This window comes from Bacillus sp. FSL L8-0167, from assembly GCF_038630295.1.
Lineage (GTDB): Bacteria > Bacillota > Bacilli > Bacillales > Bacillaceae > Bacillus > Bacillus safensis.
In genome coordinates, this window is record NZ_CP152027.1 from 1,153,432 (window position 1) to 1,211,102 (window position 57,671).

At 41.1% G+C, this 57,671-nt stretch carries 61 protein-coding genes and 1 pseudogene (2 of these 62 only partly in view); 47 read left to right on the plus strand and 15 right to left on the minus strand.

Going from position 1 to position 57,671, the window contains the following annotated elements; all coding sequences use genetic code 11:
* The 7 genes and pseudogenes from MHB66_RS05825 to MHB66_RS05855 form a co-directional block, all read left to right on the plus strand.
* On the plus strand, positions 1-494 hold the 3' portion of the coding sequence (locus tag MHB66_RS05825; RefSeq protein ID WP_046310609.1) for a sialate O-acetylesterase. Its footprint begins 337 nt before the window's first position; only the last 494 of its 831 coding nucleotides appear in the window; the start codon falls outside the window, past its left edge; the stop codon is at positions 492-494.
* Between the two features lie 126 nt (positions 495-620).
* The gene (gene catA, locus MHB66_RS05830; protein WP_046310611.1) at positions 621-1,280 is read left to right on the plus strand and encodes a type A chloramphenicol O-acetyltransferase; all 660 of its coding nucleotides are present in this window, start codon (positions 621-623) and stop codon (positions 1,278-1,280) included.
* A gap of 191 nt (positions 1,281-1,471) precedes the next feature.
* On the plus strand, positions 1,472-2,584 hold the full coding sequence (locus tag MHB66_RS05835) for a Rap family tetratricopeptide repeat protein (protein WP_046310613.1): 1,113 nt from the start codon (positions 1,472-1,474) through the stop codon (positions 2,582-2,584).
* A 295-nt stretch (positions 2,585-2,879) separates the two neighbouring features.
* A pseudogene (locus MHB66_RS05840) lies at positions 2,880-3,503 on the plus strand (RNase A-like domain-containing protein); the annotation flags it as partial.
* A 16-nt stretch (positions 3,504-3,519) separates the two neighbouring features.
* Positions 3,520-3,819: a contact-dependent growth inhibition system immunity protein gene (locus MHB66_RS05845; protein ID WP_034284276.1), complete on the plus strand. Its 300-nt coding sequence runs from the start codon at positions 3,520-3,522 to the stop codon at positions 3,817-3,819.
* A 342-nt stretch (positions 3,820-4,161) separates the two neighbouring features.
* Positions 4,162-4,992, plus strand: coding sequence for an SMI1/KNR4 family protein (locus tag MHB66_RS05850; RefSeq protein WP_046310615.1), 831 nt, complete (start codon positions 4,162-4,164; stop codon positions 4,990-4,992).
* Between the two features lie 425 nt (positions 4,993-5,417).
* Positions 5,418-6,314: a macrolide 2'-phosphotransferase gene (locus tag MHB66_RS05855; protein ID WP_046310617.1), complete on the plus strand. Its 897-nt coding sequence runs from the start codon at positions 5,418-5,420 to the stop codon at positions 6,312-6,314.
* A gap of 44 nt (positions 6,315-6,358) precedes the next feature.
* Here the strand turns inward: MHB66_RS05855 and MHB66_RS05860 are convergent, their stop codons facing one another.
* Both MHB66_RS05860 and MHB66_RS05865 read right to left on the minus strand, forming a co-directional pair.
* The gene (locus MHB66_RS05860; RefSeq protein ID WP_046310619.1) at positions 6,359-7,234 is read right to left on the minus strand and encodes a LysR family transcriptional regulator; all 876 of its coding nucleotides are present in this window, start codon (positions 7,232-7,234) and stop codon (positions 6,359-6,361) included.
* A 23-nt stretch (positions 7,235-7,257) separates the two neighbouring features.
* The gene (locus tag MHB66_RS05865) at positions 7,258-7,956 is read right to left on the minus strand and encodes an amino acid racemase (RefSeq protein ID WP_046310621.1); all 699 of its coding nucleotides are present in this window, start codon (positions 7,954-7,956) and stop codon (positions 7,258-7,260) included.
* 178 nt (positions 7,957-8,134) lie between these two features.
* Between MHB66_RS05865 and MHB66_RS05870 the strand changes: the two genes are divergently transcribed.
* Positions 8,135-8,659 carry a DinB family protein gene (locus tag MHB66_RS05870; RefSeq protein WP_046310626.1) on the plus strand — a complete coding sequence of 175 codons (525 nt, stop codon included), beginning with the start codon at positions 8,135-8,137 and terminating at the stop codon, positions 8,657-8,659.
* On the opposite strand, the gene MHB66_RS05875 is transcribed toward MHB66_RS05870, so the two are convergent.
* A complete protein-coding gene (locus tag MHB66_RS05875) occupies positions 8,636-9,226 on the minus strand; it encodes a GNAT family protein (protein ID WP_046310627.1) in 591 nt (196 codons plus the stop codon). The two genes, MHB66_RS05870 and MHB66_RS05875, sit on opposite strands and share 24 nt — an antisense overlap.
* Before the next feature lie 16 nt (positions 9,227-9,242).
* Entirely contained in the window at positions 9,243-10,148 is a 906-nt protein-coding gene (locus tag MHB66_RS05880) for a LysR family transcriptional regulator (protein WP_342490575.1), read from the minus strand.
* 112 nt (positions 10,149-10,260) lie between these two features.
* Here MHB66_RS05880 and MHB66_RS05885 point away from each other — a divergent pair, with 112 nt between their 5' ends.
* The 6 genes from MHB66_RS05885 to MHB66_RS05910 all read left to right on the plus strand — a co-directional run bounded on the left by MHB66_RS05885 (position 10,261) and on the right by MHB66_RS05910 (position 14,281).
* Positions 10,261-11,415, plus strand: a complete 1,155-nt coding sequence (locus MHB66_RS05885; protein ID WP_046310631.1) for an MFS transporter — start codon at positions 10,261-10,263, stop codon at positions 11,413-11,415.
* A 41-nt stretch (positions 11,416-11,456) separates the two neighbouring features.
* Entirely contained in the window at positions 11,457-11,876 is a 420-nt protein-coding gene (locus tag MHB66_RS05890; RefSeq protein ID WP_046310632.1) for a GNAT family N-acetyltransferase, read from the plus strand.
* Between the two features lie 129 nt (positions 11,877-12,005).
* Entirely contained in the window at positions 12,006-13,139 is a 1,134-nt protein-coding gene (locus tag MHB66_RS05895) for a Rap family tetratricopeptide repeat protein (protein ID WP_046310635.1), read from the plus strand.
* The gene (locus MHB66_RS05900) at positions 13,129-13,266 is read left to right on the plus strand and encodes an aspartate phosphatase (RefSeq protein ID WP_120207245.1); all 138 of its coding nucleotides are present in this window, start codon (positions 13,129-13,131) and stop codon (positions 13,264-13,266) included. The genes MHB66_RS05895 and MHB66_RS05900 overlap by 11 nt, the downstream gene beginning before the upstream one ends.
* A gap of 97 nt (positions 13,267-13,363) precedes the next feature.
* On the plus strand, positions 13,364-13,597 hold the full coding sequence (locus MHB66_RS05905) for a hypothetical protein (protein ID WP_041105908.1): 234 nt from the start codon (positions 13,364-13,366) through the stop codon (positions 13,595-13,597).
* 225 nt (positions 13,598-13,822) lie between these two features.
* A complete protein-coding gene (locus tag MHB66_RS05910) occupies positions 13,823-14,281 on the plus strand; it encodes a GyrI-like domain-containing protein (protein WP_034284291.1) in 459 nt (152 codons plus the stop codon).
* A 55-nt stretch (positions 14,282-14,336) separates the two neighbouring features.
* Here the strand turns inward: MHB66_RS05910 and MHB66_RS05915 are convergent, their stop codons facing one another.
* On the minus strand, positions 14,337-14,684 hold the full coding sequence (locus tag MHB66_RS05915) for a hypothetical protein (protein ID WP_108909024.1): 348 nt from the start codon (positions 14,682-14,684) through the stop codon (positions 14,337-14,339).
* Positions 14,685-14,824: 140 nt separating this feature from the next.
* Here MHB66_RS05915 and MHB66_RS05920 point away from each other — a divergent pair, with 140 nt between their 5' ends.
* From MHB66_RS05920 to hag (MHB66_RS05945), 6 genes are all read left to right on the plus strand, one after another.
* Positions 14,825-15,436: a GlsB/YeaQ/YmgE family stress response membrane protein gene (locus MHB66_RS05920; RefSeq protein WP_046310654.1), complete on the plus strand. Its 612-nt coding sequence runs from the start codon at positions 14,825-14,827 to the stop codon at positions 15,434-15,436.
* 172 nt (positions 15,437-15,608) lie between these two features.
* Entirely contained in the window at positions 15,609-16,790 is a 1,182-nt protein-coding gene (gene alr / locus MHB66_RS05925; RefSeq protein ID WP_046310657.1) for an alanine racemase, read from the plus strand.
* A gap of 118 nt (positions 16,791-16,908) precedes the next feature.
* The gene (locus MHB66_RS05930) at positions 16,909-18,390 is read left to right on the plus strand and encodes a kelch repeat-containing protein (protein ID WP_046310659.1); all 1,482 of its coding nucleotides are present in this window, start codon (positions 16,909-16,911) and stop codon (positions 18,388-18,390) included.
* A 230-nt stretch (positions 18,391-18,620) separates the two neighbouring features.
* Positions 18,621-19,526 carry a flagellin Hag gene (gene hag / locus MHB66_RS05935; RefSeq protein WP_046310661.1) on the plus strand — a complete coding sequence of 302 codons (906 nt, stop codon included), beginning with the start codon at positions 18,621-18,623 and terminating at the stop codon, positions 19,524-19,526.
* Positions 19,527-19,790: 264 nt separating this feature from the next.
* A complete protein-coding gene (gene hag / locus MHB66_RS05940; protein ID WP_041116353.1) occupies positions 19,791-20,702 on the plus strand; it encodes a flagellin Hag in 912 nt (303 codons plus the stop codon).
* Between the two features lie 286 nt (positions 20,703-20,988).
* Entirely contained in the window at positions 20,989-21,810 is an 822-nt protein-coding gene (hag, locus tag MHB66_RS05945; RefSeq protein WP_046310665.1) for a flagellin Hag, read from the plus strand.
* 34 nt (positions 21,811-21,844) lie between these two features.
* Here hag (MHB66_RS05945) and MHB66_RS05950 read toward each other — a convergent pair whose 3' ends face one another.
* Both MHB66_RS05950 and MHB66_RS05955 read right to left on the minus strand, forming a co-directional pair.
* On the minus strand, positions 21,845-23,317 hold the full coding sequence (locus MHB66_RS05950; protein ID WP_052712385.1) for an FAD-dependent monooxygenase: 1,473 nt from the start codon (positions 23,315-23,317) through the stop codon (positions 21,845-21,847).
* Positions 23,318-23,942: 625 nt separating this feature from the next.
* Positions 23,943-24,314, minus strand: coding sequence for a DUF5412 domain-containing protein (locus MHB66_RS05955; RefSeq protein ID WP_024426772.1), 372 nt, complete (start codon positions 24,312-24,314; stop codon positions 23,943-23,945).
* Positions 24,315-24,556: 242 nt separating this feature from the next.
* Here MHB66_RS05955 and MHB66_RS05960 point away from each other — a divergent pair, with 242 nt between their 5' ends.
* Complete coding sequence (locus MHB66_RS05960; RefSeq protein WP_025093452.1) at positions 24,557-25,180, plus strand: poly-gamma-glutamate hydrolase family protein; 624 nt, start codon at positions 24,557-24,559, stop codon at positions 25,178-25,180.
* 26 nt (positions 25,181-25,206) lie between these two features.
* Here MHB66_RS05960 and MHB66_RS05965 read toward each other — a convergent pair whose 3' ends face one another.
* Positions 25,207-25,755, minus strand: coding sequence for an ImmA/IrrE family metallo-endopeptidase (locus MHB66_RS05965; RefSeq protein ID WP_046310670.1), 549 nt, complete (start codon positions 25,753-25,755; stop codon positions 25,207-25,209).
* 310 nt (positions 25,756-26,065) lie between these two features.
* On the opposite strand from MHB66_RS05965, the gene MHB66_RS05970 reads away from it, so the two are divergent.
* On the plus strand, positions 26,066-26,965 hold the full coding sequence (locus tag MHB66_RS05970) for an N-acetylmuramoyl-L-alanine amidase (protein ID WP_046310673.1): 900 nt from the start codon (positions 26,066-26,068) through the stop codon (positions 26,963-26,965).
* A 218-nt stretch (positions 26,966-27,183) separates the two neighbouring features.
* On the opposite strand, the gene MHB66_RS05975 is transcribed toward MHB66_RS05970, so the two are convergent.
* From MHB66_RS05975 to MHB66_RS05995, 5 genes are all read right to left on the minus strand, one after another.
* Positions 27,184-27,360: a type II toxin-antitoxin system SpoIISB family antitoxin gene (locus tag MHB66_RS05975; protein ID WP_080652934.1), complete on the minus strand. Its 177-nt coding sequence runs from the start codon at positions 27,358-27,360 to the stop codon at positions 27,184-27,186.
* Positions 27,329-28,099 carry a type II toxin-antitoxin system SpoIISA family toxin gene (locus MHB66_RS05980; protein ID WP_024424960.1) on the minus strand — a complete coding sequence of 257 codons (771 nt, stop codon included), beginning with the start codon at positions 28,097-28,099 and terminating at the stop codon, positions 27,329-27,331. Before MHB66_RS05980 ends, MHB66_RS05975 begins: the two co-directional genes overlap by 32 nt.
* Before the next feature lie 145 nt (positions 28,100-28,244).
* On the minus strand, positions 28,245-29,243 hold the full coding sequence (locus MHB66_RS05985; protein WP_017359158.1) for an inorganic phosphate transporter: 999 nt from the start codon (positions 29,241-29,243) through the stop codon (positions 28,245-28,247).
* Positions 29,244-29,258: 15 nt separating this feature from the next.
* On the minus strand, positions 29,259-29,876 hold the full coding sequence (locus tag MHB66_RS05990; RefSeq protein WP_024426775.1) for a DUF47 domain-containing protein: 618 nt from the start codon (positions 29,874-29,876) through the stop codon (positions 29,259-29,261).
* Positions 29,877-30,082: 206 nt separating this feature from the next.
* A complete protein-coding gene (locus tag MHB66_RS05995; protein ID WP_024424958.1) occupies positions 30,083-30,541 on the minus strand; it encodes an ASCH domain-containing protein in 459 nt (152 codons plus the stop codon).
* Between the two features lie 227 nt (positions 30,542-30,768).
* On the opposite strand from MHB66_RS05995, the gene ggt reads away from it, so the two are divergent.
* The 18 genes from ggt to MHB66_RS06085 all read left to right on the plus strand — a co-directional run bounded on the left by ggt (position 30,769) and on the right by MHB66_RS06085 (position 48,113).
* Positions 30,769-32,520 carry a gamma-glutamyltransferase gene (gene ggt / locus MHB66_RS06000; RefSeq protein WP_034281472.1) on the plus strand — a complete coding sequence of 584 codons (1,752 nt, stop codon included), beginning with the start codon at positions 30,769-30,771 and terminating at the stop codon, positions 32,518-32,520.
* Between the two features lie 260 nt (positions 32,521-32,780).
* Complete coding sequence (locus MHB66_RS06005) at positions 32,781-33,818, plus strand: sulfate ABC transporter substrate-binding protein (RefSeq protein WP_046310679.1); 1,038 nt, start codon at positions 32,781-32,783, stop codon at positions 33,816-33,818.
* A gap of 11 nt (positions 33,819-33,829) precedes the next feature.
* A complete protein-coding gene (cysT, locus tag MHB66_RS06010) occupies positions 33,830-34,675 on the plus strand; it encodes a sulfate ABC transporter permease subunit CysT (protein ID WP_046310682.1) in 846 nt (281 codons plus the stop codon).
* 5 nt (positions 34,676-34,680) lie between these two features.
* Entirely contained in the window at positions 34,681-35,550 is an 870-nt protein-coding gene (cysW, locus tag MHB66_RS06015) for a sulfate ABC transporter permease subunit CysW (protein ID WP_046310684.1), read from the plus strand.
* Positions 35,551-35,565: 15 nt separating this feature from the next.
* Positions 35,566-36,297 carry a sulfate ABC transporter ATP-binding protein gene (gene cysA, locus MHB66_RS06020; RefSeq protein ID WP_052712386.1) on the plus strand — a complete coding sequence of 244 codons (732 nt, stop codon included), beginning with the start codon at positions 35,566-35,568 and terminating at the stop codon, positions 36,295-36,297.
* A gap of 240 nt (positions 36,298-36,537) precedes the next feature.
* Positions 36,538-37,005, plus strand: a complete 468-nt coding sequence (locus MHB66_RS06025) for a PTS sugar transporter subunit IIA (protein WP_041105930.1) — start codon at positions 36,538-36,540, stop codon at positions 37,003-37,005.
* Positions 37,006-37,058: 53 nt separating this feature from the next.
* The gene (locus MHB66_RS06030) at positions 37,059-38,432 is read left to right on the plus strand and encodes a PTS transporter subunit IIC (protein ID WP_034281477.1); all 1,374 of its coding nucleotides are present in this window, start codon (positions 37,059-37,061) and stop codon (positions 38,430-38,432) included.
* 19 nt (positions 38,433-38,451) lie between these two features.
* Positions 38,452-38,730, plus strand: a complete 279-nt coding sequence (locus MHB66_RS06035) for a PTS sugar transporter subunit IIB (protein ID WP_003212259.1) — start codon at positions 38,452-38,454, stop codon at positions 38,728-38,730.
* A 61-nt stretch (positions 38,731-38,791) separates the two neighbouring features.
* Positions 38,792-39,238, plus strand: coding sequence for a hypothetical protein (locus MHB66_RS06040; RefSeq protein WP_034281478.1), 447 nt, complete (start codon positions 38,792-38,794; stop codon positions 39,236-39,238).
* Complete coding sequence (locus MHB66_RS06045; protein WP_034281479.1) at positions 39,235-40,266, plus strand: alcohol dehydrogenase catalytic domain-containing protein; 1,032 nt, start codon at positions 39,235-39,237, stop codon at positions 40,264-40,266. The genes MHB66_RS06040 and MHB66_RS06045 overlap by 4 nt, the downstream gene beginning before the upstream one ends.
* Before the next feature lie 180 nt (positions 40,267-40,446).
* Complete coding sequence (gene pdhA / locus MHB66_RS06050) at positions 40,447-41,430, plus strand: pyruvate dehydrogenase (acetyl-transferring) E1 component subunit alpha (protein ID WP_024424949.1); 984 nt, start codon at positions 40,447-40,449, stop codon at positions 41,428-41,430.
* 31 nt (positions 41,431-41,461) lie between these two features.
* Complete coding sequence (locus MHB66_RS06055; RefSeq protein ID WP_046312209.1) at positions 41,462-42,442, plus strand: alpha-ketoacid dehydrogenase subunit beta; 981 nt, start codon at positions 41,462-41,464, stop codon at positions 42,440-42,442.
* Positions 42,443-42,459: 17 nt separating this feature from the next.
* Positions 42,460-43,785 carry a dihydrolipoamide acetyltransferase family protein gene (locus tag MHB66_RS06060; protein ID WP_046310690.1) on the plus strand — a complete coding sequence of 442 codons (1,326 nt, stop codon included), beginning with the start codon at positions 42,460-42,462 and terminating at the stop codon, positions 43,783-43,785.
* A gap of 12 nt (positions 43,786-43,797) precedes the next feature.
* Positions 43,798-45,180 carry a dihydrolipoyl dehydrogenase gene (gene lpdA / locus MHB66_RS06065; RefSeq protein ID WP_046310692.1) on the plus strand — a complete coding sequence of 461 codons (1,383 nt, stop codon included), beginning with the start codon at positions 43,798-43,800 and terminating at the stop codon, positions 45,178-45,180.
* A gap of 25 nt (positions 45,181-45,205) precedes the next feature.
* Positions 45,206-45,907, plus strand: a complete 702-nt coding sequence (locus MHB66_RS06070; RefSeq protein ID WP_235362203.1) for an SDR family NAD(P)-dependent oxidoreductase — start codon at positions 45,206-45,208, stop codon at positions 45,905-45,907.
* On the plus strand, positions 45,885-46,670 hold the full coding sequence (locus MHB66_RS06075; RefSeq protein WP_046310696.1) for an SDR family oxidoreductase: 786 nt from the start codon (positions 45,885-45,887) through the stop codon (positions 46,668-46,670). Before MHB66_RS06070 ends, MHB66_RS06075 begins: the two co-directional genes overlap by 23 nt.
* Positions 46,671-46,763: 93 nt before the next feature.
* Positions 46,764-47,720 carry a sugar-binding transcriptional regulator gene (locus MHB66_RS06080; RefSeq protein WP_024424944.1) on the plus strand — a complete coding sequence of 319 codons (957 nt, stop codon included), beginning with the start codon at positions 46,764-46,766 and terminating at the stop codon, positions 47,718-47,720.
* A gap of 63 nt (positions 47,721-47,783) precedes the next feature.
* Positions 47,784-48,113, plus strand: coding sequence for a bh protein (locus MHB66_RS06085; RefSeq protein WP_034281483.1), 330 nt, complete (start codon positions 47,784-47,786; stop codon positions 48,111-48,113).
* A gap of 123 nt (positions 48,114-48,236) precedes the next feature.
* On the opposite strand, the gene MHB66_RS06090 is transcribed toward MHB66_RS06085, so the two are convergent.
* Positions 48,237-49,562: an amino acid permease gene (locus MHB66_RS06090; RefSeq protein WP_046310698.1), complete on the minus strand. Its 1,326-nt coding sequence runs from the start codon at positions 49,560-49,562 to the stop codon at positions 48,237-48,239.
* A 329-nt stretch (positions 49,563-49,891) separates the two neighbouring features.
* On the opposite strand from MHB66_RS06090, the gene MHB66_RS06095 reads away from it, so the two are divergent.
* Entirely contained in the window at positions 49,892-50,848 is a 957-nt protein-coding gene (locus MHB66_RS06095; RefSeq protein ID WP_046310700.1) for a ring-cleaving dioxygenase, read from the plus strand.
* Positions 50,849-50,880: 32 nt separating this feature from the next.
* Here MHB66_RS06095 and MHB66_RS06100 read toward each other — a convergent pair whose 3' ends face one another.
* Complete coding sequence (locus MHB66_RS06100) at positions 50,881-52,170, minus strand: trypsin-like peptidase domain-containing protein (RefSeq protein ID WP_046310702.1); 1,290 nt, start codon at positions 52,168-52,170, stop codon at positions 50,881-50,883.
* 168 nt (positions 52,171-52,338) lie between these two features.
* Between MHB66_RS06100 and proG the strand changes: the two genes are divergently transcribed.
* The 6 genes from proG to MHB66_RS06130 form a co-directional block, all read left to right on the plus strand.
* Complete coding sequence (gene proG / locus MHB66_RS06105; protein ID WP_046310704.1) at positions 52,339-53,163, plus strand: pyrroline-5-carboxylate reductase ProG; 825 nt, start codon at positions 52,339-52,341, stop codon at positions 53,161-53,163.
* A 189-nt stretch (positions 53,164-53,352) separates the two neighbouring features.
* Positions 53,353-54,177, plus strand: a complete 825-nt coding sequence (locus MHB66_RS06110) for a M55 family metallopeptidase (protein WP_034623405.1) — start codon at positions 53,353-53,355, stop codon at positions 54,175-54,177.
* Positions 54,178-54,195: 18 nt separating this feature from the next.
* The gene (locus MHB66_RS06115; RefSeq protein WP_041105958.1) at positions 54,196-55,131 is read left to right on the plus strand and encodes an ABC transporter permease; all 936 of its coding nucleotides are present in this window, start codon (positions 54,196-54,198) and stop codon (positions 55,129-55,131) included.
* The gene (locus tag MHB66_RS06120) at positions 55,128-56,090 is read left to right on the plus strand and encodes an ABC transporter permease (RefSeq protein ID WP_046310708.1); all 963 of its coding nucleotides are present in this window, start codon (positions 55,128-55,130) and stop codon (positions 56,088-56,090) included. The genes MHB66_RS06115 and MHB66_RS06120 overlap by 4 nt, the downstream gene beginning before the upstream one ends.
* A 7-nt stretch (positions 56,091-56,097) precedes the next feature.
* Complete coding sequence (locus MHB66_RS06125; protein WP_041116386.1) at positions 56,098-57,108, plus strand: ABC transporter ATP-binding protein; 1,011 nt, start codon at positions 56,098-56,100, stop codon at positions 57,106-57,108.
* Positions 57,108-57,671: the 5' portion of a peptide ABC transporter substrate-binding protein gene (locus MHB66_RS06130; RefSeq protein ID WP_046310710.1), read on the plus strand. 1,059 nt of this gene lie beyond the right edge of the window; only the first 564 of its 1,623 coding nucleotides appear in the window; the start codon lies at positions 57,108-57,110; its stop codon lies off the right edge, out of view. Before MHB66_RS06125 ends, MHB66_RS06130 begins: the two co-directional genes overlap by 1 nt.

Genomic DNA, 57,671 nt, shown 5'->3' on the forward strand with positions numbered 1-57,671 from the left:
TATTATGGCATCAAGGAGAAAGTGACAGCCAAGATGGGAAATACAAAGAATACTATGAAAAAATACTAAGATTATTTCATGAACTAAGAACTGAATTATCCGTACCTAACATTCCGCTTATAATAGGAGGTTTGGGCGATTTCTTGGGAAAAGTGGCATTTGGCGCAGGATGTGTGGAATATCCACTGATGAATGAGGAACTTCAAAAATATGCACATCATCATGAAAATTGTTATTATGTTACTGCGAAAGGTCTTATACCTAATCCGGACGGAATTCACATCAATGCGATGTCCCAGAGAATATTTGGTATAAGATACTATGAAGCATTTCGAAAAAAAGAACATATACATGAGCCATTACCAAATGAACATGAGTTAGTGAATGAATGTCATAATAGAATGAATACCTCAGCGGAGAAAACATATATAGCACTAGAAAAGTTCACGTTAGGCAAGATGACTTACGAAGAGTTGCTGAAGGCTTTATCGTAGGTAAAACTCATGGTAGACTTTGAATGGACAGAAACACATATCTCTTGAAAGGATGATTGTGGTGGTGAAAACAGATAAAGTTTCCTCCTGAATACAGTAAATCACACATTCAGGAGGAGATAAAAAATGTTTAAACAAATAGATGAAAATTATCCGAGAAAAGAGCACTTTCATCATTATATGACGTTAACTCGATGCTCATATAGTCTGGTGGTTGATCTAGACATCACGACATTGCATTCAATATTAAAAGAAAAAAAGCTAAAAGTATATCCTGTGCAAATTTATTTGTTAGCAAGGGCTGTGCAAAAAATACCGGAGTTTCGGATGGATCTAGTGAACGATGAACTTGGTCACTGGGATCTTCTCCATCCTAGTTATACGATTCTAAATAAAGAAACAAAGACATTTTCAAGTATTTGGACACCTTATGACGAAAACTTTGCTCGGTTTTATAAAAGCTGTGTAGCGGACATTGAAACTTATAGTGAAAGTAACAAACTATTTCCGAAACCTAATATGCCAGAGAACATGTTCAATATTTCAAGTCTACCTTGGATTGATTTTACTTCTTTTAACCTTAATGTATCCACAGATGAAACTTATTTGCTGCCAATATTTACGTTAGGTCAATTTAAGATGAAAGGAGAAAAAATCATCCTACCCGTTGCGATTCAAGTACATCATGCTGTTTGTGATGGCTATCATGCCGGCCAATATATGGAATATTTGAGGTGGCTTATAGAACATTGTGAAGAGTGGTTAAGCGATTCATTGTATACTTAATTTTCAAAAGGTGTAGTCATTTGATTTTTAGGAAAGGCAGACTTGATGGAGTCTGCTTTTTTGTTATGTGAAGAAAATGCGTAAAATCTGTTACTCACTGTTCTTTTTGCGGTTTCTTTTCGGTGCCTTGTAAACTTAAACATGTGATAATAAATGTAATATAAGGGAAATTAGTGGAAGGGGAATAAGGGATGGAGAAAGTTCTTTCTTCACATGTTGGTGTGAAAATAAATGAATGGTATAAAATGATTCGGCAATTCAGTGTACCCGATGCAGAGATTTTGAAAGCTGAGGTAGAACGAGAAATTGAACGGATGGTAGAGGACCAAGACCTGCTCATTTACTATCAATTGATGTGTTTTCGACATCAGCTTATGCTCGATTATATAAAACCTTCATTCGATCAATCAATTTCCGCGCTAGTCGATAAAATAGAGAATTCTAACCATCAACTGTCTGGAATGTTGCAATACTATAATGCCTTTTTTAGAGGTATGCATGAATTCAGTAAGAAAGAGTATGTACAAGCCATTCAATATTATAAGATTGCTGAGAGGCAGCTGGCGCTTGTTGTAGATGAAATTGAACAAGCAGAATTCCATTTTAAAGTTGCTGAAGCATATTACATTATGAAACAAACCCATGTTTCTATGCACCATATTATAAAAGCCCTAGAGATTTATGATCGTTATGATCTTTATAAGGTGAGAAAAATTCAAAGTCTATTTGTGATCGCAGGAAATTATGATGATTTTAAACGATATGAGAAGTCGCTCCCCCACTTACATAAAGCACTAGATCTTGCTGAAGAAATAAATGATCAAAGATTAATCGCTAAAACTTATTTGAATCTTGGAAATACGTATGACAGGCAACAGGATTATATTAAAGCTGCTTCCTTCTATAAAAAAGGGTTGGATAAGATGACTGAAAACAATGAAGATATTAAACCAAGATTATTTTTTAGTTTAAGTTGGACTTTGTTTAAAAGTGATAAAACAAAAGAAGCACTTGAATATATCGCTAAAGGAATAAAAAGTGCAACAGCAGAAAACAATCTGTTTTATAAAACATTGCTCAATTCATTAAAGACAATTTATGTAGATGAAGGTATTGAAAATATACGAAAAATGTTTAAAGGGTTAGAGGAAAAGAAGTTGTATCCTTATATTGAAGAGTTTGCTTTAAGCCTTGCAAATCTTTATGAAAAAAGGAATGATTCGGAGAGGGTAGCAGATTATTATAGAACTGCCATAGAAGCTCAAACCGAAATCCAAAAAGGGGAGTGTTTATATGAATATTAAAATGAAGATATTGATTAGCGCCACTTTATTGGTAGGTGCTGCTTGCCTAGGTTCTTTTAATTACTCACAAGAATCAACTGATCGAAATACCACTGTATTTCCTCAAAAAACCGATCGAAACACGACGATGATCGATCCAAATTCAACATTTGAAAACTCATAGGCAAAATTAAACAGACCTTGAGGGTCTGTTTTTTTAAATGGGGACAGATTGGGGACGAACCCTTTCAGTTTTTTATCAGAAATGCACTTGCACATTATAGAACCTTATTAAATCAGTCTTTTTCAGAAATTCTACAAGACATCACAAAAATCCTTTGACGCCCTAAAGACATCCCAAAAAGGTTTATACGGCCTCACCGCCACCAACGGCTTCAGCGAAGCGATCACAGGCCGAGACATGTTTGGAAACAAGATCTCAAAAGAACAGCAGGAAGCAAGTATGAACGCGGCGCTTGGAAAGCTTTTGCCGTTTGGGGCGAAAGGGTTTCATGGAAAAATGGGGATTAAGAAAGGTGAGAAAAATTCTTTATCTCCAGGTAATGGATTAGCTATACATGAATCTAGAGGTGGACACTTAATAGAGAGACATGTTGGGAAAACAGATGAAGAACTATTAGAAAGGCTGAAAAGTAATCCTAAAATCACGGGTTCTTCTACTTTTAACGATAGAATGACTGCAGAAAGAGTTGCTGATTCAGTTTTGGGTGATCCGAAGAGTGTTGATAAAATACAAAAGTGGTTATCTGACCCCAACAGTAGACCTACATTACCATTAAAATATAAGGGTGATGGAGAGGTAATTGGAAGAAGTGTTTCGAGAAATTCAGAAGTAGTTGAGAATGTTACAAATGCAAAAATTATACTGAAAAAAGATGAGAATGGCGGTTTTATTTTAACAGGATACCCTGTTAAATAGAAAGAAGGATGATAAAATGAATGAGAGTTACAGTTATTTAGAGGAGTTAGAAGATTTTTTAGGTGGGACATTTCATCAGGATATCGATTCACCAGAAGAAGCGTTAGAGGAGTTTATTCATGAAGCTACTAAAGAATGTCTGCTGTCTACTATAAAGGATTGTCAGGATTTTTTGAATGGTACTTTAACAATAGAAGAAAAAGAAAGCTTTATCGAAAATAATGCAGAAATCTATTTTCCGGCGATCTCATTAAATCCTATACAGTGGTTTAATAAAATAGTAGAGGAAATGAAAGAAGCAGTGAAAATGAAGTAACAAAATGATCCTTGATCGGCTAATGCCTTTCAAGGTTTTTTGTGTCAATTGGTCATCAAATCAAGAAAAAGGGGATCTTTTTTCTATGCGGATCATCGTATGATATAGATAAACAAATCGAACGTGAATATTTTGTCCAGAAGGAATAACCTGAGGATGCTGGCATTGAGCACTTTAAGTGCCTGGTACTTGGCCACTCCAGCCAGATCTTTTTTATATCTACTGATAAATTCTTTATTGGATGAAGGAATTGAACGGGTTTGTAATTTGAGGTTTTAAAAAGGTAAATGAGTAGTTGGTCAATGATATACTGATCTCATTAGAAACTAGGAGGTCCCCACTTTGAAACCATTTTGGGAGAAAGAAGAAGAGAGTCCTTTCACGTTAGAAAAGATAGATGAGGAAAAAATTCGTGAAGCAGAGGGAAGACTTGGTGTCGCTTTACCTGATACATATAAAAAGCTCATCTTAGAATGGAATGGTGGCTTTACAGTTCGTAATGCTTTTCCAACGGAACAACTGAATTCATGGGCAGATGATCATGTTCAATTTGACCATCTAAGAGGAATCGCCAAAGATGATGGCATCATGAATAGTTCCCAGTTAAGTGATGAATTGGAGCTGCCGGAGGGACTTGTGATCATCAGCGGAGAGGAAGAGACATGGATCGCAATGGATTATCGAAAAACGAAGGAACACCCGCCTATCCACTATTTTGATTTAGAAATGGGAGTCGATTTTAAGCTGGCGGATACTTTCGATGATTTTATTGAGCAGTTATATACAGCTGAAGATGTGATGATCGAGGTAGTAGAAATTGATGAGGAATGCTCGGATTTGTATATCAGTAAAGAAGAGCTTGAACAAATTTTTGAGAGACAAGACCTTTGTCAGCAGAATCTCTTTAAAATGGCACATTATCCGATGGAAGAAATTGAAGAGATTGAATGGTTTTTCGATCGTATGAAAAAATGCATCAAACAGATAAAAGATCAACATGTTTTGTATGAAGCAGCGACAACGATTCACTCCATCCTTCTGTTAAACCCGGATATGCAAAGAAATGACCTTATCAATCAAGAGCTGAAAGAAATAGCGGAGTTTCTAGAAAATAGTGGTGAGCCTGATACCGCTTTTTTGGGAGAAGACATTCATCCAGTGAAAAAACGATAGTGAAAGAAGAAAAGCCCCTGAAAAGGGCTTTTTTTGTAATCTTATTGAAAGTCATATTTAAATGAAGTATAGTAGTTTTAAATTATGAAGAGGAGGATGGTTAAAAATGATGCATGCAGGAAGATTACGCCAGAAAACTTTGAACAATCAATAATTTCATATGTTCAAAGGCTCTGTTTTCATCAAACAGAGTAAACGGGGTAGTCTGCACATTTTTAATCATTTTCAGCGGTCAAGTATGTAACTTTACTTGAAGACAGACAGATATCGTTTCTGTCTTTTTTTGTAATTTTTTATTGATATAAAGAGAGAGATGAGTCTAGCCGTGTTTACTCTAGCCACAGATAGCAGCCTATTTGTGGTTTTTTGATGATTTTCTTAACGCCTGTTGATCATGAATAAATGAGCAATTGGAGGAAAAGAATATGAATAGACTAGAATTAAAGCAATTAGCCAAACATCACGGATTAGAAATTTTAGAGAATACCATCAAAATAAATGAATCAGGTGTGGATTTCCGTGTCGCACATGTCGAAGATTTACATGGTGATCAATGGATATTAAGAATGCCTCGCAGACCTGAATCAATGAAACATACCTTACAAGAAAAAAAGACATTAGATCATATGAGTAAGCAGGTTCACTTTCAGGTCCCTCAGTGGTCTATCTTTACAGAAAGTCTGATTGCTTATAAACAATTAGAGGGGGTACCGGCGGCTAGTATTGATGTGGAGAAGCAATCATATGTGTGGAGTTTTGATCAAACGAAAGTACCGAAAGCTTATTATGAATCATTAGGAAGAGTTCTAGCGAATGTACATTCCTTAGATCAACAGCCATTTAAAACGATCGGTGTGGAGATGCTCAGTGCTCATGAATTAAGAGGATCAATGAAACAGCGAATGGAACGTGTCAAATCGCAATACACCATTAACAGCGGGTTATGGGAGCGCTGGCAAGAATGGCTAGCTAAAGATTCTTTATGGCCGCCTTTCGTGGGAGTGAAGCATGGAGATTTGCATCCCGGCCACATTCTGATTGATGAAAATCAATGTGTGACGGGTGTGATTGATTGGTCTGAAGTGGGGGTTGGTGATGTATCTGCAGACTTTTTGTCTCATCAACTTCTCTTTGGGAAAGAAGGGTTAACAAAACTTATCCATGCGTATGAAAAAGCAGGCGGGAGAACTTGGCCAGGAATGGATGAACATATAATAGAACTTCTGACGACAAGTGCGATCACTGTGGCCGAGTACGCACAGAGATCAGGATTGAAAGATATGCATGAAACTGCAGCATACATGTTGGCAAACGAAAGCTAATCAATCAGAACGAATCCAAAAAAAGCCCTGAAAAGGGCTTTTTTTTAATCTAATTCATGAAAAAACTGTTTGAGTTGATCAATGAAAACGGATTTGGATTTTCCTTTTTTATAAATGAACTCGATATTGATGTTGAAATCAATGGATGGGTCTATTGAAATTTGTTTTAATGTTCCTTGTTCTACCTCATTTCTAACACAATGATGAGGTAGAAATGATAGTCCCATTCCTTGCAGCACTAAATTTTTTGCAGTTTCCATATGATCAACCTCAATGGAAATGTTCGGTGTGATGTTGTTTTTTTGAAATAATCGGTGGAGCATCAACCAATCAAATGATCCATAGTCAAAGAAAATAAAAGGCTGTTCTTCTAGCTCTTTCATATTGATTTTGTCAAGGCTGGCAAGCGGGTGATGAGTTGGGACGAACAGCCCGATTGGATCGCTGAAAATTGGGATCGATTCAATTTGAGGATGTGTTTCAGTCCTCACAATCCCAAAGTCTACTTGGTTGTTAATCACTTTTTGGACAACATCCTTTGAATGTCCTGTTACGATTTTCACTTTCAGGTTTTCGTATTTTTCTTTTAGGGCGGGCAATATGTTAGGCAATAGATTATTGGAAATGGAGGATGCGCATCCAATCGTCAATTCATAAGGAATCATCGTTTGTTTGAGACTATGCTTTGCTTCTTGATAAGAATGGAGAATCTTTTTGGCATGCGGGTAAAACTGTTCACCTTTTTCCGTCAGAGATAGTTTATTTCTCTGTCTATCAAATAATTTCAGGTCTAATTCCTTTTCTAATGATTGAATACGTGCCGAAACAGAAGGCTGGGTTAAATACAGTGCTTCCGCAGCTTTATTGATACTGCCTAGCTGGCATACATAAATAAACGCTTCTATATTCTCAATATTCATGTTATCCCCTTATATGACGTTCTTTAAATGTTTAGTTTTTCAAGCTCATACACTAATTTTACAGCCTCTTTCGCCAAAATGACAGTAGGGTCAATCACTTTCACATCTTTAGTTGACCTTAAGACTAAGGGGATTTCTGTACAGCCGGCAATGATGGCTTCTGCTCCTTGATTGATTAAAATTTCTGCAGCTAACGCCAATTCACTTTCGCCTTTACTTAATTTTCCTGCTTTCACTGCATATATCCCATTCATCACGTTTTTCTGAAGATTTTCACTAGGAGTCATGACGTCAATCTTGTGATGAGCACAAGCCTTTTGATAGAGCTGGGTTTTTAATGTTCCATCAGTACATAGTAAGCCCACAGATGTATAGTGATGTTTGTTTAGGTAATTTGCGGTTTCTAATGGCATGTTCATAATAGGGATATGAGTGGAATGTCGTACGTTTTCTAAAAAGAAGTGTGCGGTATTGCATGCAATAAGAATAAAGTCCGCTCCGGCACGTTCTAATCTCTTTACTGATTCAATCATATATTCTGTAGGATCGTCGCCTTTCCCAAAAATTGCAGTGGTTCTATCAGGAATTTTAGGGAAATTATCTGCAATCACATGTAAATGATCCTGATCTTTAATAGCTGGTGTATGTGAAATGATTTTTTTCATCAGATCAATCGTTGCTAAAGGACCCATCCCGCCCATAATACCAATCGTTATAGACATAGATATCACCACATTTCATTTTTTTCTATTATAAAAAAAGAAAGCATGGTAATCGTTATAGAAAAGTTCTATTTGTATATAGAAGGTTGATGAAAAGCGCATTTATCTGTCTTGAAGTATGAGTTGCAATCTATTCAAAAAACATTAGAATAAAGAAAATTGATAAAGGAGCAGCCATATGAATTTCAATTTAAATGAAGCTTTGGATATGTTGAGTCGAACTCCTCACATGTTAGAAAGTCTTTTGTCCGGTTTATCGAATGATTGGCTTCACAGCCGTGAAGGAGAGGGAACATGGAATCCAGTTGAAGTCATTGAACATTTGATTGAAGCAGAGAAATTCAATTGGATTCCTCGATTAAATGTGATTCTTGCTGATGGAGAGAATACACCATTTCCTGCGTTTGACCGCTATTCTCATTTGAATCAATCTGAAAGACAGATAGAACAAGCACTATCTGAGTTTCATCATGTGCGGATGGAGAATGTGGCATACATTCAGCGCATGACACATTCAGGCCTTGATTTAGAGAAAAAGGGCGTCCATCCGGAGTTTGGGGTCGTGCAAGTGAGCGAATTACTTTCTGCGTGGGTTGTCCATGACTTCACACATATGTCCCAGATTATTCGGGTCATGGCGGAACGATATCGAACCGATGTGGGTCCATGGAGCGCTTATTTAGGAATTTTGAATAGGAAATAAATGTTTAATGACCTTAGCGGCCCACTCAGATTGAAGCATGGCATATTGATATTCATCGACCCAATGTCCCTTCGACATATAATTTTGCAGCAAATATCCTTCGCGTCTCATTTCTAAACGTTCCAGCACTCGAATGGATTTTTCGTTGCGCACATCTGTAAAGGCGATGGTTTTATGTTTGTTCAATGTCATAAAAATATATTCGAAGATTGAACTGAGAGCTTCGTGAATATAGCCCATTCCTTGGTATTCGGGCGCGAGGGTAAAACCTATTTCAACGATTCTAGGTTCACTGTCAAGTGTATGGATGGCGCAATCTCCTATCAGCTGATTGGACTCAGATAAGGCAATAGCGTATTGAAACCACGTCCCCGGTTGATTAGGTTTTTGTGTCATTTGATGTTGAACAAATGATTCAGCATCTTCGTACGTGTAGTTTTCCCAAGATTGAAATTTTGCAATAGAAGGATTTGCTCGATATTGATAAAATGCTTCAATATCCTGTCTATCAAATTGACGAATAACAACCCGGTTTGTTCTTGTAAATATGCTGTTTGCATTCTTCATGTGTTAACCTCACTTTTTAGTTAGTTCTTGATTTGAAAAAGTCTATCAGCCATTCAGATAGCTGCTGTTGTGCTTTGCTGACAAATCGATCTGCATAATAAATTAATTCCAAGTGCCGGACAGGTGCTGGATCAGCAATAGGAATCGAAACAATATTAGGCCACATCGAATGTTGCTTTAGTAATCCTCTTGGCTGAATGGTTGCACCGATGCCGGCTTCAACCAGCTGCAATAGCGAAAACGCGGACCCAACCTCCATGGCAGTGTCCAGTTCAACACCCTGTTCTTTACATACGTCATCTACTAAATCCCTTCCTAGATATCCCTTCGGATACATGACCAACGCACGGTGAGTCAGCTCTTTTAATGACACTTCGCTCTTTTGGGCCAAATCACTTTCTGAATGAACAAATAATTCGTAAGGCTCACTTCCAAGTGGAATTTGAACGAGACGCTTATCCGCAGGCCCTCGCAGTCCGATGCCGAGATCCACTTTATGCGAAAGGACTTCTTCACGAACGAAGATATTTGAATATGCCTTTAGATTGGTTTCTGGATAAAGAGTTTTAAATTCTACAAATAGTGGCACCAGCTGAAAATCAAGATCTGAAGGGAGTACTGCGAGACGAACGGTTCCTTCTTTTTCCGATAATAGTTCTTTCATCGCATTTTTTGCATCTCTTTCAGCTTGAAGCATTTTCACGCCATATTGATAAAGCAGCGAACCAGCTTCGGTAGCAACGACCTTTTTGCCGATTCGATCAAAGAGCGGCATCCCAACTTCTGCTTCAAGCAGTCGAATTTGCTGGCTAAGTGTAGGCTGTGATATACCTAGCTGCTCAGCGGCTTTTGTAAAATGCAAATGGTTGAATACAGCCATAAAATAGGTAATATGCCGGGTATCCATATGTCCACCTTTCATAAATGATAGTCTTTTCCTATCATCATAATACGATTTATTGTATTGATCAATGAATGCGGCAGATTTATACTCAAAGTAACCTTAACAAGATGAGAGAGAAAGAAGGGTATTGATGAAAAAAATATATTATTTAGCCGCTTTATTTTTAGCCGCTTTAAACTTACGTCCGATCATTACTTCCGTGGCTTCCATGATGAGCATGATCCAATCAGAGCTTGGAGTAAACGCACTGACAGCAAGCCTTTTGACCACTTTGCCTGTCCTTTGTATGGGAATATTTGCTCCCGTTGCAACGATACTCAGCCGGCGTTTTGGTTTAGAGAGAACGCTGTTTTTCTCGATTCTTCTTATCACGATTGCCACTGCACTGCGTGGTACTAGCCAATCGGTTGCTATCCTGCTCATGACTGCGTTTGCTGGAGGGGTAGGGATTAGCTTCGCAGGTCCTTTATTGTCTAGTTTTATTAAAAAATATTTCCCGAGAAATCCTGGTATTGTCAGTGTGTATTCAATTTCGATGACAATAGGTGCAGCGCTCGCTTCCGGCTTCACGATTCCGATTTATCTACGCAGTCAGCATCATCTTCCATTTGCATTGTCCTGCTGGGCTATTCTAGGGGTGATTGCCCTTATTCTATGGATAGGTTTAGCTCGCAAAAATGAGCAGAGTGATCTTGTAACGTTGCCGTTAAAATTGCCGCTGCGAAACAAAAAGGCCATTCAATTCACCTTGTTCTTTGGCTTTATGTCCAGTATGTTTTATTCTTTGACGGCATGGATTTCACCGATTGCTCTTAGTTTTGGAAACAGTCCGCAATATGCTGCCATGCTCTTGACCATATTTACACTCATTCAGATTCCGGTGGCACTACTCGTTCCAGCAGTCGTTACTCGGTTAGGAAAACCGAAATTATTTCTCATCTTATGCAGTCTGTCTGAACTCATTGGTCTTATCTTTCTTCTTCTGCCAATGCCGATCTTGCCAGCCGTCATTTTCCTAGGTATGGGTGCCGGGGGGTTATTTCCTTTAGCGCTTATGCTCCCGATTATGGAGACGAGTACTCCGGAGGAAGCCGGAACCTGGTCCGCGATGTCGCAGATGGGCGGGTACATCGTGGGTGGATTCGGTCCGTTTTTCATTGGCTTGGTTTTCGATTTAAGCGGACATTTTTATGCTTCCATTGTGGCAATGCTTGTCATCGTCTCGTTAATGATTGGCGTTCAGTTATCAATGAAACTTGGTAGAAAAGAAGAAGTGTCGAGTTAAATGATGCAACTTCACATTTCAATATAAACGGGGGAATTCTATTGCTCATTCGAGAAGCAAAAACGATCGATTATCCACAATTAAGACAAATCTATTTAGAATCCCGGCGCCAGAGCTTTCACTGGCTCAATCCAGAAGAACTCCATCTGCAAGATTTTGATCAAGATACGCAGGAAGAGCAAATTTTCTTAGCTGAGGAGAACAATAAAATCCTTGGATTCATTTCTCTATATGTACCAGATCGTTTAATTCACCTTTTGTTTGTACATCCAGAAGCTGCTGGTCAAGGGGCTGGCGATCTGCTGCTCAAACAAGCGATAAAAGTTTTAAGAACACCGGTCACCCTCAAATGTGTCTCCGACAATCACAAAGCTTTATCTTTTTATCAAAAAAGAGGGTGGAAGGCTGTTGTGGAAGAAGGAGAACCTGGGGCGGAATACTGGGTGCTTATTTATGAATAGAAGTCATTTTATTTTATCAATTTCACGGCCCTTTATTGGGCCTTTTTGCGGTTTCTTTTCGGTGTCTAATGGTACATAAAATGATAATATATGTCATTATAGGGAAAATAGAGGAAGGGGTAAGGGCTGATGGAGAAAGTGCTTTCTTCTCACGTCGGTTTGAAAATCAATGAATGGTATTATCATATTCAAAGATTTAACGTACCGGACGCCGAAGCATATAAAGAGGAAATCAAATCAATGCTTGATCATATGGAAGAAAATCAAGATTTATTATTGTATTTCTCACTCATGGAGTTCAGACATAAATTAATGCTTGATTACTTGAATCCTTTAGAAAATGGGAAAGAGCGGGCCAACTTCAAGGAACTCGCAATGAAGATCAAAAGAGACCAAGAGAAATTAACAGGATTGCTCGAGTATTATTTCAATTTTTTCTACGGCATGTATGAATTTGAAAACTATGAATACCTAAATGCGATTACCTTCTATAAACGGGCAGAAAAAAAGCTGTCTCTTGTCAGTGACGATATCGAACGGGCCGAGTTCAATTACAAGATGGCTGAAATCTATTACCACATGAAACAAACCCACATGTCCATGCACCATATCGCTCAGGCGATAGAATGCTATCGAGAAAAAGAGACATACACAGTAAGAGAAATACAATGTTCTTTTGTGATCGGATTAAACTATATAGATATGGGCTGCCCCGAAAAAGCAATACCCCATTTTCAACACGCACTAGAAAAAGCCGCCGACAACTCAACAAAACGATTAAAAGGATCAGCACTCTATAATTTAGGGTTGAGTTATTTTCATCATAATGAAATAGCCCAAGCAATTATACATTTTAATGACTCAATTCGAGCATTTAGAGAGCAGGGATACGAACATTTAAATAGAATCTTAGACCCGCTCATTATGTTGTCAAAAGCCTATTTCAAAAAGAAAGAAAAGGATTTAGGTAAGTATGCTTTAAATAACGGCATAGAACTATCTGAAAAGCTGAAAGACCATGTGCTGTTATTGATATTCAAATTTTTAAGATCACTATATGTTGACAACAATTTTGAGCAGTTGGAAAAAATAATGGAATCGCTAGAAATAAAGTCAATGTATCCTGATCTTGAAGATTTAGCAAAAGATGCTGCAAAATATTATAATGAAATGGGAGATAAAGACAATGCGATGCATTTTTATGAAAAGATTCTTTATTTCCAAACTCAAGTGAAGCGGGGGGACTGTCAGTATGAAATTTAAAACGTTATCAATAGTATTTGTGATGATCAGTGTCATCAGTATTGTTGGTTATTTTACATCTGAAGTGACAGCAAGTCATGATGAAGCTAGGAGAGGTCATACTGCAAGTATCGGTTATACTGCTTAAATAAAAAGCCCTTAAAGGGCTTTTTATTTTAAGATTGAATATATGCTATGAATAAAGAATATTTTTTCCATAGAAAAGATATTGAGGAGGAAGTAAAGTGACAATGTTAAAATCAACATTATTTCGAAGGATTTTCATTATATCTTTTGCTTTAACCTTTATGATTAGCCTGTTCAATATGGCTGTGTTTCCAGGGACGCCAGCGTCTTATTATGTTGGCCTAGTTTGTAAGATGTTGTTTATCAGTTTGTTAAATGGTTTGTTTTTTGGAACAATCATCTATTTGATTGGCGTCTTTCTCGGTGCTAAATCTTCAAAGGAAAATCAATAAAAAGTGAGCGGCTATAGTCTGCTCTTTTTTATTTGAAAAAATTTGATATCTAATGAAGAGAAAATGAGTTACTTCATGTACGATCTAGATCGTAAATCCAACATATGTATTTTTCATCATACATTACATTATTTTTAATATCCTACTGCATTCTATTTTAAAGGATGTTACCGTTGTTTGTAAGGAATGATTGGCCAGTCTTCCAATAAAAATTGGAGGGAAATCATGAATTACAAAATTGAAATGTTAACGAATATGAAAATGGTGTATATGAGAAATATCGGATCATATGGCAGCAAAGAGAATTTTGAGATGATGAAGAGATTGAAAAAATGGATTAAGCAACATCATTTAAATGATGAATTAAAGGAATATGGTATATATGGTGTTCCTCAAGATGATCCTGGAAAAATTCCATCAGAAAAATGCAGATACGACCTCATGCTTATGACAAATAGAGATTTCACAAAAGATCAAATGGTTCAGACTGGTCATTTTGAAGGAGGAAAGTATGCTGTGTTCACGGTGACACATACAATCGAAAAAGTGAATTTGTTTTGGAGACAATTGCCTCAAATGATCCAAAACAATCGATTAAACATGCGTCAGGCCCCTATAATGGAAAGGTATAGAGAAGAAGAAGGCGAAGATAAGGTGTGTGAATTCTTACTGCCTATCTTTTAAACACTTTATCAAACTGCAATGAAAACAGACCTCATATGGTCTGTTTTTATGAGTATTAAATGTTTAAATATTTTAGGACTCGTTCCTTTAAATATCGGTATTGATCCTCATTCGTATCTTGAAATGCTTCTTCTCGATTTGAAGGGACATCCATATAAACGATTTCCTCAGAGAATTGTGAAGAAGTAAAGTCGATTCTTTTTCCATTCACTACGTTGTAAAAGTGCCATCCGCTAGGTAATGCGGTCTTGTTTATTTTTCCGCCTAAAAGATCATGGACGACTAAAGAAGTGACACCGCATTGTCCATTGGCCGGGTTGTCTTCACTCCATTTTGAACTAGATTGAGAGGACCAGGCTTTATAAAGAGCATCAATGATTTCGTCTGTCGTGTAGAGGTTCATCATAAAAATCCTTTCTATTTAAAAGCGAAATGAATATAGTATCTGTTTAGTCTATAGTAGATTTTTTTTCGATCAAAATCCAGATGCTATACTTGATTAAACCAAAATAACAATGAGGGTCATGACAGGAGGAGCATGGAGTGATATTCATCATAGGCATTGTAATCGCTTTTATTGTTGCTATTTTAGGCTTTACTATTTTCGTAGATGTAGGTAATGGGCTGGGAACGGTTTTTAGCATCATCGGTGCAATGGTCATTTTATGGATAGCGGGTAGGCTGCAAAGGCAAAAAGAAAAGAATGATCCAAATATATTATTAGATAAAATGATGATGCTTTTTCAAGAAGACGGGTTTCAGGCTTCCACATACATCTTTTCACAAAATGTTGATAAAGGCTTTGCGATTGATGATGAGCGAAAGGTAATACGCTTTATTACACATCAACCTGGCCGCTCATCTCGAAAATTCAGGTTTGAAGTCACTGAGCTTTCCTTGAAAGAGTTGAAGCAAGTTGACATGTTAGAAGATGGTGTGTCGATTGAACAATCTGTTGAGAGTGATAATAATGAAGAGATCTCGACACTTGAATTGAGATTAACTATGAATGATCAGGAATCATCAACGATTACGCTCACCTTTCTGACATTTGATGTGCCTGTTCGTAAGAGCACTGCCGAATATTTGACTGAACGAGAAAATCTAGAGGAGATTTATCATGAAATTGATTCAATGATGAAATCTGCGAATTAATAAATGGCTGTTCATAAAGAAGAAATCACAATTTGAAGTGGTTTCTTTTTTTATGTCCATCAAGACAAAAGCTGGTTCAATCATTGCGGTTGAATGTTTTTCTCAAAAATGAATAAAGATAGACTAGACACGAAAACGAACATTGATATCGAAATGACTGGAGGAAACATACATGCAAAAGCTTTGCAGGGAAGTCTGGATCGAGGTCAATCTTGACGCGATTAAAAGAAATATCGAAGCCATTCAAGCGCATATTCCAAGGAAAAGCAAGATCATGGCTGTCGTAAAGGCAAATGCTTATGGACACGGCTCAGTTGAAGTAGCGCGGCAGGCGCTAGAAAGCGGTGCGACAGAGCTTGCGGTTGCCAGCTTGGAAGAAGGTATTGTATTGCGGAGAGCAAAAATTGAAGCACCGATTCTGGTCCTTGGATTTACCCCGCTCGACTGTGTGAAAAGGGCTGCAGCCTGGAGAATTGATCTCTCCGGCCTTCGAGAAGACTGGATTGTTCAAGCAAATGAGATCTTAGCGGAAGAAGAAAGTCAGCATCGCCTTGGGATTCATGTCAATGTTGACACAGGGATGGGACGATTAGGTGTACGGACAAAGGAAGAGCTGTTAGAGGTGGTGGAGGCGCTTGAAAAGAGTGAAAACCTGAGGTGGGATGGAATATTTACGCATTTCTCCACTGCGGATGAGCCTGACCCTGATTTCACACTAATGCAGCACAGCATATTTATTGATTTTCTTCGTTTCTTAAAAAAAGAAGGCATTACTTTGCCCACTGTACATATGAACAATACAGCGGCTGCCATCGCATTTCCTGAATTTAGCGCAGATATGATACGGCTAGGCATCGGACTTTATGGACTGTATCCTTCGCAATACATTGAGAGTTTAGATGCTGTTAAGCTAGAGCCCGCTCTCAGTTTAAAAGCAAGGATTGCATTCGTGAAGGAAATGGTGACAAAGCCAAGGACCGTCAGCTATGGGGCAACCTATGTAGCAAAACCTGATGAAGTTATAGCAACCATACCAATCGGTTATGCAGATGGGTACTCACGAGCATTATCCAATCGAGGATTTATGCTTTTCCGTGGAAAACGAATGCCGATTGCTGGCCGCGTCACCATGGATATGACGATGATCAGTTTAGGAGAAATGAAAGCAAAGCAAGGCGAAGAAGTCGTCATATATGGTCGTCAAAAGGGCGGAGAAATTTCTGTCGATGAAATCGCCGAAATGCTCAATACGATCAACTACGAAGTCATCGCCACCTTAAGCCGGCGCGTCCCAAGATTTTATCGTCGCGGCGGAAAGATTATTAAAATATCAACGCCGGTGATGTATGTGTGAGGGTAAATAACAGGTGCGATTTGAGGATATTTGTTCTGGTGTACAATGATAAAAATTAAATTTTATTACAAATATGTCGATAAAAGGAGGGATATTTAAGATATGGAGGAAAGAAACGATGAAAAAAGGTTTATTTTTAGTGCTTTTGACTATTTTTATGATGGTCACAATTCATCCGTTAAAAGCTCATGCAGCTGAGACAAATGGGTGGACGAAGCGGGCGGACTTACCGGAAGAGCGTATCGGAGCAAGTGTAGGAGTAGTTGATGGAAAAATATATGTATTTGGTGGAGCAAGTCAGCAATCAAAATTCAACGATGCAACATATATGTATGATCCTAAAACTGATTTGTGGACAGAAAAAGCAAGTATGCCTAGAGAAAGAACGGGCGCTGCTTACGCGACAGTAGGTAAAAAAATCTATGTTATTGGCGGTCTTACTGATACAACTAAAACAGTTCACAAAACCATCGATGTTTATGATACGGAACTAGATCAATGGACAGAAGAACCAATTAAGATGCCTGAGAAATTTATATATACATCTTATATAACTGGTTCCTTAAGAGCAGTTACAGTTGGAGAAAAAATTTATATAGTAGCATCTTTATCAAGCTCTCAAGTAAATTTTTATTCCTATGATACGGTAAGTGGAGAGTGGGAAAGCTTAGATAATTCTCAATTAGCTCCTCGTCAGGGTAGAAGCATTTCAGAGATAAATGGAAAGTTATATATTGCTGGTGGTGAGGCTAATGTTAGCCGAGCGAAAGATAAAGACATTTTAGAATATGATATGACGTTTGGTAAGTGGCAACGCTTAAAGGATATTCAATTAAATTCTTTTGCATATGAAGCTGCATATGCGACCGCCAATCATAAATTATTTATGATTGGCGGTCAGCAAATTGGAGATAGATCGAGTAAATTATTAAAACAAGTTCAGATATTTGATCCACAAACTAGTCAAGTTCAAGATTCTTTATATGAAATTCCTGAAGGTAGAGTTGGATCTGTAGCAGTTATTGCTGATGATCAATTATATGTTATTGGTGGAAGAGATTATGCTGAATCAATTGGTAGTCATTCTGTCAAAAACAATTTTAAATCTGTTATTTCTATTCAATTAAAAGATCTGCAAAAAGTGTCAAAGGATCAGGATGAAACAAAACCAGGTGATGGAACAAGCGAAGAACCAAAAGATCAGGACGGAACAAAGCCAGATGATGGCACAACCGAAGAACCGAAAGATCAAGACGGAACAAAGCCAGATGATGGCACAACCGAAGAACCGAAAGATCAGGACGGAACAAAACCTGGTGATGGTTCAACTGAAGAACCAAAGGATCAAGACGGAACAAAACCTGGTGAAGAAGCAGCAAAAGGCATACTTTCAATTACGATGATAAACGGGCTGCAAAAGGATTATCTGCTTTCAATGAAAGAAATCAACGATTTTCTTAACTGGTACAAAGAAAGAAGCTTTGGTATTGGTATGAACTTCTATGAAATCAATGATGAACACAATAAAGGTCCTTTCACAAGTAAGAAGGATTATGTCGTATACCAAAATATCTTAATGTTTGATATCAAGCAATACTGAAATTCATAAATGATAAAGCTGCTGATAAGAGATCAGCAGCTTTTATTTTGATAAATTTGTTAAAATTAGGATTAACGTCATGAAAAAATGTGATATCTTTTAAAAAATCTGCTAAACATCCTATAACCACATCCGATAATAGAATTGTCAGGGTTGATAAGCCCTAGAATAAAGGACTTTTTTCAGACAAGGACGTCTGTCAGGTCCCACATACATGGAGGTAATAGGAAATGAGAATTAACCACAATATCGCAGCACTTAACACATTAAACCGTTTGTCTGCAAACAACGGTGCGAGCCAAAAGAACATGGAGAAACTTTCTTCTGGTCTTAAAATCAACCGTGCAGGAGATGACGCTGCAGGTCTAGCAATCTCTGAAAAAATGCGTGGGCAAATCCGCGGATTAGAAATGGCGTCTAAAAACGCACAAGACGGTATCTCTCTTATCCAAACAGCTGAAGGTGCATTGACTGAAACTCATTCAATCCTTCAACGTGTTCGTGAACTAGTTGTACAAGCTGGAAACACTGGTACACAAGATAAAGGTACTGACCTTCAATCTATCCAAGATGAGATTAAAGCTCTACAAGAAGAAGTAGACGGTATCTCAAACCGTACAGAGTTTAACGGTAAAAAATTGTTAGATGGTACGTTTAAAGATACTGGTGATCCTGCAACTACAAAAAGTTTGACTTTCCAAATTGGTGCTAATGCAACTCAACAAATTGATGTTAATATCGAAGATATGGGTGCGGATGCAATTGGTGCAAAAAATGCTGGAGTAATTGTTGCTGGTCAAAGTGTTAAAGACATTGATGTGACTAAATTTGCAGATGTAGCTGCTGCTGCTGCAGGCGGTTTTGATGAGCAATTAAATATTGTTGATTCTGCAATCAACCAAGTATCTGCTCAACGTGCTAAGCTTGGAGCAGTTCAAAACCGTCTAGAGCACACAATCAACAACCTTGGTGCTTCTGGTGAAAACTTAACAGCTGCTGAGTCTCGTATCCGTGACGTTGACATGGCGAAAGAAATGAGTGAGTTCACGAAGAACAACATTCTTTCTCAAGCTTCTCAAGCAATGCTTGCACAAGCGAACCAACAGCCACAAAACGTACTTCAATTACTACGTTAATAACGGGCCCCTTTATGGGGCTTTTTTGTATTTATTAATTAAAAAATATGGATGATATTTAATTTTTTAATAAAATTTAGGAGTGGGGTATTAAGCGTAATTGTGAATTTAGACAGATAAATTCATAAATTAATCTTGAATCAAGCTAAACATCCTTTAAAATAAACCGATATTTTAATTGTTAGGGTTGTTAAGCCCTAGAATAAAGGACTTTTTTCAGACAAGGACGTCTGTCAGGTCCCATATACATGGAGGTAATAGGAAATGAGAATTAACCACAATATCGCAGCACTTAACACATTAAACCGTTTATCTGCAAACAACGGTGCGAGCCAAAAGAACATGGAGAAACTTTCTTCTGGTCTTAAAATCAACCGTGCAGGAGATGACGCAGCAGGTCTTGCAATCTCTGAAAAAATGCGTGGGCAAATCCGCGGATTAGAAATGGCTTCTAAAAACGCACAAGACGGTATCTCTCTTATCCAAACAGCTGAAGGTGCTTTAACTGAAACTCATTCAATCCTTCAACGTGTACGTGAACTAGTCGTACAAGCTGGAAATACTGGTACACAGCAAGGTGAGGATTTAACTGCAATTAAAGACGAAATGGATGCTTTAATTGAAGAGATTGATGGTATTTCTGATCGTACAGAATTCAATGGTAAAAAACTTTTAAATGGTGATTTTAAAGCTTCTACCCCACCAGTAAATACTGACCCATCTTTAGTTTTCCAAATCGGAGCTAATGCAACTCAACAAATCAAAGTGAACATCCAAGATATGGGTGCAGATGCTTTAGGTGTCGATAATGGAACTGGTGGTATCGTTGCAAACCAATCCATTAAAGATTTAGATGTAACAGCCTTTGCAACTAATGCAGCAGATGCTACAGATGTTGGTTTTGACACACAACTAAAAATTGTTGATTCAGCTATCAACCAAGTTTCATCTCAGCGTGCTAAACTTGGTGCAGTTCAAAACCGTCTAGAGCACACAATCAACAACCTTGGTGCTTCTTCTGAAAACTTAACAGCTGCTGAGTCTCGTATCCGTGACGTTGACATGGCGAAAGAAATGAGTGAGTTCACGAAGAACAACATTCTTTCTCAAGCGTCTCAAGCAATGCTTGCACAAGCGAACCAACAGCCACAAAACGTACTTCAATTACTACGTTAATGACAGGCCCCTTTATGGGGCTTTTTTTTATGTTTTTTTCTTCGCGTTTTCTCCAGTCTTATGATTCTTAAACCCCTGTTATAAATCATGAAAAATGACCTTTAAATTTGGAATACTCTAGCGAAACGACCATAGTGAATGAGACTTTATCCTTATTTATTCCTTTTTTGTTAAACATATTCCATAAATGTTCGATAAATGGATTGTAAGGCTTACAAAAAAATTCTAATTTAGAACTTTTGGATAAGGACGTCCAATTGGTTCAAACACATGGAGGTCATTTAACATGAGAATTAACCACAATATCGCAGCACTTAACACACTGAACCGTTTGTCTGCCAACAATGGTGCAGGGCAAAAGAACATGGAGAAGCTTTCTTCTGGACTTCGTATCAACCGTGCAGGAGATGACGCAGCAGGTCTTGCGATCTCTGAAAAAATGCGTGGACAAATCCGCGGATTAGAAATGGCGTCTAAAAACGCACAAGATGGCATTTCGCTTATTCAAACAGCTGAAGGTGCATTAACTGAAACACATGCGATTCTTCAACGTATGCGTGAATTAACAGTTCAAGCAGGTAACGTTGGGACTCAACAAACAGAAGATTTAACAGCTATTCAAGAAGAACTTACTGCTTTGGTTGATGAAATTGATGGTATTTCTCAGCGTACAGCATTTAACGGAAAGAATCTGTTGGATGGTAGCGTTGAAGAAGGATTCCAATTTCAAATTGGCGCAAACATTGAGCAAAATATCAAAGTACAGATTGGCAAAATGGATGCAGAAACTTTAACTGTAAAAGATATTGTAGTTAATGAAGAAGGCTTTAACTTTGACACCGAAGTAGCAAAAATCGACGCAGCAATCGGCGCTGTTTCTAAACAGCGTTCAGCTCTTGGTGCAGTCCAAAACCGTCTAGAGCACACAATCAACAACCTTGGTGCTTCTGCTGAAAACTTAACAGCAGCTGAGTCTCGTATTCGTGACGTTGACATGGCAAAAGAAATGAGTGAGTTCACAAAGAACAACATTCTTTCTCAAGCATCTCAAGCAATGTTAGCGCAAGCAAACCAGCAGCCACAAAACGTACTTCAATTATTACGTTAATGAAAAAGCCCCTTTGAGAGGGGCTTTTTTTATTTCATTCAAATGACAGAAAGTGCTCTAGACGAAAGTCAGGAACCGCTTCATGGAAAAAAGCTAGGTTGCCTTCATCGTTCTTTTGATCCCATTGCTTCCACCATTCAGCGGTTTCTCCAGAGGTGTCAGCTTGAATCATGTTGTGCAGCTGTTCTAAGTTGATGATTTCTCTTGGTTCTAATAAAAAAGAATGCATCCGGTGATATGCCTCAAGACATTCAGGCTGTTTTGTCACAATGGCGAATTGTACGTAGCGATTTAAAAATTCCTGTACGAACGTCAAGTGGGGGATGGTTGCTTCTCCTTTTAACTCGACACCGTCCCACGCCATATCAGCAATCGCACAAAGCCACCAGCCAAGTTCACTCGCTTGCTGCATTTGTTGTAATGTGTCCTTTTCAAAAGACAGCCGCTCATTTTTTTGTGCTAGTTTGAGCATACGGTCAAGTGTTTGTGCTTCGAGGGCTGCCTTTGTCATGCCCTGTCCATGAATGGGATCTAACGTACACAAGGCATCGCCCATCACCAATAATCCACTTGGCCAATCCTGCATGTGTTCATAGTGATGTCTCACGCAGGAAGGAACTCTAAATCCTTTTGGTTTTGTAAAGGGCGTTAAATGGGTGATGGCTTCTGCTATCGCGGGGTGGGTCAGTGCAGCGGTTTCTGAATCAAATTGATCAGCATCCGTTGTTGGATAATGTGAACCGCCAGCTGCAGAAAGAAGAACAGCCACTAAATCATGATCTACCCGTTCAAACAGTCCTGTTGGAATTTGCTTGTCTGGCTGGCCAACTACGACCATTGATTGCAGGGGTGGGGCCCCTGATGGTATGTGATAATATCTTGTGCTGTAGCCTAGAAACACATGTAACTCATCAGTCTTTGGTAAGGTCCATCCAGCGTCTTTCAGCCATTTTGGCAATTTGGACATTCTTCCAGACGTATCGATCACTAAGTCTGCTTTCATTTCATGAATGCTTCCAGGTTTTACTTGCCGGTTCTTCACGATGAGCCCCATGACCTGATTTGTTCCCTCTTTAAAATGAAGAGAGATGGCTTCATGTTTTTCTAAAAACTGCACACGTTCCTCTTTTACTATTCTTTGCATCAGCACCCACTCTAGCATTGCACGTCTTGTGACGGCGGTTTCTTCTGTATCAGTGAGCGTTAACTCGCCATCTTTTGTGATAAATCGAGAGGTTTGATGCATGGTATTAAATCCGTCCATTGCCAGTAACTCTTTTGTATAACCAGGGAATAGACGTTCAACGATTTGCTTGCCAAGTGGCAGCATTCTATGTGGATGAAAGGCTTGAGGAGTGCCAAGACGATTCTCAGGAGAGTCCGGCAGTTCATCCTTTTCAATCATCAATACTTGATGATAAAACGTTGATAAAACTTTTGCAGCGAGCATCCCGGTGATACCTCCGCCAATGACGATTGCCCGCTCATATTTCATGGGTTGTGTCACAACATGCGCCTCCAATGAATATAAAAAATGGTTACATGACCATTTCATCATATGCCGATTCATTAATTATAGCAAATTTACGTTTGAATATAGAAAGGAAAAGTACTTCTTTTTACTCGTAAATATGAAGAATTTCTTCTAATCATTATCATTATTTTAAAAAGTAACTGTTAATTTAAGAAGAACGACCGATAAACTATATAAGGGGGTAGAGAAATTGGATATACTACAGAGTATTGTGACAGCAGCACCTTATATGATGCAGATTTTAAAAAACGAAGTGACGATGGGTGTCATTGACTTGTGACAGAGTTTAGTGAAATTGTGGAACGGCTGACGAGCGTAAGTAAAGAAATGAAAGAATTCATGCAGCATGTAATGTCAACGTAAAAAACGAATCCAATTGGATTCGTTTCAGCGTGTAGACAAACCCTCGCTTTCTTTGTCAGTCCTGCGCGCTGGTGCTCACGAATGTTCAATTCGCTCCGCGCCAGTGCTCGTCCTTCCTAGACTGCAAAGGTTTTCTATCACGCTGAAAAGAAGACAAAGGGCTAAAATAAAAATCATTTTAGCCCTTTGTCAACAATTTGAAACGAATCCAAAAGGGATTCGTTTTTTTGATACGCTATTTTCTTTTGTTCCGGTCAAAGCGATAATCGTATGTTTCTCCCTTTACCACATTTAAAAATTCATGCCCAATTTGAACAAGCTGTCCATTTTTCCATTTGATGAGAGGGTCTTTATCAGGGTATTTCCAGTAAATCGTTTTCTTTCGGTGGGTGAGTTTGTTTTCAATTTCTGCTCTAACTGCGTTCTCCTTTAGTTTCCCTCCGCTATGTCGATAGGTGTTGATGATATATGTTCCGTCAGGTGATGTCATCGAGCGGATAAAGGTTCCGTGAGATACGCCTTGAAGAGAAAAGCATTTCCAGTAAATGATGCCAGCGAAGCTAAGGATTAAGATGACAAAGGTGATGGTGGTTTTCTTTTTTAACATGAATTCCTCCAGATGTAGATCACAATATTTCTAATTTATGAGAGAGAATGCAAAAAGATTCATATAGTCCAAAAGTTCTATTCATTTCAATTATCGGTCATTTTTTCTCAAAATTCAACAGATAGCCGAAAAGATAAGGAAAATTTAAGGATGTATTAAGTCGATAGGTCATGCAAAATCCCTTTACAAAAGAATTTAAGATCAGTAGACTTATGCTCATATAGAGAAATGGGGAAGATGGAATGACGCAAATCATTGATACATATCAAAGTTATGAAGAGCTTTCCGCTCATGAAAGAGAGGGAATCGACTATCAAATTCTTCACGAGCGGAAAGGTGACCAGCTTTTGGTTTTGTCCCCTCATGCTGGGGGAATTGAATCTGGCGTGAGTGAGCTCATTCATGAAATCGCAAGTGATATTTCTATGTATTTATTTGAAGGCCTTAAAGTGAAAGGCAATCATGTGCTTCATATTACAAGCACACGTTTCAATGAGCCGGTCTGCCTTTCTCTAGTGCATACCCATCATTACACGTTTGCGCTCCATGGCTACGGGGAAACGGAGGTGCTTCAAACATTAGTGGGCGGGACAGACAGAGAAAAAGCGGCAGAAACAGTGAAACGTTTAACGCTTAATGGATTTCCTGCAGTGCTGCTATCTGAATCTGATCGCTATTCAGGAACACACCCTCACAATATTAATAATCAATGTCTGACCGGAAAAAGTGTACAACTTGAAATCAGTCAGGCGCAAAGAAGAGCATTCTTTCAAGACTTCAGACGGCGCTATCGCCGTGAAACGCAAAATGAGCAATTTTATCGGTACACAAATGTACTCAAGCAAGTATTAAACCTTTATGGATAAACCCTGTCGCCCTATGCAGAAGAGGCTTACGTATGATAAACAGCTTCTTTTTCCGCGACCTTCTCGGCTTTCATTAAATAAGATGTAAACTCTTGTTGGAAGCGAATGCCTGCTTTCCGCTGTTCGAACAAGGCGAGCCGCTTTTCAGCGAAAGCCCAGGTGACGTGAAATGTTTGCGCAATGTGCAAAATGGCTTGCTGCCGAAGGTTTGGAAGCTTCATTTGCATCAGCATAAAGGTCGGCACACAAAAGTGATACATGAATTGTTTAGCCTGAAACTCTTGCAGTTCTCGAAAGAGTTTGTGCATCTTGAAATGATTGCCTGCATGCTTCAGCACATGACAAAGCTCGTGGGCAAAATCCTGCCATTGTTCCTCTGACGATAGAGATCTGTTTAATATAATACTGTAAAGACCTTGATGTTTGATCATCATGCTGCCAGTATCCTCATAGTGGACCCATACATGAAATTCAGAAGCGATCCTTTGCATGTCTCTATAAGCAGGACCGCTTATTTGTAATTTGGCATATAACCGCTTAATCTCTTCTTCTAAATGGGTTAAAAAACCAGTCATTTAAAAACCTCCAAGCAAACGTATGTTCTGTTTTTGGCGTAAAAGAAAAGTCCATATAGGACTAAATAGCTAATGAAGCTATTACTTACTTTTAATATCGGCTTATTTTTAACAATTTTAACATAAAATCAAGGGAAAATGGAATTAATTCCTGTTTTTTTCTTCATTTTTGCGTTTTCCATTACTAAAAAGAGTGGTTTGAATTCAAATTTTACCATAGTCTTATCACTAAAACAAACCTAAGTTGTCTTACGAACGCCACCAATTGATGAGAAAGATCAATTCAATTTAGCAAAAGGGAGTGCAGAACATGGTAGAAATTTATCAAGATTTTATTCCAGTTGGAAACGGGAACCGCCCAGGATACGCCATGACACCGATGTATGTGACGGTGCATAACACAGCAAACACGTCAAAAGGAGCGGATGCGAAAAGTCATGCGGCATATGTGAAACGCCCAACGACAGCGGAAAGCTGGCACTTTACAGTGGATGATCATGAAATCTTTCAGCATCTGCCGTTAAATGAAAATGGCTGGCATGCAGGGGACGGACATGGAAATGGGAACAGAAAGTCGATCGGCATTGAAATTTGTGAAAATGAAGATGGGAATTTCCAGCAAGCGGTTAAACATGCGCAATGGCTCATCCAAAAGCTGCTGAAAGAGCATAATATTCCACTAGCGAATGTGGTCACACATCAGCACTGGTCTGGAAAAACATGTCCGCGTCTGCTTCTCGCTACGTGGGATGAATTTAAAAAAGGAATTGAAACGGCAGGAGACCCTGAGACGGTCATTACGTATGTCGTCAAAAGCGGGGATACGTTAACGAGTATTGCCAAAGCTCATGACGTCACAGTTCAAGATCTTCAAAAGTGGAATAACATTAGCGACCCGAACAAGATTCAAATTGGACAGGTTCTCAAAATTTATCGAAACGATGGAAAAATGATGTATGAGCTGCCAGATGGGATTTTAAAGGTGACTTCGCCTCTAACGAAGGGAGAGCACGTACGCCACGTCCAAAAAGCGCTTGCTGCTGTTTATTTTTATCCTGATAAATCGGCTGCAGATAAAGGCATCGATGGTGTTTACGGAGAAAAAACGGCGAATGCCGTAGCGCGCTTTCAGCTGGTGAACGGTCTGACAAGTGATGGGGTATACGGTCCTAAAACAAAGGAGAAGCTGCTTAAACTGTTAAATCAGTGAGTGTTTCTGTTTGTATGATTGGATGGCTGTTTCACTCTCTTCAATTAAACGCTTAGTATATGGGGACGGCCGAAATTCGGCAAACTGAACATATCTCAGTTGTTTGATTTTCTTTTTCATTTTGGCACCTCAATCGTTGCAGCGTATAGTGTATTGTATGCAAGTCTATGTGAAAATGGAAGCAGGACGCGGATTTCGTTCCGCGTCCTTTAGTGTAATCAAGCCTTTTTATTTTTATACTCATCCAGAAGCTGTTCATTCTTTTTAAAAATTCGCTCAGTATGGGGGCTTACCTTATAATCGGCCATACTGATATGGCGTTTTTTCTTTAAAATCTTAAAAGGGTTTTTCTTAGGATTGTTGTTATCCCCTTGAAGTGCGTGGTCCATCTTCATCACCTTCCTCTTCGTCAGGCAAGATTAGGTCATAAATTGTTGTAAGTGATGTCATTAATAAATAGTCGAACTCCGTGACAATCTCATCGGAGGTGAGCTTAATGACAAAATGAGCATCTGCTACAGAAAATGGGATGAGCACCAAATGACCGAAATCATCGTAATATACTTCCTGCCTGTCAAGCTTCGCCTGAATAAGAGCCCGCTGGTCAAGTGTCCGAAGCAGGTCGTCTTTTTGTTCCTGCATATCGTATGGACAAAGCACCGCTTGAATATTCATCTTGTCGGCAAAAGAATAAATCAGCCGCTCAATTCCCTCTATATATGCCTCTACACTTCCATAATATACATGGATCGGTTCATTTTTCAATAGGTATTGGTACGTTTTTAGTTTATTGAGGTAAGAATGAAGCAGGTCGTTATTTTGTTCAAGGAGTTGATGGGTGTCGGTTTCCAGCTCATGATTTCCGAGTTTTTTAATATAGGAGCTAAGAAAGATGAAAGCATCAGTTAATGCGAAAAATACGGCAATGATCAAGTAGTGCATCCAATCAGTGAAGATAGAAGAGGGGTCATTTGTCCAGTACACAACAGCACCCGCTACATAAATCCAATACCACGTTTTACGAATGGCAAACATCTTTTCTTTTACTTTTTGTTCAAAGCGCCAAACCGCAAATACATACACAGCAAGAGCACCTAGCAATAACCATACAGTCAATTGAAAAAATAATAGCATGTTCTTCTCTCCCATAGACAGATGAATACTTGTTTATTTCTATGGATATGATTGGAAACCCTGCTTCATGAAAAAATGTCCTGCAGAAGGACGGTTTTAAGTGTGCGGGTAAATAAAAAAAGACCTGTCAGACAGGTCTTTGATATTAGAGAATCGCATTTAACACAAAGTATATAAGAGCTCCTAGAGTTCCTGAAATCGGTAATGTAATCACCCAAGTGACAAGCATACGTTTTGCTGTACCCCAGTTAACCCCTTTGACTCTGTGTGCAGAACCTACACCTAGAATAGAAGATGAGATAACGTGAGTCGTACTAACAGGTAAGTGAATAAACGTCGCACCGAAGATAATAGCTGCACCCGTTAAGTCGGCAGATACTCCGTTTACTGGACGAATTTTCATAATTTTACCGCCGACTGTTTTGATAATCTTCCAGCCTCCGATAGAAGTACCGAGTCCCATTGCAAGCGCACAAGAGAATTGTACCCAGAAAGGAATGTCATCTGTTGTATGCAAATTACCTGCAATTAAAGCCATCGTAATAATTCCCATCGCTTTTTGCGCATCGTTTGTCCCATGGGTATACGATTGCAGTGCAGCCGTTAAAATTTGAACACGTCGGAATTGTTTATTTGTTTTTGCGAGATTGTTGTTTCTAAATATAATTTTGATGATGGTATACACGATATATCCCAATACGAAAGCTAGGATAGGTGAAAGCAAAAGTGCTTGAATGATTTTAATGAATCCCGAATAGTTTAAAGCGCCAAAACCGGCAGAGGCAATAACCGCACCTGCAATTGATCCGATTAATGCATGTGAAGAACTACTCGGAATCCCGTAATACCAAGTAAGCAAGTTCCATGTGATGGCGGCAATTAAAGCAGCCAAGATCACAACAGAGCCGTTTTGAAGTGTAAATGGATCTGCGATATCTTTGGTAATGGATTTTGCCACACCTGTAAATGTCATTGCTCCTAAGAAGTTCATGAACGCTGCCATGATGATCGCATGTCTAGGCTTTAATGCCTTCGTTGAAACTGAAGTTGCAATGGCATTTGCTGTATCGTGGAACCCGTTAATGAAATCAAAAGCAAGTGCACAAATGACAATAAGTATGGTAAGGATGAGTAATGTGTCCATGTTTAACTAACCCCGTTACGCATTCTTCATAATGATTGTTTCTAGATTGTTGGCAACACTTTGACAGGAATCAGCGATTTCTTCAAGTGTTTCGTAAATTTCTTTGTATTGAATCACTTTAATTGGATCTGTTTCTTTTCCAAACAAGTTCTTTAATGATTTACGATGAAGATTGTCACAATTATGTTCAATCTCTTTGATCTTGATTGCGTGCGGATGAATATCTTTCAAGCGATTTTCAGCTAGTAGATCAATTGTGATTAAAATTTCTTTCGCACACTCTCTGATGTAGTGGCTGAATTTGTCGATATGTTCGTCAGAGCTTGTAATTGAGTAAATTTCTAATGTTGCGGAAAAATGCTCAATTCCATCTAAAACATCATCGAGGCTATTCGTCAATTGAAGAATGTCTTCACGTTCAATCGGTGTAATAAAGGCTTTGTTCAGCTCTTTAATCATGGTATGAACATGATTATCACCTTTTGTCTCATATTCCTTCAATGTGTCAGAAAATTCTTTCAGAGTGGTTTGATTTGTTACTTTATAGCTAACAAAATACTCAGCAGTTTCATCTAAATTTTTAGCAATTTCCGTTAACAAGACGGAAAACTTGTCTTTTTTCCTTTTTAACATGTAAAAACCCTCCATTGTATAAATGAGACAATGCACACATCAAATAATTATATATTCTTTTGTCGAAAAAAAACAGGTGTAGTCGAAAATTTCTTCACTTTTTCTATTTGATCTTATTCTGACCTAAAGATGTGATCTCAACACACCTTTTTCTAAAAGGCGAAAAGCCACGAAAAAAGCGGGCCATATTTGGCGCCGCTTAAAGGCTAAGAAGCTGAATGAATCAGCTTAAACCGTTCACAAACAAGAAGCATATCCTCTTTGAATTCTAAACCGTATGATTGGAGTGCTTCTGTGAAAAATTCTTTATGTTCTCTGTACCAATAGTCATAAGATAAGTCGCCTTCACCCTCTGCTTGTGCAAATGATACGGGGACTTCATTCATTGGCATGACATCTACATGTGTAATTTCAATGATGGCTTTTGGCTCTTCTTGGCTGTCCAAAATGACCGCATATTGTCCGGGTTGTGGAAGCGGCTCCTGTTCCTTTTCATAAAAAAGGTGTCCAGAACAAGTGGCTGTTTTTTTTCCTTGCTTTACAAGATCAAGCAAATGATCAGGATCTGAGCCGAATGCCCACGCCGAAACAAAAGCGTCAGCAGGTGCTTTTTCTGATTTCTCTTTCCAATAGTCTTCCCAAAATAATCTGCATTTGTTGTTCAATGTTTTTCCCCCTCTTTGTTGTGTTTATTATACCTTGAAGCTGAATCGTTGGAAATGATGTGTCTTTATTCCTAATGAGTGAGTGCGTCATATGTTTTGAAAAACAATGTTTGATTTGGGAAATGTAGGATGATAGGATGAAAATTTTTGAAATTTTAGAATAATCTATTGTATTCTGGTCAAGAAGTCGGTAAGGTCAAAGTAAGAATATGGAAGGGGTGTTGTTCATGAAACGCATTTCTCTAACTGTTTTGTCCATATGTCTGTTTGTTTTCTCGTTTTTTCTGCCTGTCAGCCAAGTCAATGCGAACGAATCTCATGGGAGTAAAGTAGCTGTAGGTAAAGATGGCATGGTGGCTACTGCTCACCCGCTGGCATCAGAAGTAGGTGCTGATGTATTGAAGAAAGGTGGAAACGCAGTGGATGCTGCTGTTGCCATCCAGTACGCACTGAATGTGACAGAGCCAATGATGTCTGGAATTGGCGGCGGTGGTTTTATGATGGTTTATGATGGAAAGACAAAAGAAACATCCATCATCAATAGTAGAGAACGAGCACCACAGGGCGCAACACCTGACATGTTTTTAACGGATGAGGGAAAAGTCATCCCATTTGCTGAGCGGTCCACACACGGTAATGCGGTTGGTGTCCCAGGGACAGTAAAAGGTCTCGAGGCAGCATTAGATAAGTGGGGAACCCGTTCGATGAAGGAATTGATTGAGCCTTCCATTCAGCTTGCAGAGGATGGATTTGAAATCGATTCTGTTCTGGCAAAAGCCATTGAAGATCATCAAGAAAAGCTGAAAAAAACGGCCGCAGCGCCAATCTTTCTTCCAGATGATCAGCCGCTCAAAGAAGGCGATCTGCTTGTACAGCCAGGTCTTGCGAAAACATTTAAGCTCATTGCAAAAAAAGGGAGCAAAGCATTTTATGAAGGAAAAGTAGCAAAAGCACTTGCAAAGACAGTCCAAGATTTTGGCGGAACGATGACAACTGATGACCTTGGTCGTTATGAGGTCAAGACTGACAAGCCTATCTGGGGGGACTATAAAGGATACCAGCTTGCAAGTATGCCTCCACCAAGCTCAGGCGGTGTGTTTATGCTGCAAATACTCAAAATACTAGATCACTTCAATCTATCACAATATGACCCCAAATCATTCGAAAAATATCAGCTGCTAGCTGAAACAATGCATCTCTCCTATGCTGACCGTGCTGCATATGCAGGCGACCCCGAATTCGTAGATGTTCCACTAAAAGGACTACTAGACGATGATTACATTTCAAAAAGAGCTTCTCTCATTCAATTAGATCAAATGAACAAAAACCCGAAAGAAGGAGATCCATGGGCGTATGAGGATGAAAAAAATCCATCCCCAATTGTCCCGCAGCCAGAAGATAAAACCATTGGCGAGACCACTCATTTTACTGTTGCCGATCAGTGGGGAAATGTCGTGTCATTCACAACAACCATTGAACAGTTATTTGGTACAGGAATTCTTGTTCCGGAATATGGATTTTTCTTAAATAACGAACTAACAGATTTTGACGCAAGACCAGGCGGAGCAAATGAAGTCCAGCCAAACAAACGTCCATTATCCAGTATGACCCCGACCATCATATTCAAAGATAACGAGCCGGTCATGACTGTGGGCTCACCTGGAGGAACGACCATTATTGCTTCTGTTTCACAAACGATCCTAAACTTGCTTGAATACGACATGGAGCTGCAAGATGCGGTGGAAGAGCCGCGGATTTATACAAACAGTCCAACTTCTTACCGTTACGAAGTAGGTGTTCCCCTTGATGTGAGAACGAAGCTAAATGACATGGGTCACCGTTTTGGCAGTTCACCTATTGATATAGGAAATGTGCAAGCCTTACTCATTGATCGGAAAGCAGGGACATTTACAGGAGTAGCTGACTCCTCAAGAAATGGAACCGCTGTTGGTGTCAATTTAAAGCTATCTGCCGATTAAGACCATTTCCCGGGAAAAGAAGCGCCTCTTCAAGATGGCGTTTCTTTTTTTGTTTAAATGAAAAAACAGAGTTGACACCTGTGAATAGTTTGAATAATATATAGACTAACATCAATCATACATAGCTGATCGGACAACCGAAGGCTCTTGGCAATTTGAAGTACAGAACTGTGATGTATTTCAGGTGGCTAAGGGTCTTTTTTGCGTGTGAAACGGCAAGGTTGGTGTCACTATTATTTGATAACGGGGAGCGGGATAACATGAAAAAGTGGAAATGGGTCTCTATCGTGACCATCATATTAGTCTTGGCTGTGACGAGTACTGCATGCTCAAACGCAAACGAAGCTTCAAAGCAAAAGGGAAAGGTTGAGCTGTTAAATGTTTCGTATGATCCTACACGTGAATTGTATCAGGAATACAATCAAGCCTTTCAGACGTATTGGAAAGACAAAACTGGTGAGGATGTCACGATCAAGCAGTCTCACGGTGGATCAGGAAAGCAGGGAAGATCGATTATTGACGGACTCGAGGCAGATGTGGCAACACTGGCTTTAGGGTATGACATTGATGCGATTGCAGATCGCGGAATACTTTCAAAAGATTGGCAAAAAGAATTTCCAAATCAGTCCACACCGTATACATCGACCATTGTGTTTCTTGTGAAGAAAGGGAATCCCAAAAACATTAAAGATTGGGACGATTTGATTCGGCCAGGTGTGTCCATCATTACGCCAAATCCGAAAACGTCCGGCGGTGCGAGATGGAATTACTTAGCTGCATGGGCCTACGCCGATAAAACATTTCATGGGAATGAAGAAAAAACAAAGGATTTTGTCAAAAAGCTATATGAACATGTCGAAGTCCTTGATTCAGGTGCACGCGGAGCCACAACGACCTTTGTTGAACGCGGACTTGGGGATGTGTTAATTGCATGGGAGAATGAAGCCTATTTAACGCAGCACGAACTAGGCAAAGACAAATTTGAGATTGTCACCCCATCAATTAGTATTCTAGCGGAGCCGCCTGTTGCGGTCGTTGATCAAAATGTGAAACGTAAAGGAACAGAGAAAGTGGCGAAGGCTTATTTAGATTATTTATATTCAAAAAAAGGGCAGGAAATTGCGGCGAAAAACTATTATCGCCCTAGAAATCAAGAAGTCCTAAACAAATATAAAGACCAGTTTAAAAAGATTGATATGGTGACGATTGATCAAGCGTTTGGCGGGTGGAGAAAGGCGCAGAAAAGATTTTTTGATGATGGCGGCTTATTTGATCAAATATACAGCGGACAAAAATAGGGGGCGATGTGATGAAGAAAGCACATGCAGCCGCCAATAAAAGAATACGTATATTGCCTGGATTTGGTCTGAGCCTTGGGGTGACGCTCGTTTATGTGAGTGCGATTGTCGTCATTCCTTTATCCATGGTATTTATTTGGACGGCTTCATTAGGAGCAGAGGGGATTTGGAAGGTTTTTACCGATGCAAGAGTATTGAAGTCGCTTCAGCTGACCGTGACGACTTCCTTTGCAGCTGCTCTCATCAATGCAGGGTTTGGTGTACTGATTGCCTGGGTTCTCGCCAGGTACACATTTCCTGGAAAGAAAATCTTAGATGCTCTCATTGATTTGCCTTTTGCTCTCCCAACCGCTGTTGCGGGTATTGCCCTCACCACCCTTTATTCTCCTAATGGATGGATTGGTCAATTTCTGCATATAAAGGTGGCGTACACACCGATTGGGATTATTTTGGCACTGATTTTTATTGGCATTCCATTCGTTATCCGAACCGTTCAGCCTGTGATAGAGGGGCTGCAGCAGGAAGTGGAAGAGGCTGCGGCGATTCTTGGTGCGACAAGGAGACAGACCTTTTTTCACATACTGCTGCCGGCCTTGTTTCCTGCGGTGATGACTGGATTTTCACTTGCGTTTGCAAGAGCGCTAGGTGAATATGGCTCTGTTGTGTTTATTGCTGGAAATATTCCGTTTAAAACAGAAATTACACCGCTGATGATCATGTCCAAGCTTGAACAATATGATTATCATGGTGCAGCAGCAATTGCATGCTTGATGCTGCTTCTTTCATTTTTCATTCTGTTATTGATTCACGGCATTCAGTGGTATGTTGAGCGGAAAAAACAAGTATACGTGAGGTGAAACCATTGGAGAGAGAGTTTAGTCATCAGCACCATATTCGGTATAAAAGTCCTGTAACCGAATCTAAAGCAGTGAAAATCCTATTGATTACGGTCGTGTATGCTTTTTTGATTTTATTTTTACTTATACCGCTGATCGCCGTTTTTTCAAAGGCATTTGAGAAAGGGTGGAGTTCATACCTTCTGGCCATCTCACATCCAGATACACTAGCGGCGATCAAATTGACCGTTTTCATTGTCGTCGTCACCTTGCCGCTTCAAATGATCTTTGGGGTGAGTGCTGCATGGCTTATCACAAAATTTAACTTCCGCGGAAAACGTTTGTTAACGACTGTGATGGACCTCCCGTTTGCCGTTTCGCCTGTGATTGCTGGACTTGTATTTGTGCTTTTATTTGGTTCAAACGGGCTTTTAGGACCTTGGCTTATGGCGAATGGATGGAAAGTCATTTATTCTGTACCAGGCATGATCCTAGCAACCATATTCGTTACATTTCCATTTATCGCTAGAGAATTAATCCCGTTTATGCAGCATGAAGGCATTCAGGAGGAGGAAGCATCGCTCACACTGGGTGCAAACGGATGGAAGACTTTTTTCTTTGTGACACTGCCGAATATCAAATGGGCTCTTTTTTACGGTGTCATCTTGGCCGGGGCAAGAGCGATTGGTGAATTTGGTGCCGTGTCGGTTGTATCAGGTCATATTCGAGGGATGACCAATACGATGCCGCTTCATATCGAAATTTTATACAATGAGTACCAATTTCAAGCCGCTTTTGCTGTGGCGTCTCTCATGGCGTTTGTGGCAGTCATTACTTTAATCATTAAGCAAATCATTCAGCAGAGGGATCACCGGCTTGGCAAGCGGTCAACATAAATGGAGGGATGTGCCTTGGGGATTACAGCAAAACAAATATCAAAACAATTTGGCCAGACAAAGGTTTTGCAAAACGTGAATTTATCGATAAGAAATGGTGAATTGATCTCTTTATTAGGACCGTCTGGCTCTGGGAAGACGACGTTATTAAGAATCATTGCAGGTCTTGATTACGCCAATAACGGGCAGATTTTATTCGGAGATCAGGATTACACACACATTCCAGTACGAAAACGGCAGATCGGTTTTGTGTTTCAGCAATATGCGCTTTTTCGAAATATGACGGTTTTTGATAATGTGGCATATGGACTGAAAATGAAACCTAGAGGAGAAAGACTGCCTAAAAAAGACATCAAAGAGCGGGTACATGAGCTTTTAGAGGTTGTTCAGCTTACGCAGTTTGAGCAGCGGTATCCAGAACAGCTGTCAGGCGGTCAAAAGCAGCGTGTAGCACTGGCGCGCGCACTTGCCGTTCAGCCCAAGGCACTCCTGCTGGATGAACCTTTTGGTGCACTTGATACAAAGGTGAGGAAAGAATTAAGGCATTGGCTGAAAAAAGTTCATCGTGACTTTCAAATGACCACCATTTTTGTGACACATGATCAAGAAGAAGCATTTGATATTGCTGATCGTGTTGTGGTGATGAATGAAGGAAGAATCGAAAAAGTTGGCACAAAGGAAGAAATGGCAGTGCAGACAGACAATCTATTTGTATCTGAATTTTTAGATATAGGAAGCCACATTTAACAAGCAGTATAGAAGATTAGAAGGAAGAGACGCGGTGATGACTGCGTCTTTTTTTATTTAAATTTCCCTAGGGACATTGACTTATAATTTTGAATATTATAATATCTTTACAAAGGTAACGGTATTGAACATTTTTTAGAACGCATAATTGTAAGCGCTTTATAAAAGGTTCTATTCTAAAAATGTTCTTTCTTTTTGTTACATGTGTTCATATTTATACCAAATGAAAGGGGTGGTTGTTTGAACAGCTTGTTTGAGTTAGATGAACAACTGATTAAGCTGCAGTTCGAAGCATCTTCGAGAGAGGAGGTGACCACATATTTAGCAGGGCGGTTAGAAGCTGGAGGTTACATTAAATCGAGCTTTTTACCAGCAGTGCTTGAAAGAGAAAAAACATATCCTACAGGCCTTCCACTTGCAGCCTTTGGGGTAGCGATTCCGCATACAGATCCTGAGCATGTGAACAAACCAGCGATTAGTGTAGCTACTTTAAAGGAACCTGTCATTTTTCATAAGATGGGAAGCCCTGATGAAACAGTGCAAGCCAAAATTGTGTTTGTCCTAGCAATCTCTGAGCCTAGCAAACAGCTTGTGATGCTGGAGAAGCTGATGACACTTTTTAGAAAAGAAGAAGTGATGACGAAGCTCTCTTATATGACATCTTATGAAGAAGCGGTTGACGTGCTTCAGCAAGAACTAAACCAATAGTCACTCACGAAATTATGTAAGCGCTTTATCTGAAAAATTCAGGAGGTGGATGTATGATCAAGCAAGCCGTCGATTTTATATTAGACCTTGGACCAACTATTATGCTCCCGATTATTATGACGCTTTTCGGTATGATTTTAAGGCAGGGCTTTAAGAAATCCTTCAGGGCCGGTATTACGATCGGAATTGGATTTGTTGGTGTCAATCTTGTCATTAATTTGCTCGTGAGCGGACTTGGGCCAGCAGCAAAAGCCATGGTTAATTCCCTTGGGCTAAAGCTCGATATTTTGGATGTTGGATGGCCGATTGGAGCTGCCATATCCTTTGGTACACCCGTTGCCCCGCTCATGATTCCTCTTGTGCTTTTATTAAATGTCATCTTATTGTCTGTAAACTTTACGAAAACGCTGAATGTGGATATTTGGAACTTCTGGCATTTGATTTTCGCAGCCTCTGTTACTTACTACGCTTATCATAATATGTTCTTGGCTCTTGCTGTTGGCTTGATCGTCTCTGCGATCACGCTAAAGTTAGCCGATTGGACGGCGCCGACAATCGAACACCATTTCGGTTTAAAAGGCGTATCGATGGCTCATGCGGAAACGGTCAACTTCGCCCCGCTCATGTATGCGTCCAACCGCGTCATTGATAAGATTCCTGGTTTAAACAAAATTCATGCTGATCCAGAAACATTGAAGAAACGCTTTGGCATTTTTGGCGAACCGCTTGTGATGGGTCTCATACTTGGTATCATTATTGGTCTTCTCGGCGGCTATGATGCAAAAGGCGTGATGACGCTCGGTATTCAAATGGCGGCAGTTCTTGTCTTAATGCCAAGAATGGTTGCGTTATTAATGGAAGGACTGATTCCAATCTCTGAGGGCGCTCGTTCTTATATTCAAAAGCGTTTCCCTGGGAAAAATGTCTATATTGGTTTAGATACAGCGATTGTGATTGGTCATCCAGCGAATATGGCGGTAGCCCTTTTAATGGTGCCGATTACGATTTTGCTAGCAGTTGTTCTCCCTTACAATGGCATGCTCCCGTTTGCTGACTTATCGGTTCTGCCATTTACAGTTGTCTGGGCAGTAGCAGCCGCTCGTGGAAATATTATTCGCGGCCTTATTAACAGTATTTTTACATTAATGATTGTCTTCTTTATCGCAACGAACCTTGCTCCGCTTGCGACAACCATGGGGAAAGCAGTCGGCTTTGATTTCCCAGAAGGGGCAAACATGATTTCAGGTATTGATCTTGGTTCTCACGTCATTCCTTGGATCATGGTGAGACTTCTTGATCCGAGCAACCCTTACTTTATTGCAGCCATCATCTGTGCTCTGGCTTATGGGCTTCTATGGTACTGGGTGCGAAATGATATTAAAAAGCAGTATGCAAAAGAAATGGGCTTAGATCAGAAAGAACAATAAATGAGCTGGAGGGATTCTAATGGCGAAGAAAATATTAGTATCATGCGGAACGGCAGTTGCAACATCAACGGTTGTCGCTAAAAAGGTAGAAGAGACGTTAAAGGAAAAAGGATATGATGTCGTGGTGGAACAGTGTAAGGCATCTGAAGTCCCGCAAAAAGCGGAAGGCGCCGATTTAATTGTGACGACAACGCCTGTAAGTGATACAAAAGGGACACCTGTGATTCAAACATTATCCTTTTTAACTGGATTTGGTATTGAAGATGATATCGAGAAAATCATTGATCATATCAAGTAGAGGGCTATTTTCTGAAGGAGCTTTTCCGGCTCCTTCTAGTGATTTGAAAGGAGGAAGTCTTATGCAGCATCATGCTTATAGCCGAACGTCTGCAGTGTTGTCTATTTTTCTTCCGGCTGTGCTCATCTGTCTGTTTTTTCTCTGGTCTCTTTATACGTTATGGTCAGCAGGACCTGACCCGTTAGCTGTGTTAGGCGTTTATACGCTGCCTATTCTCATGCTCTCTAGTATTACAGGACTGAACCAGCCGACAAGCGTCATCATTAGTGAAGATCAACTGAAGATAGGCGCTTTTGGCAGATGGCACACATATGCAGTTTCTGATATTAAAGGAAAGCTTTTTTTAAAGCCTTATCCTCATATCGGGAAAGTCTATGTCAGGGTGGGTCCATCTCGTATATTCGGAGGGCGTTACTGGATATCCAGTGAGATGAGTGAGTACAAGCAGCTTGTTCAAACGTTGCAGGATTTTGCGAAGGGTGATGAAAAGGAGGATGCCGCTACATGAAATCAGCTGTCTTTTATTCTTCAGAGGACATTCGGTATGAGGAGCGGAACCGGCCAGTCATCGGTGATGATGAAGTTTTGTTAAAGCTGCGAGCCTGCGGCTTATGTGGAACGGATATTTACAAAGCAACACATGAGACAGTACCTCCTGGGACAGTGCTGGGGCATGAAATCGCTGGTGATATTGTCGAGACCGGCAAGCACGTGACAAATGTCCAAACGGGAGACAGGGTTTATGTGGCACATCATGTGCCTTGTTTCACCTGTGACTTTTGTCAAAAGGGTTTTTATACGATGTGTCCGCAGTTTACAGCCACAAATGTAGAGCCGGGCGGGTTTTCAGAATATATCCGTGTACCTGCTTTGCATGTCAAGCACACGATGGGCAAGCTTCCAAAAGACGTATCGTATGAGCAAGGGGCGATGGTAGAACCGGTTGCCTGCTGCCTGCACGGGTTTGAACGAGCTCCTGTTCACCCAGGAGATTCCGTTTTGATCCTTGGAGCGGGGCAAATTGGCTGTATTCAATTGCAGCTCGCCAAATATTATTTGGCTGGGAAAGTGATGATAACAGACGTGAATGAGAACAGACTGCTGCAAGCGAGGAGTTTAGGTGCAGACGTCTCCTTTCATCCAGCAGCCGAGCCGGTGGAAAACCGGGTGATGAAAGAAACAGATGGAAAGGGAGCAGACCTCGTCATTATTTCTGTTGGGAGCAGTGCGCTTTTAAAAGAGGCGTTTCAGGCTGTAGCGCGAGGCGGGACGATTTTGGTGTTTGCTCATTTTCCAAAGGGAGATGTGGCCATTCCTGCTGAACGATTTTTTAATGATGAAGTGAAGGTAGTAGGAGCCTATTCCTCGCATCCATATCATTATCGTGAAGCCCTTGAGCTTTTGAAAGCAAAAGTGGTCAACACTGAAAAGATGGTGACGCATCGTTATCCGTTAAGCCAGCTGCTTCAGGCGATAGAATGTGCGAGGCATCCTGAGGGTGAGAGCGTCAAAATCATGATGTATCCAGATGAATGAGTGTATGAGATTAAAAGAGAAAGAGAAGTTCTTTGGAAAAGGGCTTTCCCTTTCTCTTTTTTTCTGATAAAAGATGAAAACGCTTAAAAATGAGAGAGAAATGCTTGACTTCGATGACACTTAAACGTATGATGATTACAAATGTAACATATAAGAACAAATGTAAAGGGGAGAGAAGAAATGCAAAAACAAATCACTTTGCCTGAACAGATTAGCCATGAGAAATTAGCAGATTTATATAAACAAATGTGGTTAGTGAGATATTTTGATGAAAAGGTCGACCAATTTTTTGCAAAAGGACTTATCCATGGCACCACTCATTTATGTGTTGGACAGGAAGCGTCAGCTGTTGGATCGATTGCCGTATTAGAAGATAAAGATAAGATCGTCAGCACACACAGGGGACACGGTCACTGTATTGCAAAAGGGGCCGAGGTTAATAAAATGATGGCTGAATTGTTTGGGCGTGAAACCGGCTATTGTAAAGGAAAAGGCGGCTCGATGCATATTGCGGATTTAGAAAAAGGAAATCTTGGGGCAAATGGAATCGTTGGCGGCGGTATCCCGCTGGCAACAGGTGCAGCGCTCACATCTAAAATGAAGCAGGAAGGCTTTGTTGTTCTTTGTTTCTTCGGAGATGGTGCCACAAATGAAGGCAGCTTCCATGAAGCATTAAACCTTGCGTCTATTTGGGATTTACCGGTTGTGTTTATTTGTGAAAACAACCAGTACGGCATGTCTGGCCCTGTGAAAGAAATGATCAACATTGAAGACATTTCAACAAGAGCAGAAAGCTACGGAATGCCAGGAAAAACGGTTGATGGAAATGACATGGTCGAAATTATGAACACAGTAGATGAAGCAGTCAGCCGTGCGAGAGCGGGAGAAGGCCCATCACTCATTGAAATGAAAACGTACCGCTGGAAGGGTCACTCTAAGAGTGATGCGAAAAAATACCGTACACGTGAAGAAGAGACAGAGTGGAGACAAAAAGACGGAATCAAACGCTTTAAGTCTCTCTTGATTGAACTGAATGTTTTAACAGAAGAGCAGGCAGCAAGCTTACAGGAAGAAGCGAAGCAGGAAATTGAAGCGTCTGTAGAATTCGCCAAAAACAGTAAAGAACCGTCAATTGACACACTATTAGAGGATGTATACGCCTAATTAGGAGGGAAATCACGTGACAAAAACAACAGTGAGAGAGATTTCATATTTAGAAGCCGTTCGAGAGGCTATGAGTCAGGAAATGAGAGAAAACCAAGATGTCTTCATTTTAGGTGAAGATATCGGCGTATATGGAGGTGCTTTTGGAGTCACGCGCGGCATGATTGAAGAATTCGGTCCAGAGCGCGTTCGCAATACACCTATCTCAGAGGCTGCCATCGCAGGTGGGGCAGTCGGAGCGGCTTTAACTGGTATGCGGCCGATTTTAGAACTTCAATTCTCTGACTTTATAACAATCGCAATGGATCAGCTTGTGAACCAAGCAGCCAAAACACGATACATGTTTGGCGGAAAAGGAAAGGTGCCGCTTGTCGTAAGAACACCAGCAGGATCAGGAACGGGTGCAGCGGCGCAGCACTCACAAAGCTTAGAAGCGTGGATGGCGCATATTCCAGGACTCAAAGTGGTTCAGCCTTCAACAGCCTATGATGCAAAAGGACTTTTAAAAGCGGCGATGGATGATGACAACCCTGTCATTTTCTACGAGCACAAGCTTTTATATAAAACAATCGGTGACGTGCCTGAAGAGCAATATTCCATTCCTCTAGGGAAAGCAGATGTGAAAAGAAGCGGGAAAGACGTCACGATTGTAGCAACAGCGATTATGGTACACAAAGCGTTAGAAGCGGCGAAGGAACTAGAAGCAGAGGGAATTGATGTTGAAATCATTGACCCAAGAACACTTGTCCCATTAGATGAAGAAACGATTATCGAATCTGTGAAGAAAACAGGTAAATGTATCGTGGTTCATGAAGCAGTAAAACGAGGCGGCTATGGCGGAGAGATTGCAAGTATGATAGCGGAAAGTGAAGCCTTTGACTACTTAGATGCTCCAATTAAACGACTTGGCGGTCTTGCGGTCCCAATACCATACAACCCGACGCTGGAAAAAGCGGTCATTCCACAAGTGCCAGATATTATTGAAGCAGCAAAAGAGCTTGTGCGCTCTTAAGTAAAGGGGAGAAGATCATGCCAAAAGAGATATTTATGCCGAAGCTGAGCAGTACGATGGAAGTCGGCACCTTGCTTCAATGGTTTAAAGAAGAAGGAGATTCGGTTGAAATCGGTGAGCCTCTTTTTGAAATTATGACAGACAAGATCAATATTGAGGTGGAAGCCTATGATGATGGTATTTTTCTAAAGAAATATTATGAAGCCGATGATCAAATTCTAGTCAATGCTGTCATTGGATACATCGGAGAGGCAAATGAACAGGTGCCAAGCGAACCGCCAGCACAATCAGATGAAGATTCACCAGACAGCAGCGAATCGTCTTCATCCGAAGCGGCTTCATCCAGTTCTGCTGAAGCCCCAAAAACACCTAATGAAAAAGTACGTGCCACACCTGCGGCGAGAAAAACGGCAAAGGATCATCATGTAGCGATACATGAGGTATCTGGCACAGGACCTAAAGGCAGAGTTCAAAAGCGGGACGTCGAGGCGGCCGTCCACTTTAGTGAGAAAGATCAGCGCGTGTCACCGCTTGCAGAAAAAGTGGCTGCTCGTGAAGGAATTGATTTAGCGAATGTTGCTGGATCTGGTGCACACGGTAAAATTATGAAGAGTGATGTAACAGCAGCAGCTGTACAAACAACAGAGTCTTCTCCAGTGAAAACACAAAAACTAGCTGGTATGAGAAAAGTGATCGCTGACCGCATGTCACAAAGTGCCTTTACAGCACCGCACGTGACATTAACAAGTGAAATCGATATGACAAAAGCGAAAGAAATACGCAAACAGCTATTGCCAGCGATTGAAAAAGAGACAGGCTACAGACTGTCGTTCACAGAAATTATGATTCATGCGGTCAGCAATGTACTCACACGCCACCCACATATCAATATGACGTTTGAACAAAATGAGCTCCATTTCCATGACGATGTGCACATTGGTCTCGCTGTCGCTGTAAAAGATGGCTTAATGGTTCCAGTCATTTCTCATGCGAACCAAAAAGGGTTAAAACAGCTGACAAAAGAGGCAAAAGAAATCGGCCGAAACGCACGTGACCAAAAACTGCTGCCAGACCAGCTGAAAGGGTCCACTTTTACCATTAGTAACTTAGGGATGTATGCCATTGATACCTTTACCCCGATTATTAATCAGCCGGAAGTGGCGATCTTAGGGGTTGGGCGCATTCAAGAAAAACCTGTTGTAGTAGATGGAGAAATTCAGGTGCGGCCGATGATGGGTGTTAGTTTATCGTTTGATCACCGAGTGGTAGATGGCGCACCAGCGGCTGCCTTTTTAACAGACCTTAAAAAAGTGCTTGAACAACCATTTGAATTGCTAATGTAGGAGATGAATCGGATGACGAAAACGTATGATCTGACAGTCATTGGCGGAGGGCCTGGCGGGTATACTGCCGCCCTTCAAGCAGCTGAGCGTGGACGGAAGGTCGCATTGATTGAAGAGGATTTTCTAGGCGGTACTTGTTTAAATCGGGGCTGTATTCCTTCCAAGACACTGCTCAAACATGCAGAAGTCATTGAATCAATTGAGAAGGCGAAAAGCTGGGGAATTGAAACAGGTGATTTGGTCCTTTCCTTCGATAAAATGAGAAAGCGCAAAGATGACGTCATTGAAAAGCTCAGAGGCGGAATTGCCTTTTTATTAAAGCAAGGAAAGATTGATGTATATAACGGCAGAGGTACAGCTGTTACAAAGCACCGGATTGAGATTGAAAAGCAAGATGGTTCAGAATCGATTGAAACGAAAGAGCTCATCATTGCCACTGGATCTTCACCTGCCATTCCGCCAATACCGGGCCTTAAAGACATTCAATTTGACACAAGTGATACGATCTTTGACATCCCAGATATTCCGGCTTCTGTCGTCATCATTGGCGGCGGTGTCATTGGACTTGAGCTGGCTTGTATCTTCCAGAGTCTTCAATCAAAAGTCACGATTATCGAAGCGGCTCCGTCTATTATTCCACAAGAGGATGAGGAAGCATCTAAGCTGCTAGAAAGAGAATTAAAGAAAAAAGGCATCTATATCGCGAAAAAAACCACTGTGACAGAGGTGACGGAAAGCGAAGGAGTCAAAGCGGTTCATGCATCAGACGATAAAGGAGAGACGCATATCTTTACGGCTGAAAGACTGCTTGTTTGTGTAGGAAGAAGACCTAGCGTTTCTGCTGTCAGCCAGCTTGACCTTCAGCTGGATGGTCCTTTTATCAAGGTGAATGACAAGATGCAGACAAGTGTGGAAGGTGTCTATGCAGTTGGGGATGTTGCTGGCGGCTATCAGCTGGCTCACGCAGCGATGGCAGAGGCCGCTGTTGCGGTCAGTAATATTTGCGGTGTGTCTGAAAAAATGAATGCTGATATCATGCCTAGATGTATTTATACATTACCAGAGGTAGCAAGTGTCGGTCTGACTGAGAAAGAGGCAAAAGCCAAAGGGCTTAACGTGCGGGCAGAACGATTTGATTTAGCGGCAAGCGGTAAAGCACTAGCGGCAGGTGATCAAACAGGCTTTATTAAATTGGTATACGATACAGCCTATGGTGAAGTGATTGGCGCGACGATGGTTGGCCCGCACGTCACAGAGATGATTTCAGAAGCTTCCTCCTTTATGTATTTAGAAGGAACAGCAGAAGAGATGGCGAAAATGATTCATCCGCATCCGACCATCTCAGAAGGTTTTTATGAAGCAGCACTTGATATCGTGAGTAAGCTGAGAAAATAATGGCCAAACAAGGGATAGGGAGGAGATGCATGTGCACGTCCAGCTTCATCAGAAAGCGGCACTTGTGACAGGTAGCACAGATGGATTTGGAGAAGCCATCTGCCTGGCTTTAGCCCGGGCAGGTGCACATGTTTTTTTACACACGTTTCATGATGAATCAAAGGCTAAAACCATTCGTGAAGACATTCAAAAAATGGGCGGTCAAGCGAGTATCATTCAGAACCCGCTGGAAACACCGCGTGATGCCGCGCGAATGCTGAGGCAAGTGATTGATACATGCGGTAAACTGGATATTTTGGTCAATCAAGCAGAGCAAGGAGCGGACGCGAAGCTTGATGACGTGGACCCTGATGAGTGGGTGGATGAAGTGGAATCGGCTGTGAATACCGTCTTTCTTTCCAGTCAGGCTGCTGTATGGCATATGGTTGATCAGAGACAAGGCTGCATCATTAATATATCGTCATCAGGCAGTATTACAGGTGATGGCGGGATCTCGCATGCTACTTCGAATTCTATGCTGAATGCCATGACAAAAGGGTTAGCGAGAGAATTTAAAGACAAAGGCATCCGGGTGCTTGCGCTGCTGCCGCCTCCTCTCCATTTGGTTCCTGATACAGAGCAAATCAAGGAGACTGTGGCCCATATGACGGTGTTTCTCAGTACATCCTATGGTGCATTTACAGATGGCGTGGCGATTATGCTTGATGGGGGTGAGAGTGCTGGCTAATGTTCAAAAACCAGTTCTCATCGTTGGCGGAGCCCAAGGGATCGGAAAAGAAATTGCTGAGCGTTTTTTAAAAGAAGGGCACCAAGTCGCCGTGTCAGATATAGATGAAAAGGGACTTTCGCTCTTAAAGACACAGTATCCTCAGCTGCTGATATTTCAAGCTGACGTTTCATCGTGGGAAAGTGTTCAGCAAATGATATCAGCAGCTGAAAGGGAGCTGGGCGGTATTGCTCACCTTGTGTATTCAGCAGGAATGACTAAATCACTGCCTTTTTTAGAAGTCGATTTTTCACTTTGGAAAAAGACACTGGCTGTGAACTTATATGGTCTTTACTATTGCATCAAAGCGTTGGCACCCTATATGTGTGAGCGGCAGGAAGGCAGTGTTGTCATTATTGGATCGGGATCTGCAATCACCGGCTCAGGCGGCGGTATTCAATATTATGCATCAAAAGCAGGTGCTTTTGGATTGATGCGTTCGCTCGTAAAGGAACTAGGCTCGCATCAAATACGCATCAATGTGATTGCTCCCCGCGTCATTGAATCTCAAATGCTTGATACGCTCTATCCTACTGTAGAGGAGAAACGGCAGCTGCAATCACTCATTCCCATCGGAAGATTAGGAAAGCCTGAGGATATCGCAGGGCTCACTTTATTTCTCACACGTCACGAGGGGAGCTATTTGCACGGACAAATGATCCTGTTAGACGGAGGGAGAACGTATCAGCCCAAATATACTGAGGGAAAAAGAGCGGAGAGTTAATCGCTCTTTTTGTCATTTTCATAACAATTGTTCCAATTGGAAACGAATGTTTGGTATACTGGTAATCATAGTATATTAAAAGGATGATGTCACATGCTGAATTGGGAAGAAAGACGACAGCTCGTCAAAGTTGCTCATCTTTATTATACAGACGGGTGGACGCAGCAGGAAATTGCAAAAAAGCTCAATGTCTCAAGACCAGTCATCTCAAAGCTCTTACAAAAAGCAAAAGATGTGGGAATTGTTGAAGTGTACATTAAAGACGAAAGCATTCATACGGTGGAACTTGAAAAGCAGCTAGAAACAACCTTTCAATTAACAGATGCGGTCGTTGTCCCAAGTGTCGGGACAATGTCTGAGATGGTGAAGCGGGCAGTCGGTCAAGCAGGCGCCTATTATTTGTCTAAAAACATGAAAAATGCGGAGAAAATCGGCATTTCATGGGGGACGACGCTTGCGGAGCTTGTAAAAGAATATCCGTTTGAACGAAGAAACGATGTGAAGGTCATTCCTTTAGAGGGCGGAATGGGCAGGCAGGCGGTCGACATTCATGCCAATCAGCTGGCATATGAGCTGGCAAAGAAAATGAACGGCACGTGTTCCTATTTATATGCCCCTGCGATTTTAGAAACAGAAGAATTAAAAGAACGGCTTATGGCGATGCAGGACATAGAAGCTGTGCTTGAAGAAGGCAGAAATGTGGATATTGCCCTCATCGGTATTGGCAACCCGCATAAAGGGTCAACTTTAAAAACAGTCGGTTATTTAAAAGAAGAGGACTTATCTGGTTTAAGGCAATCAGGGGCTGTCGGTGATATTGGCTTTCGTTTCTTTGATGGAGAAGGAAAACCTGTCCAAGATGAACTGAATCAAAAGGTCATTGGCTTATCGCTGGAACAATTAAAGAGCGTCAAAACGGTCATCGCTGTTGTAGAAGGAACCCATAAAGCTGAGAGTATTTTAGGGGCTTTAAATGGCGGCTTCATTCAAGTACTGGTGACAGACGAACTAACGGCGGCAGCCATTTTAAAGGAAGCATCCGTCCAATAAAAGGCTGGCAGCGTTCGAATGGTATAACAAGAGCAACATCAAACGAGAAAGGAGCTGTGTATCTTGAAGCAAACCGAAATGGAAGCAAACCTACACTGTACTCGGTGCCAAGAAGAGACCCTCCACAGCATCGTTTATGTGAATGATCAGATGAAAAGCGTTGAGTGTACAGAGTGTCATCAAAAGATCAGTGTGCAAGTCGACATCATGAAGGAATTTTACAAGGAAGTATACGAGAAAATAGCGACAAAGCCAAAGCGGATCACGCAGGAATATAAGTCGAACCTGAATGGATTTATCTCAAGACTCCCAATCCGTGTGCTTAGTAAGCCATACCGGCTCATGAGATATTTAAACGAATCATACAAAGTGATCAAACAATATAAAAAATGAAGCAGAGACCGTTTAGCACTCTGCTTCAGCCTGCAAGTCAGTCCTCCGCTCCGATATTCGTCTTTCCTAGACTGCAAAGGTTTTCTATTACGCTGAGAAGAAGGAAAAAAAGCAGAGCACCGTTTAGTGCTCTGCTTTATTTTGTGTTTTTTTCATATAATAATAAATAGGCAGTCCAGCCATCCCGATCAGCATGGAGATCAGGCAGCTTTTCCAATCGGTGATCATGGTGCTGATTAAAACGAATAATGAACCGATAATCGCAATGATCGGTGTCAGCGGGTAAAGTGGTACACTGTACGCACGCTTCATTCCGCTGTTTTGTTTTCTCAGCTTAAAGACGGCGAAAAAGGCCATCACATAAAAGATGTAGATCATGAAAATCGAGACCTCAGACAGCTTCTCCGGATTACTGACGATCATAAACACAATGGCGATCAAAATTTGCACAAATACAGCGATCCAAGGTGTTTTAAATGTTGGGTGAATCCGCGAAATCGCGTTGGCGAAAGGAATCTGCTTTCGTTCTGCCATCGCAAAAATCACACGTGGGAATGAAAGAACCTTTCCGTTCAAACAGCCAAAGATGCTGATGATGATCCCAATACTAATGATTTTCCCGCCAATTGGCCCAAAGAGCATGGTAGCAGCAGTGCTTGTCGCATTTTCACCTAACTGGACGATTTGATCAGCTGGCAGCACGTGCAAAAGTGCGACATTAATAAAGAGATAACAAGCCGTCACGATTAAAATTCCGCCTGCCATCGCGCGAGGAAGCAGTTTCTCAGGGTTTTTCATTTCACCCCCAAGCGCCGCAAGTAAAATCCAGCCATCATAAGCAAACAGCGTAGCCAAAATCGCTGCTCCGAAGTTCATTTGAGCGATGCTATCGTTGACAGCCATCAAAATATTTTCGTTTCCTTTCCATAAGCCAAACACAATAATAGCGGCAATCGGGACAAGCTTTCCAATGGTGGTCAGCCCTTGAACAAAACCGCCGTATTTTGTTCCCATGATGTTGATGATACATAAAAATAAAACGGTGATAATGCCGATCGTTGTAGACCATAAAGTCGAAAGAGAAAATAGATTGGCTAATAATGAACCAAAATAAAGACCAAGTGCACCAATGATGGCGGGTCCGTAAATAATAATCTGCACCCAGCCGCATAAGTAGCCCCAAAATTCACCATACACTTCTTCAAGATAGGCGTACAACCCGCCGGTTCTCGGGATTTGTGTGCCAATTTCAGCGACAGTCAGTCCGCCTGCAAGGGTTAAGATGCCACCTAACAGCCAAGCGAATAAGGCGATGTCTGAGCTTCCTGAATAGGAAAGGACGTTGCCTGGCTTCATAAAGACGCCTGACCCGATAATGGTCCCGATGACAAGAGATAGGGCGAAAAATAAGCCGATGTCTTGTTTTAACGCTGGTTGTTCTTTGTTCATTACACACGACCTCCTGCATCACTTTCGTACGTTACTGTGACATGTATTTTGTTCATTGTAATACGATTTTAGGAAAACAAGAATTAAAAAAATTTTCTGATTTTCGTATTTGTATTTGAAAGTGTTCGTTTATTGGAGATATTAGGGTGAATGTTGCGTTAAAAACGAACAATAAAAGATTATTTTCGATTTAATGTTAATTTAATGACCGGAAACCGAACATCCAGTTAACGTGCAGCCAAATGGTTGACTTTTCTTGAAAAATGAACTATTTTATTCATAAGGATATTATCTCGAATTCGAGATATTTTAAAATAGGAGTGAAAATAATGAAAATCAATGGGATTCACCACGTATCTGCGTTAACAGCCAATGCTCAGAAAAATGTTGATTTCTACCGCCAAATCCTTGGCTTAAAACTTGTAAAGAAAACAGTCAATCAGGATGACCCGTCTATGTATCACTTGTTTTATGGAGATGAGGTCGCTTCACCAGGAACGGAGCTAACATTCTTTGAAATTCCAATGCTTGCCCGCCGTTTGAAAGGGACAAATGCGATCACAAGCACTGGCCTTCTCGTTTCTTCTGAAGAGGCACTCACGTTTTGGGAAAAGCGGTTTGAAGATAAAGGCGTGCAGCAAGAAACAGCTTCCTTGAGAGGCGGAAGACCTGCTTTGCGTTTTAAAGACCCAGAAGGGCAGCAGCTGTTTTTAACAGTAGAACCGAATACGCAAGAGGCAGGCTCACCGCCAGTGCATGACGATATTCCGGCAGAGTTTGCGATTAGAGGTTTAGGTCCAGTTGAATTAACCGTTGCAGAAGCTGACAAGACGATCCGTGTTTTAACAGACATCCTTGGCTTCACCGAAAGAGCACGTGAACAATCAAATGATGGTGAGATCGTGACCATTTTTGAGTCAGGAAATGGGGGTGCTGGAACAGAAATTCATGTGATCGAAAAAACAGAAGGGCCTTCTGAACGTTCCGGCAGAGGAAGTGTGCATCACGTCGCATTTCGTGTGAAAGACGCAGAGGAGCTTGAAAAATGGTATGAAAAAATCTCAAAAGCAGGCTTCACGAACTCTGGTGTTGTAGAACGTTTTTACTTTAAAGCTCTTTACTTTAGAGAGCCAAATGGTATTTTATTTGAAATTTCAACAGATGGCCCTGGATTTACAGTCGATGAAGGGGTGGATGAGCTTGGCGATCAATTAGCCCTTCCGCCGTTCCTAGAGCATAAACGAGCAGAAATTGAACAAAGATTAACGCCAATTCAGTCGTCATAAAAAAACAGCTCATCAACTGAGCTGTTTTTTTATTAGGAACTGACCTGCTTAGATTCAGATTGTGTTAATGTGACCTGCTTAGTTTCTTGTTTTCCGTTTCGAATGAGGGTGATGCTCACGGTGTCCCCTACTTTTGCATTCGTGTATAGCTCATGACGTAATTCACTGCCAGTTTTGATTTGTTTCCCATTGATGCCGGTAATGACATCCTCTGACTTTAAGCCAGCTTTGGCGGCAGGTGAGCCTGCGGCGATATCTTTGACATACACGCCTTTATTGAGCTGACTGGTTTTGAGTCCGAAAGTTTCTTTTTGATACACATCTGGAACTTGTTCGAGATCCAGCATGCTGATGCCGATATATGGACGTTCAATTTTTCCTTTTGCGAGAAGCTGATCAGCGATTGGTTTGACATCATTGATTGGCAGTGCGAACCCAATGCCCTCAACACCTGTTTCAGAGATTTTCATACTCGTGATCCCCACAACCTTTCCGTCTGTCGTCAGAAGCGGGCCGCCGCTGTTACCTGGGTTAATGGCTGCATCTGTTTGAATAACATTAATACTGCTTTCGCCTGCTGATGTGTTCATAGAGACTGTTCGGTCGACACCGCTGACAATTCCTTGTGTCACCGTTCTTGAAAGATCTTCACCAAGCGGGTTTCCGATCGCAATGACGGTTTCTCCAGCACGCAGTGAGGAGGAATTGCCTAATGCCGCAACCTTCGTCACATGACTGCTGCTAATTTCCACAACGGCTAAGTCAGTGAGCGGATCAGCTCCAACCAGTTTTCCTTCAATGGTTTTGCCATCGTGTAAGGATACGGTTAGTTTATTTGCCCCTTCAATGACGTGGTTGTTTGTTAAGACATAGGCTTTATTGCCTGATTTTTTGAAAATCACTCCTGAGCCTGTACCGGTTTCTTCCTCTTGACTGCTTTTGTTTTGCTGTGATTCATCGAAAGGCGTATTGAAATCGCCAAAGCTCGTGTCTGTTTGAGTTTGTGCTTGGTAGTTTGTAATGCCGACAATAGCTGGTGATACATTTTCGACCATACTGGAGATGCTGCTTGATGAATTTGATGTTTGGACGGCTGTTGTTTTTGACGAATTCGTGTGATTTGTCGATACTGCTTCAGTTTTCGCTGCCGAATCATTTGCAGTGCTGTCTGATGAATGCTGAGCATATGGCGAAAGAACGTAGACACCTAACGCTAATGTACCGCCTACAACACCGCTGACAAATGACTTAAACCAGCCGTTTGGCTTTTTCTGTTTTTGAGGTTGTTCAATTGTTTGTTTGTCATCTTTGTGCTGTGTCATTTCAATCACTCTCTTTCAATGATTTTTTCATGTATGTGTTTGGGTGTTTTACCGTATGTGGTGGGGACTGACTTTATCGTATGAAAAAAGTGTGGGATAAAAATGAAAACATTGTGGGAAATTGTTAAAATAAGTAGTGAATCTAAGCAAGATAGAGGAGATTAAACTGTGGAGACAATTGGAATCATTGGATATGGAAGTATGGCTGATATGATGGTGCAAAAGTGGCTGGAAAATGGGGTGCTGGATGCTCATCAAATCATGATCCATACAAGAAGTGAAACGGAGCGCCTTCATCAGCTCAAAGAAAAGCACCAAGAAGTCAACATTTGTTCATTAGACGAACTTTCTGCGTCATGTGATATATTGTTTGTCTGCGTGCCGCCGCTTGCAGTACTTGATGTTCTGGATCAGCTGCCTTCTCGAGCGAGAGCGGTACATATTGTGTCAGTAGCAGCAGCTGTGACATTAGAAAAGTTACAGGCGCATACAACACAGCCAGTGTCTAGATACATCCCAACACTCACGTCAGCTGTTGGGACGGGCGTATCACTTGTTGCGCATGGTGCAGCAGCAGGACGCGAGGAAAAGGAGCGTTTGCACCGGCTGCTTTCAGCTTTTAGCATCGTCAGGGAGGTAGAGGAAGACCGGTTTGATGCGGCGAGCAATTTGACAAGCTCATCTCCTGGTTTTATCGCTGCTCTTTTTGAAGAAATGGCGAAAGCGGCTGTGAGAAATAGTGATCTTTCCTTAGAGGAAGCGAATGAATTTTTAACGTATGCCCTTTTAGGAACTGGCCAGGTCCTCGTAGAACGAGGCCTAACCTTTGCTGAAACTGTCGATAGAGTGGCGACAAAAGGGGGAATTACAGGAGAAGGTGCAGAGGTCATTCAACAGCAGGCACCTCAGATGTTTGATGATTTATTTACACAAACCATGAAGAAATATGAACAGCTGAAATCTCAGATCAACGAAGCGGATAAACACCACTAAAGACATAGTTAGTGGTGTTTTATTTGTTAAAAAAATCCTTTCTAAAAAATCCTTTTGACCTGTATTATCTGAGTCTAAACTCCTTATTTTCGGACATTGTATTGAAAAATCAATCAAGTTCTCATATAATTTTTTAGAAAATTTAGAAAAATATACACAAATTTTATGTTTAATTAAAGGGGGATGGGAATGAAGCTCTATCTATCTGTCGATATGGAGGGAATTACTGGTCTAGCTGATCATACATTTGTTGATTCACGCCAGCATAACTATGAGCGTGGCAGACGCATTATGACCGGTGAAGTGAACGCCTGTGTAGAGGCGCTTCTTCAGCATGGTGCCACCGACATTTTGGTCAATGACAGTCATTCTAAAATGAATAATCTTTTGATCGAAGAACTGCATGAAGAGGCAGTTCTCATATCAGGTGACGTAAAGCCTTATTCAATGGTGCAAGGATTGGATCAAACCTATGATGCAGCTGTTTTTTTAGGCTATCATGCAAGGGCATCAATGAAAGGTGTGATGTCACACAGTATGATTTTTGGGGTCAGACATTTTTACATAAATGATCATCCAATTGGTGAAATGGGCTTTAATGCGTATGTTGCAGGCTACTATGGTGTGCCGGTCATTCTTGTTTGCGGGGATGATCAAGCAGCACTTGAGGCAGAAAAGCTGATGCCTGGTGTGAAAACAGTGGCAGTGAAAGAAACCATCTCAAGATCTGCTGTGAAATGCTTACCTCCAGCCAAAGTCAATCAACAAATCTCGCAGCAAGTGGAAGCCGCGATGAAACAGATTGATCAAATGAAGCCGCTGACGCCTCCTGATCAGCCGCTGCTTAAGATTGAGTTTGCCAATTATGGACAAGCTGAATGGGCGAATTTAATGCCCGGTACTGCCATCATAGAAGGAACAACGACGGTGACGTACCAGGCAGACAATATATTAGAAGCCTATCAAGCAATGCTTGTCATGACAGAGCTTGCCGCACGTACAACATTTTGTTAAGTGAGGGGGAGACAGCAGATGGCCAGCTTTTTGCTCAAGCGTTTTATTGCGATGATTGCTACGATCTTAACGATTACGACTTTAACGTTTATTTTAATGAAGGTCATCCCAGGATCGCCTTTCAATGAAGAACGAAATACAAACGAAACCGTCCAGCGAAACCTCGAAAGCTACTATCACTTAGACGAACCACTCTATGTTCAATATGTCATCTATTTAAAATCCATTGTTACCTTTGATTTTGGTCCTTCCATTAAAAAGCCTTCTGAAAGTGTCAATGATTTATTGGCGAGAGGCTTCCCAGTCTCATTAGAACTTGGTCTTATCTCAATATTGATTGCTGTTATCTCTGGCATCCTGCTAGGGGTTATGGCTGCCCTCCGGCATAATGGTTTGATTGATTACATCGCCATGACGATTGCTGTATTCGGTATATCCATTCCAAACTTTATCTTTGCTACCTTATTAATTCAGCAGCTTGCTGTCAATTTGCAGCTCTTTCCTACAGCGATGTGGACAAGTCCAATGCATATGGTGCTGCCTACAATCGCCCTTGCTGTCAGCCCAATGGCCATTATCGCCAGGTTAACGAGGTCAAGCATGATTGAAGTGCTGTCGCAAGACTATATCCGTACGGCCAAAGCAAAAGGACTTTCTCCCTTTAAAATTGTATTTAAACATGCGCTTCGAAATGCACTTTTACCCGTTGTGACCATTCTTGGAACACTTGTCGCAAGTATTTTAACAGGAAGTTTTGTCATTGAAAAAATATTTGCCATTCCTGGAATGGGAAAATACTTTGTCGAGAGCATAAACAACCGTGATTATCCTGTCATCATGGGAACCACTGTTTTTTACAGTATTATTTTAATCACACTTCTCTTCATTGTCGATGTGGCGTATCGTCTCCTTGATCCAAGGATTCAGCTGCATCAGAAAGGAGGAAAGGCATGAGTATACACCTTCAGCATGATCCACCGAACAGGCATCCTGAAGTGCCGGACGAATGGTTTTCTCCACGAGAGCAAAAGAAAACAGAAACCCATGCCATTAAAAGACCCTCTCTTTCCTATTGGGCAGATACATGGAGGCGGCTGAAGCAAAATAAGCTTGCGATGTTTAGTCTATCGGTTCTGATTTTTCTTTTTGTCATGGCAGTCTTAGGTCCATTGCTTGCACCAAATAGTGTGACAGAGCAGCGTCTTTCGATGCAAAATCTGCCGCCCTCAGCTGCTCACTGGTTTGGAACAGATGAGCTTGGGCGAGATGTGTTTACTCGTACTTGGTACGGAGCACGCATTTCGTTATTTGTGGGTGTCATGGCAGCCTTGATTGATTTTGCCATCGGTGTGATTTATGGGGGCATAGCCGGCTATAAAGGCGGACGCTATGACCATGTCATGATGCGGATTGTCGAGGTGCTCTACGGACTTCCTTATTTACTTGTCGTCATTTTATTGATGGTGCTCATGGGGCCAGGGCTTGTCACCATTATTGTAGCGCTCACTGTCACCGGATGGATTGGAATGGCAAGAATTGTGAGAGGTCAGGTTCTTCAGCTGAAAAGCCAGGAATATGTCCTTGCCTCAAAGACCTTTGGTGCCAAAAGCCTGCGGATCATTCGCCGCAACCTGCTGCCGAATACGATGGGGCCGATTATCGTCCAAATGACCCTGACTGTGCCGACCGCGATATTTGCTGAAGCGTTCCTAAGCTTTCTCGGTTTAGGTATTCAAGCACCGTTTGCAAGCTGGGGCGTGATGGCCAATGATGCTTTGCCGACTGTGCTGTCAGACAATGGACATTGGTGGCGTTTATTTTTTCCAGCATTTTTTATTTCACTCACGATGTTTTGCTTTAACAATTTAGGTGATGGCTTGCAAGATGCGCTTGATCCAAAGATGAAGAGGTGATGGCGCTTTGAAAAAAGTTCTACAAATCATCGATCTGCACGTCAGCTTTCGGACATACGGCGGTTCAGTTCAAGCAGTACGCGGAGTGAATGTCGATGTATATGAAAAAGAAACCTTAGCCATTGTGGGAGAATCAGGCTGCGGGAAAAGTGTGACATCACAAAGCATTATGAGGCTTCTGCCTGCATACAGCGCGCATGTCGATCAGGGAGAAATCTGGTTTCAAGACCGCAACTTGCTGTCATTATCTGAAAAAGAAATGCGCGCCATACGAGGTGTCGATATTTCGATGATCTTCCAAGATCCGATGACGGCACTGAACCCTACCTTGACAATAGGGGATCAGCTGATGGAGGCGGCGAAGGAGCATCAAAAGCTGACGAAAAAAGAAGTGAAAGAAGCTGCCATACAGATGCTTGATTTGGTTGGTATTCCGCAGCCGAAGGAGAGATTAAAGCAATACCCGCACCAATTCAGCGGGGGAATGAGGCAGCGGCTCATGATTGCCATGGCACTGATTTGTGAGCCAAAGGTGCTGATCGCAGATGAACCGACGACCGCGCTGGATGTGACCATACAGGCACAAATTTTAGAACTGTTTAAAGAGATTCAGAGGAAAACAGGGGTTACCATTATCTTAATCACACACGACTTAGGAGTCGTAGCCCAAGTTGCCGACCGGGTAGCAGTCATGTACGGAGGGAAAATGGTTGAAACCGGAACAAGGCATGATATTTTTTACAGTCCTCAGCATCCTTATACAAAAGGACTCCTGCAATCCGTTCCAAGACTTGATATGAAAGATGAACTGATTCCGATTGAAGGAAGCCCGCCTGATTTATTTGCACCGCCAAAGGGCTGTCCGTATACCGATCGCTGCCCGGCTGCCATGAAAGTGTGCGATCATATCATGCCGCACGAAACGCAGCGGTCACCTACTCATACAGTGCATTGCTGGCTCCAGGATGAGCGAGCGAACCAAGCGATGTTATCTTCAACACAAAGGGGGAGTTTTTGATGAGGAAAAAAGGGTGGATCATCAGTATTTGTTTGTTTATCATCATGTTGCTCGCTGGATGTACAGCCAATGAGCAAGCAGGTAAAGGATCATCAAGCAACAAGGATGAAAAGAAAGTATTAACCTTAAATAACGAAAACGAACCGACGTCATTTGACCCGCCGATTGGTTTTAATAATGTATCGTGGCAAGGTCTGAATAACTTAATGGAGGGATTAACAAGACTGAATGAAAAGCACGAACCATCTCCTGCAATGGCGGAAAAATGGGAAATTTCAGAGGATGGAAAAACGTACACATTTCATTTAAGAGACGGCATCAAGTGGTCGAACGGTGATCCAGTGAAAGCGAGTGACTTTGAATATGCGTGGAAGCGTCTGCTTGATCCGAAAACAGGCTCTTCTGCATCGTTCTTAGCTTACATGATTGAAGGCGGAGAGGCATTTAACAGCGGAAAAGGAAAGAAAGAGGATGTAAAAGTCAGTGCTGAAAATGACAAAACGCTAAAGGTCACACTGGCATACCCGCAGAAATCGTTCTTAAATATGACCGCAAACCCTGCC

Bases quoted from the DNA above. Each gene is read 5' to 3' on its own strand.
- MHB66_RS05865 (WP_046310621.1), bottom strand. From the start codon at position 7,956: ATGTCTATAACGATTGGTATTATGGGCGGGATGGGTCCTTTAGCAACG.
- MHB66_RS05880 (WP_342490575.1), bottom strand. From the start codon at position 10,148: ATGAAAGGTGGACATATGGATACCCGGCATATTACCTATTTTATGGCT.
- MHB66_RS06035 (WP_003212259.1), top strand. From the start codon at position 38,452: ATGGCGAAGAAAATATTAGTATCATGCGGAACGGCAGTTGCAACATCA.
- MHB66_RS05970 (WP_046310673.1), top strand. From the start codon at position 26,066: ATGGTAGAAATTTATCAAGATTTTATTCCAGTTGGAAACGGGAACCGC.
- lpdA (WP_046310692.1), top strand. From the start codon at position 43,798: ATGACGAAAACGTATGATCTGACAGTCATTGGCGGAGGGCCTGGCGGG.
- MHB66_RS05895 (WP_046310635.1), top strand. From the start codon at position 12,006: ATGGAGAAAGTGCTTTCTTCTCACGTCGGTTTGAAAATCAATGAATGG.
- MHB66_RS06120 (WP_046310708.1), top strand. From the start codon at position 55,128: ATGAGTATACACCTTCAGCATGATCCACCGAACAGGCATCCTGAAGTG.
- MHB66_RS06030 (WP_034281477.1), top strand. From the start codon at position 37,059: ATGATCAAGCAAGCCGTCGATTTTATATTAGACCTTGGACCAACTATT.
- hag (WP_046310665.1), top strand. From the start codon at position 20,989: ATGAGAATTAACCACAATATCGCAGCACTTAACACACTGAACCGTTTG.
- catA (WP_046310611.1), top strand. From the start codon at position 621: ATGTTTAAACAAATAGATGAAAATTATCCGAGAAAAGAGCACTTTCAT.
- hag (WP_041116353.1), top strand. From the start codon at position 19,791: ATGAGAATTAACCACAATATCGCAGCACTTAACACATTAAACCGTTTA.
- MHB66_RS06060 (WP_046310690.1), top strand. From the start codon at position 42,460: ATGCCAAAAGAGATATTTATGCCGAAGCTGAGCAGTACGATGGAAGTC.
- cysT (WP_046310682.1), top strand. From the start codon at position 33,830: ATGAAGAAAGCACATGCAGCCGCCAATAAAAGAATACGTATATTGCCT.
- MHB66_RS06005 (WP_046310679.1), top strand. From the start codon at position 32,781: ATGAAAAAGTGGAAATGGGTCTCTATCGTGACCATCATATTAGTCTTG.
- MHB66_RS05845 (WP_034284276.1), top strand. From the start codon at position 3,520: ATGAATGAGAGTTACAGTTATTTAGAGGAGTTAGAAGATTTTTTAGGT.
- MHB66_RS06100 (WP_046310702.1), bottom strand. From the start codon at position 52,170: ATGACACAGCACAAAGATGACAAACAAACAATTGAACAACCTCAAAAA.
- MHB66_RS06040 (WP_034281478.1), top strand. From the start codon at position 38,792: ATGCAGCATCATGCTTATAGCCGAACGTCTGCAGTGTTGTCTATTTTT.
- MHB66_RS06090 (WP_046310698.1), bottom strand. From the start codon at position 49,562: ATGAACAAAGAACAACCAGCGTTAAAACAAGACATCGGCTTATTTTTC.
- hag (WP_046310661.1), top strand. From the start codon at position 18,621: ATGAGAATTAACCACAATATCGCAGCACTTAACACATTAAACCGTTTG.
- pdhA (WP_024424949.1), top strand. From the start codon at position 40,447: ATGCAAAAACAAATCACTTTGCCTGAACAGATTAGCCATGAGAAATTA.
- MHB66_RS05860 (WP_046310619.1), bottom strand. From the start codon at position 7,234: ATGAATATTGAGAATATAGAAGCGTTTATTTATGTATGCCAGCTAGGC.
- MHB66_RS06045 (WP_034281479.1), top strand. From the start codon at position 39,235: ATGAAATCAGCTGTCTTTTATTCTTCAGAGGACATTCGGTATGAGGAG.
- MHB66_RS06070 (WP_235362203.1), top strand. From the start codon at position 45,206: ATGCATGTGCACGTCCAGCTTCATCAGAAAGCGGCACTTGTGACAGGT.
- MHB66_RS05985 (WP_017359158.1), bottom strand. From the start codon at position 29,243: ATGGACACATTACTCATCCTTACCATACTTATTGTCATTTGTGCACTT.
- MHB66_RS05875 (WP_046310627.1), bottom strand. From the start codon at position 9,226: ATGAAGAATGCAAACAGCATATTTACAAGAACAAACCGGGTTGTTATT.
- MHB66_RS06080 (WP_024424944.1), top strand. From the start codon at position 46,764: ATGCTGAATTGGGAAGAAAGACGACAGCTCGTCAAAGTTGCTCATCTT.
- MHB66_RS05915 (WP_108909024.1), bottom strand. From the start codon at position 14,684: ATGAACCTCTACACGACAGACGAAATCATTGATGCTCTTTATAAAGCC.
- MHB66_RS05900 (WP_120207245.1), top strand. From the start codon at position 13,129: ATGAAATTTAAAACGTTATCAATAGTATTTGTGATGATCAGTGTCATC.
- MHB66_RS05910 (WP_034284291.1), top strand. From the start codon at position 13,823: ATGAATTACAAAATTGAAATGTTAACGAATATGAAAATGGTGTATATG.
- MHB66_RS06115 (WP_041105958.1), top strand. From the start codon at position 54,196: ATGGCCAGCTTTTTGCTCAAGCGTTTTATTGCGATGATTGCTACGATC.
- MHB66_RS05930 (WP_046310659.1), top strand. From the start codon at position 16,909: ATGAAAAAAGGTTTATTTTTAGTGCTTTTGACTATTTTTATGATGGTC.
- MHB66_RS05965 (WP_046310670.1), bottom strand. From the start codon at position 25,755: ATGACTGGTTTTTTAACCCATTTAGAAGAAGAGATTAAGCGGTTATAT.
- MHB66_RS06110 (WP_034623405.1), top strand. From the start codon at position 53,353: ATGAAGCTCTATCTATCTGTCGATATGGAGGGAATTACTGGTCTAGCT.
- ggt (WP_034281472.1), top strand. From the start codon at position 30,769: ATGAAACGCATTTCTCTAACTGTTTTGTCCATATGTCTGTTTGTTTTC.
- MHB66_RS05885 (WP_046310631.1), top strand. From the start codon at position 10,261: ATGAAAAAAATATATTATTTAGCCGCTTTATTTTTAGCCGCTTTAAAC.
- MHB66_RS05870 (WP_046310626.1), top strand. From the start codon at position 8,135: ATGAATTTCAATTTAAATGAAGCTTTGGATATGTTGAGTCGAACTCCT.
- MHB66_RS05990 (WP_024426775.1), bottom strand. From the start codon at position 29,876: ATGTTAAAAAGGAAAAAAGACAAGTTTTCCGTCTTGTTAACGGAAATT.
- MHB66_RS05835 (WP_046310613.1), top strand. From the start codon at position 1,472: ATGGAGAAAGTTCTTTCTTCACATGTTGGTGTGAAAATAAATGAATGG.
- MHB66_RS05855 (WP_046310617.1), top strand. From the start codon at position 5,418: ATGAATAGACTAGAATTAAAGCAATTAGCCAAACATCACGGATTAGAA.
- MHB66_RS05955 (WP_024426772.1), bottom strand. From the start codon at position 24,314: ATGTTAAAAAAGAAAACCACCATCACCTTTGTCATCTTAATCCTTAGC.
- MHB66_RS05975 (WP_080652934.1), bottom strand. From the start codon at position 27,360: ATGAAGATGGACCACGCACTTCAAGGGGATAACAACAATCCTAAGAAA.
- alr (WP_046310657.1), top strand. From the start codon at position 15,609: ATGCAAAAGCTTTGCAGGGAAGTCTGGATCGAGGTCAATCTTGACGCG.
- MHB66_RS06075 (WP_046310696.1), top strand. From the start codon at position 45,885: ATGGGGGTGAGAGTGCTGGCTAATGTTCAAAAACCAGTTCTCATCGTT.
- MHB66_RS05960 (WP_025093452.1), top strand. From the start codon at position 24,557: ATGACGCAAATCATTGATACATATCAAAGTTATGAAGAGCTTTCCGCT.
- MHB66_RS06095 (WP_046310700.1), top strand. From the start codon at position 49,892: ATGAAAATCAATGGGATTCACCACGTATCTGCGTTAACAGCCAATGCT.
- MHB66_RS05980 (WP_024424960.1), bottom strand. From the start codon at position 28,099: ATGCTATTATTTTTTCAATTGACTGTATGGTTATTGCTAGGTGCTCTT.